51 protein-coding genes (2 of these 51 running past the window's edge) are annotated in these 57391 nt (G+C 60.4%); 34 read left to right on the top strand and 17 right to left on the bottom strand.

Annotated elements, in window-relative coordinates:
* Positions 1–348: the 5' portion of a YbaY family lipoprotein gene (locus CAF80_RS03570; RefSeq protein ID WP_039769644.1), read on the bottom strand. Its footprint begins 51 nt before the window's first position; 348 of the gene's 399 nt are visible here — the first part of the coding sequence; it begins with the start codon at positions 346–348; its stop codon lies off the left edge, out of view.
* 51 nt (positions 349–399) lie between these two features.
* Positions 400–2904, bottom strand: a complete 2505-nt coding sequence (gene plsB, locus CAF80_RS03565) for a glycerol-3-phosphate 1-O-acyltransferase PlsB (RefSeq protein ID WP_039769647.1) — start codon at positions 2902–2904, stop codon at positions 400–402.
* Between the two features lie 237 nt (positions 2905–3141).
* Here plsB and CAF80_RS03560 point away from each other — a divergent pair, with 237 nt between their 5' ends.
* A complete protein-coding gene (locus tag CAF80_RS03560; protein ID WP_007954750.1) occupies positions 3142–3351 on the top strand; it encodes a cold shock domain-containing protein in 210 nt (69 codons plus the stop codon).
* A gap of 81 nt (positions 3352–3432) precedes the next feature.
* Here CAF80_RS03560 and CAF80_RS03555 read toward each other — a convergent pair whose 3' ends face one another.
* The 4 genes from CAF80_RS03555 to CAF80_RS03540 form a co-directional block, all read right to left on the bottom strand.
* On the bottom strand, positions 3433–3810 hold the full coding sequence (locus CAF80_RS03555) for a hypothetical protein (protein WP_039769649.1): 378 nt from the start codon (positions 3808–3810) through the stop codon (positions 3433–3435).
* A gap of 75 nt (positions 3811–3885) precedes the next feature.
* Entirely contained in the window at positions 3886–4695 is an 810-nt protein-coding gene (locus tag CAF80_RS03550; protein WP_074691284.1) for a putative RNA methyltransferase, read from the bottom strand.
* Positions 4695–5846 (bottom strand): succinyl-diaminopimelate desuccinylase, encoded by a 1152-nt coding sequence (gene dapE, locus CAF80_RS03545; protein ID WP_074691286.1) that lies wholly within the window; start codon positions 5844–5846, stop codon positions 4695–4697. The genes CAF80_RS03550 and dapE overlap by 1 nt, the downstream gene beginning before the upstream one ends.
* A 98-nt stretch (positions 5847–5944) precedes the next feature.
* Positions 5945–8536 (bottom strand): glycosyltransferase, encoded by a 2592-nt coding sequence (locus CAF80_RS03540; RefSeq protein ID WP_074691288.1) that lies wholly within the window; start codon positions 8534–8536, stop codon positions 5945–5947.
* A gap of 274 nt (positions 8537–8810) precedes the next feature.
* On the opposite strand from CAF80_RS03540, the gene tcdA reads away from it, so the two are divergent.
* Positions 8811–9629 carry a tRNA cyclic N6-threonylcarbamoyladenosine(37) synthase TcdA gene (gene tcdA / locus CAF80_RS03535; RefSeq protein WP_039769652.1) on the top strand — a complete coding sequence of 273 codons (819 nt, stop codon included), beginning with the start codon at positions 8811–8813 and terminating at the stop codon, positions 9627–9629.
* A 160-nt stretch (positions 9630–9789) separates the two neighbouring features.
* On the opposite strand, the gene CAF80_RS03530 is transcribed toward tcdA, so the two are convergent.
* The 4 genes from CAF80_RS03530 to CAF80_RS03515 form a co-directional block, all read right to left on the bottom strand.
* Entirely contained in the window at positions 9790–10197 is a 408-nt protein-coding gene (locus CAF80_RS03530) for a SufE family protein (protein ID WP_085666850.1), read from the bottom strand.
* Positions 10194–11399 carry an aminotransferase class V-fold PLP-dependent enzyme gene (locus tag CAF80_RS03525; protein WP_085666849.1) on the bottom strand — a complete coding sequence of 402 codons (1206 nt, stop codon included), beginning with the start codon at positions 11397–11399 and terminating at the stop codon, positions 10194–10196. Before CAF80_RS03525 ends, CAF80_RS03530 begins: the two co-directional genes overlap by 4 nt.
* A gap of 125 nt (positions 11400–11524) precedes the next feature.
* Positions 11525–12559 (bottom strand): 2,3,4,5-tetrahydropyridine-2,6-dicarboxylate N-succinyltransferase, encoded by a 1035-nt coding sequence (dapD, locus tag CAF80_RS03520; protein ID WP_007954762.1) that lies wholly within the window; start codon positions 12557–12559, stop codon positions 11525–11527.
* Between the two features lie 31 nt (positions 12560–12590).
* Entirely contained in the window at positions 12591–12953 is a 363-nt protein-coding gene (locus tag CAF80_RS03515; protein ID WP_003222107.1) for an ArsC family reductase, read from the bottom strand.
* Positions 12954–13134: 181 nt separating this feature from the next.
* Here CAF80_RS03515 and CAF80_RS03510 point away from each other — a divergent pair, with 181 nt between their 5' ends.
* Positions 13135–14766, top strand: coding sequence for a Na+/H+ antiporter (locus CAF80_RS03510; protein ID WP_039769658.1), 1632 nt, complete (start codon positions 13135–13137; stop codon positions 14764–14766).
* A gap of 8 nt (positions 14767–14774) precedes the next feature.
* Here the strand turns inward: CAF80_RS03510 and CAF80_RS03505 are convergent, their stop codons facing one another.
* From CAF80_RS03505 to map, 4 genes are all read right to left on the bottom strand, one after another.
* The gene (locus CAF80_RS03505) at positions 14775–15503 is read right to left on the bottom strand and encodes a M12 family metallopeptidase (RefSeq protein WP_074691435.1); all 729 of its coding nucleotides are present in this window, start codon (positions 15501–15503) and stop codon (positions 14775–14777) included.
* A 170-nt stretch (positions 15504–15673) separates the two neighbouring features.
* The gene (dapC, locus tag CAF80_RS03500; protein ID WP_074691296.1) at positions 15674–16873 is read right to left on the bottom strand and encodes a succinyldiaminopimelate transaminase; all 1200 of its coding nucleotides are present in this window, start codon (positions 16871–16873) and stop codon (positions 15674–15676) included.
* Positions 16874–16916: 43 nt separating this feature from the next.
* Positions 16917–19619: a [protein-PII] uridylyltransferase gene (locus CAF80_RS03495; protein WP_007954768.1), complete on the bottom strand. Its 2703-nt coding sequence runs from the start codon at positions 19617–19619 to the stop codon at positions 16917–16919.
* 40 nt (positions 19620–19659) lie between these two features.
* The gene (gene map, locus CAF80_RS03490) at positions 19660–20442 is read right to left on the bottom strand and encodes a type I methionyl aminopeptidase (RefSeq protein WP_039769663.1); all 783 of its coding nucleotides are present in this window, start codon (positions 20440–20442) and stop codon (positions 19660–19662) included.
* Positions 20443–20816: 374 nt separating this feature from the next.
* Here map and rpsB point away from each other — a divergent pair, with 374 nt between their 5' ends.
* The 23 genes from rpsB (at position 20817) to ispD (ending at position 46953) form a co-directional block, all read left to right on the top strand.
* Positions 20817–21554 (top strand): 30S ribosomal protein S2, encoded by a 738-nt coding sequence (gene rpsB / locus CAF80_RS03485; protein WP_008052780.1) that lies wholly within the window; start codon positions 20817–20819, stop codon positions 21552–21554.
* 190 nt (positions 21555–21744) lie between these two features.
* Positions 21745–22608, top strand: a complete 864-nt coding sequence (gene tsf, locus CAF80_RS03480; protein WP_064593783.1) for a translation elongation factor Ts — start codon at positions 21745–21747, stop codon at positions 22606–22608.
* Between the two features lie 210 nt (positions 22609–22818).
* Positions 22819–23562, top strand: coding sequence for a UMP kinase (gene pyrH / locus CAF80_RS03475; protein ID WP_011332683.1), 744 nt, complete (start codon positions 22819–22821; stop codon positions 23560–23562).
* On the top strand, positions 23559–24116 hold the full coding sequence (gene frr, locus CAF80_RS03470; RefSeq protein WP_011332684.1) for a ribosome recycling factor: 558 nt from the start codon (positions 23559–23561) through the stop codon (positions 24114–24116). The genes pyrH and frr overlap by 4 nt, the downstream gene beginning before the upstream one ends.
* A 14-nt stretch (positions 24117–24130) precedes the next feature.
* Positions 24131–24886, top strand: a complete 756-nt coding sequence (uppS, locus tag CAF80_RS03465; protein WP_007954779.1) for a polyprenyl diphosphate synthase — start codon at positions 24131–24133, stop codon at positions 24884–24886.
* Positions 24886–25692 (top strand): phosphatidate cytidylyltransferase, encoded by an 807-nt coding sequence (locus CAF80_RS03460; protein ID WP_039769669.1) that lies wholly within the window; start codon positions 24886–24888, stop codon positions 25690–25692. The genes uppS and CAF80_RS03460 overlap by 1 nt, the downstream gene beginning before the upstream one ends.
* Positions 25689–26879: a 1-deoxy-D-xylulose-5-phosphate reductoisomerase gene (ispC, locus tag CAF80_RS03455; RefSeq protein WP_074691298.1), complete on the top strand. Its 1191-nt coding sequence runs from the start codon at positions 25689–25691 to the stop codon at positions 26877–26879. Before CAF80_RS03460 ends, ispC begins: the two co-directional genes overlap by 4 nt.
* 53 nt (positions 26880–26932) lie before the next feature.
* Positions 26933–28285: a sigma E protease regulator RseP gene (gene rseP / locus CAF80_RS03450; protein ID WP_039769673.1), complete on the top strand. Its 1353-nt coding sequence runs from the start codon at positions 26933–26935 to the stop codon at positions 28283–28285.
* A gap of 74 nt (positions 28286–28359) precedes the next feature.
* Complete coding sequence (gene bamA, locus CAF80_RS03445) at positions 28360–30750, top strand: outer membrane protein assembly factor BamA (RefSeq protein WP_039769675.1); 2391 nt, start codon at positions 28360–28362, stop codon at positions 30748–30750.
* Between the two features lie 45 nt (positions 30751–30795).
* Positions 30796–31299 (top strand): OmpH family outer membrane protein, encoded by a 504-nt coding sequence (locus CAF80_RS03440; protein WP_003222140.1) that lies wholly within the window; start codon positions 30796–30798, stop codon positions 31297–31299.
* Positions 31300–31302: 3 nt separating this feature from the next.
* Entirely contained in the window at positions 31303–32358 is a 1056-nt protein-coding gene (gene lpxD / locus CAF80_RS03435; RefSeq protein WP_039769677.1) for a UDP-3-O-(3-hydroxymyristoyl)glucosamine N-acyltransferase, read from the top strand.
* A 106-nt stretch (positions 32359–32464) separates the two neighbouring features.
* The gene (fabZ, locus tag CAF80_RS03430) at positions 32465–32905 is read left to right on the top strand and encodes a 3-hydroxyacyl-ACP dehydratase FabZ (protein WP_003222142.1); all 441 of its coding nucleotides are present in this window, start codon (positions 32465–32467) and stop codon (positions 32903–32905) included.
* Positions 32902–33678 carry an acyl-ACP--UDP-N-acetylglucosamine O-acyltransferase gene (gene lpxA / locus CAF80_RS03425; protein ID WP_039769679.1) on the top strand — a complete coding sequence of 259 codons (777 nt, stop codon included), beginning with the start codon at positions 32902–32904 and terminating at the stop codon, positions 33676–33678. Before fabZ ends, lpxA begins: the two co-directional genes overlap by 4 nt.
* 2 nt (positions 33679–33680) lie before the next feature.
* Positions 33681–34811 (top strand): lipid-A-disaccharide synthase, encoded by a 1131-nt coding sequence (gene lpxB / locus CAF80_RS03420; RefSeq protein WP_039769681.1) that lies wholly within the window; start codon positions 33681–33683, stop codon positions 34809–34811.
* A gap of 11 nt (positions 34812–34822) precedes the next feature.
* A complete protein-coding gene (gene rnhB, locus CAF80_RS03415; protein WP_039769682.1) occupies positions 34823–35449 on the top strand; it encodes a ribonuclease HII in 627 nt (208 codons plus the stop codon).
* A gap of 76 nt (positions 35450–35525) precedes the next feature.
* Positions 35526–39047: a DNA polymerase III subunit alpha gene (gene dnaE, locus CAF80_RS03410; protein WP_085666848.1), complete on the top strand. Its 3522-nt coding sequence runs from the start codon at positions 35526–35528 to the stop codon at positions 39045–39047.
* 139 nt (positions 39048–39186) lie between these two features.
* Positions 39187–40134 (top strand): acetyl-CoA carboxylase carboxyltransferase subunit alpha, encoded by a 948-nt coding sequence (locus CAF80_RS03405; protein WP_011332694.1) that lies wholly within the window; start codon positions 39187–39189, stop codon positions 40132–40134.
* Between the two features lie 133 nt (positions 40135–40267).
* Positions 40268–41596, top strand: coding sequence for a tRNA lysidine(34) synthetase TilS (gene tilS / locus CAF80_RS03400; protein ID WP_074691305.1), 1329 nt, complete (start codon positions 40268–40270; stop codon positions 41594–41596).
* A 274-nt stretch (positions 41597–41870) separates the two neighbouring features.
* Positions 41871–43502, top strand: a complete 1632-nt coding sequence (locus CAF80_RS03395; RefSeq protein ID WP_011332696.1) for a CTP synthase — start codon at positions 41871–41873, stop codon at positions 43500–43502.
* Positions 43503–43507: 5 nt separating this feature from the next.
* Positions 43508–44353, top strand: coding sequence for a 3-deoxy-8-phosphooctulonate synthase (gene kdsA / locus CAF80_RS03390; RefSeq protein WP_007954807.1), 846 nt, complete (start codon positions 43508–43510; stop codon positions 44351–44353).
* Between the two features lie 156 nt (positions 44354–44509).
* A complete protein-coding gene (gene eno / locus CAF80_RS03385) occupies positions 44510–45799 on the top strand; it encodes a phosphopyruvate hydratase (protein WP_007954808.1) in 1290 nt (429 codons plus the stop codon).
* Positions 45800–45970: 171 nt separating this feature from the next.
* Positions 45971–46249 carry a cell division protein FtsB gene (ftsB, locus tag CAF80_RS03380; RefSeq protein ID WP_003222158.1) on the top strand — a complete coding sequence of 93 codons (279 nt, stop codon included), beginning with the start codon at positions 45971–45973 and terminating at the stop codon, positions 46247–46249.
* The gene (gene ispD / locus CAF80_RS03375) at positions 46246–46953 is read left to right on the top strand and encodes a 2-C-methyl-D-erythritol 4-phosphate cytidylyltransferase (RefSeq protein ID WP_085666847.1); all 708 of its coding nucleotides are present in this window, start codon (positions 46246–46248) and stop codon (positions 46951–46953) included. The genes ftsB and ispD overlap by 4 nt, the downstream gene beginning before the upstream one ends.
* Here ispD and CAF80_RS03370 read toward each other — a convergent pair.
* Positions 46950–47846, bottom strand: coding sequence for a LysR substrate-binding domain-containing protein (locus CAF80_RS03370; RefSeq protein ID WP_007954817.1), 897 nt, complete (start codon positions 47844–47846; stop codon positions 46950–46952). The genes ispD and CAF80_RS03370 overlap by 4 nt on opposite strands.
* Before the next feature lie 116 nt (positions 47847–47962).
* On the opposite strand from CAF80_RS03370, the gene CAF80_RS03365 reads away from it, so the two are divergent.
* The 8 genes from CAF80_RS03365 (at position 47963) to rpoS (ending at position 55434) form a co-directional block, all read left to right on the top strand.
* The gene (locus CAF80_RS03365) at positions 47963–49075 is read left to right on the top strand and encodes an S-(hydroxymethyl)glutathione dehydrogenase/class III alcohol dehydrogenase (protein ID WP_007954819.1); all 1113 of its coding nucleotides are present in this window, start codon (positions 47963–47965) and stop codon (positions 49073–49075) included.
* A gap of 55 nt (positions 49076–49130) precedes the next feature.
* The gene (gene fghA / locus CAF80_RS03360) at positions 49131–49985 is read left to right on the top strand and encodes an S-formylglutathione hydrolase (protein WP_039769689.1); all 855 of its coding nucleotides are present in this window, start codon (positions 49131–49133) and stop codon (positions 49983–49985) included.
* A 299-nt stretch (positions 49986–50284) separates the two neighbouring features.
* Positions 50285–50758 carry a 2-C-methyl-D-erythritol 2,4-cyclodiphosphate synthase gene (ispF, locus tag CAF80_RS03355; protein ID WP_074691309.1) on the top strand — a complete coding sequence of 158 codons (474 nt, stop codon included), beginning with the start codon at positions 50285–50287 and terminating at the stop codon, positions 50756–50758.
* On the top strand, positions 50755–51813 hold the full coding sequence (truD, locus tag CAF80_RS03350) for a tRNA pseudouridine(13) synthase TruD (RefSeq protein ID WP_039769690.1): 1059 nt from the start codon (positions 50755–50757) through the stop codon (positions 51811–51813). The genes ispF and truD overlap by 4 nt, the downstream gene beginning before the upstream one ends.
* Positions 51801–52550 (top strand): 5'/3'-nucleotidase SurE, encoded by a 750-nt coding sequence (gene surE / locus CAF80_RS03345; protein WP_039769691.1) that lies wholly within the window; start codon positions 51801–51803, stop codon positions 52548–52550. The genes truD and surE overlap by 13 nt, the downstream gene beginning before the upstream one ends.
* Positions 52551–52591: 41 nt before the next feature.
* Entirely contained in the window at positions 52592–53227 is a 636-nt protein-coding gene (locus tag CAF80_RS03340; protein WP_170844894.1) for a protein-L-isoaspartate(D-aspartate) O-methyltransferase, read from the top strand.
* 211 nt (positions 53228–53438) lie between these two features.
* Positions 53439–54320, top strand: coding sequence for a peptidoglycan DD-metalloendopeptidase family protein (locus CAF80_RS03335; RefSeq protein WP_039769692.1), 882 nt, complete (start codon positions 53439–53441; stop codon positions 54318–54320).
* A 106-nt stretch (positions 54321–54426) separates the two neighbouring features.
* Positions 54427–55434: an RNA polymerase sigma factor RpoS gene (gene rpoS / locus CAF80_RS03330; RefSeq protein WP_007954831.1), complete on the top strand. Its 1008-nt coding sequence runs from the start codon at positions 54427–54429 to the stop codon at positions 55432–55434.
* 512 nt (positions 55435–55946) lie between these two features.
* Here rpoS and fdxA read toward each other — a convergent pair.
* Together fdxA and mutS are read right to left on the bottom strand one after the other, a co-directional pair.
* Positions 55947–56270 (bottom strand): ferredoxin FdxA, encoded by a 324-nt coding sequence (gene fdxA, locus CAF80_RS03320; protein ID WP_007908827.1) that lies wholly within the window; start codon positions 56268–56270, stop codon positions 55947–55949.
* Between the two features lie 163 nt (positions 56271–56433).
* Positions 56434–57391: the end of a DNA mismatch repair protein MutS gene (mutS, locus tag CAF80_RS03315; RefSeq protein WP_085666845.1), read on the bottom strand. Its footprint extends 1625 nt past the window's final position; the window shows 958 of its 2583 coding nt (coding positions 1626–2583); its start codon lies off the right edge, out of view; its stop codon occupies positions 56434–56436.

The raw sequence follows: 57391 nt of genomic DNA, 5'->3' as shown, positions 1-57391 counted from the left end.
GAGCTGCACGGTATGGTTTTCAGTGGTTATGAACATCAGCTCGCCGTTGACTTCGATGCGCGCGCTGACCGAGTAGCGGTGGCCGGGTTTGACCTGGGCCGGATCGTAGCTCAAGTGGAACGGCAGCGGCACCTGGCCTTTGACCGGGCCTTTCTGTTCGTCGAGTACCACGGCCGGAGCGTCGGCCAGCGAAACGTCCTGCAGGCTTACGCTCAAGGTCGCACTGGGTGGCAGGGCGATGCGTTGCAGGTAGAACACTTCGCCGTCGAGGCTGACCTTGCCGGCCGGTGAGGTCGACTGGCAGGCGCTGAGCAGCGTGGCGGCGGCAAGCAGGGAAAGTTTTTTCATCGGAGATCTCCGTATCGACGGCGCCAGAAGAAGCCTGGCGCCTGTAGGAATTTAGTCGCTTTGCACAGGGGCGGCGGGCTGATCGGCCGCATCTTCACTGCGGTGCAGTGCCACCTGACGGATCGACAAGCGAATCTCCGCCGGCAGCACCCGTTTGGCTGCGCCTTCGGCCAGTTCGCCGAGCAGTTCGTGGTAGCTCAACTTGCCGGCTTCGTCGCGACGCAGTACGTCGAGGTCGAGCAGGGTCTGGATGAAGTGGCGGAACAGGCTCTTGTCGAAGAACTCCGGTGCGTTCAGGCCATGCAGGATCGACAGGCGCTGGGCCATGACCGTGCACAGGTCTTCCAGTTCTTCGGCGCTGATGCTGTTCTGGCCGCTGTTGAGCAGCAGGGAAACGGTCATGTAGAAGCGTTGCAGGGTCTGGGCAATGCTCTTCGACAGCAGGGTCAGCAGCACGAAATGCCGCGAGCTCGGTGCCGGGCGCAGGTACACGTCTTTTTCGAAACGCAGCAGGCCCTGTTCGACGAACGCTTCCAGCCACTGATCGATGACTGCATCCAGTTCGTCCAGGGTCCAGCGGATGAACAGCTCCGATTGCAGGTACGGATACAACGCGCGGGTGTAGCGCAGGATCTGTTCGCGGCTCATGCGCGAGGTGCTCTGGAAGAAGCTCGCCAGTAGCGCCGGCAGGGCGAAGATGTGCAGCACGTTGTTGCGGTAGTACGTCATCAGGACGGCGTTCTGCTCGTCCAGATAAAGGATCTTGCCCAGCGCATCGTTCTGCTCGGACAGCAGATCCATGTCCTTCACGTGTTCGATCAGCGCGCGGCCATCGCCTTCCGGCAACGTGGTGTGCGGCGAGTAAGGGACCTTGCGCAGCAGCGCCAGATACAGATCCAGCACCCGCGCCATGGCCCGATCATCCAGCGCCAGGCGGGTGGTCGAGAGCAGCGCCAGCGCCACCAGGTTGACCGGGTTGATCGCCGCCGCTTCGTTCAGGTGCTGTGCGACTTTCTCGCCGAGGCGGTTGGTGGTTTCGTTGAGCCACGCCGGCTTGTACTGCGGGCCGAGTTCCTGCTGACGCCAGTCCGGCTGTTCGCTGTCGAGGAATTCCGCCAGTTTGATCGGCTCGCCGAAGTTCACCGCCACTTGGCCGAAGCGCTGCTTGAGTGCGCCGATGACTTTGAAGATGTCGAAGATCGATTCTTTCTTCTTGCTCGCGCCACGCAATTCACCGAGGTAGGTGCGGCCTTCGAGCACGCGCTCATAACCGATGTACACCGGCACGAACACGATCGGCATCCGCGACGAACGCAGGAAGCTGCGCATGGTGATCGCCAGCATCCCGGTTTTCGGTTGCAGCATGCGCCCGGTACGCGAGCGACCGCCCTCGACGAAGTATTCGACCGGGAAGCCTTTGGTGAACAGGGTGTGCAGGTATTCGTTGAACACCGAGGTGTACAGCGGATTGCCCTTGAACGTGCGGCGCATGAAGAACGCGCCGCCACGGCGCAGCAGGCTGCCGATCACCGGCATGTTGAGGTTGATGCCGGCGGCGATGTGCGGCGGGGTCAGGCCATTGCGGAACAGCAAGTACGACAGCAGCAGGTAGTCAATGTGGCTGCGGTGGCACGGCACGTAGATCACTTCGTGACCCTGGGCGACCTTCTGCACGCCTTCGATGTGGTTGACCTTGATCCCGTCGTAGATCTTGTTCCAGAACCAGCTCAGCACCACTTCCAGAAAACGGATCGCGGTGTAGGTGTAGTCCGAGGCGATCTCGTTGCCGTAGCGCAGGGCTTGGGCCTTGGCTTTTTCCGGGGAGATGTTCTCGCGCTCGGCTTCGTCGAGGATCGCTTGCTTGACCAGCGGCTGGTTGAGCAGGCCTTTGACCAGGTTGCGGCGGTGGGAAATGTCCGGACCGATCACTGCAGCCTTGAGGTTGCGGAAGTGCACCCGCAGGATCCGCTGGGCCATGCGCACCGTGCGCTCGTGGCCCTTGTTGTGTTCGATCAGTTCGCGCAGGTGGATCGGTGCGGAGAATTGCACGCGGGTCTTGCGCCCCAGAATCATGATGCTCAGAAGGCGACGCAGACGCCCGGTGACGGCCCAGCTGTCGGCGAACAGCAGTTTCCACGGGCTGTTTTCGCTGTCCGGTGACTGGCCCCAGAACACGCTGACCGGAATGATCTGCGCGTCTTCGGTAGCATTCTGGCTGAGGGCGCTGACCAGTCGGGTCAGGGTCGGCGGCGCACCGCGCTTGTCCTGGCGGCCGAGCCAGTCGGGATCCGGCGTCAGGTAGAAAAACGCCGCCGGTTCGATCAGCGAACCCACGGACACCGGCAGCACCGGGCGCGGCAGGCCGGCCTTGGTGCACTCGGTGTCGACCACCGCCAGATCGGTCAGCGATGGATTTTGCAGGACGTAGAACACCGGACGACTGCGGTCGAGGTTGAGGGTGAACGACGACTGATTGATCGTCTCGGAGCGAACCCAGAGATACAACAGTCGGCGCAAGGTGCCAAACACAAGACGGCGGAACGGGGAACGGGTCATACGGCTTCTGCGTGAGTGGATAAACCGAGCGTTTGCTCGGGCGGTCGACAGTTTGCCGTATTGGGCGAAAATCGGCAAAAAAGCGGCGAAGTAATCTCCTGTTGAGAGTTTTGCCGCCTGTCATATACTCGGCGATCTGTCGCCGGGGCCCTTTTATGGACGTCGGACGCAGGCTGACGTTCCTCGAAGGCTTTCCTGCGAAAAGCCTGTTCAATAATAAAAAAGGAGTATGAACAGATGGCAACACGTGAAACCGGCAACGTGAAGTGGTTCAACGACGCCAAGGGCTACGGCTTCATTCAGCGCGAAGACGGGGTGGACGTGTTCGTGCACTACCGCGCGATCCGCGGCGAAGGCCACCGTTCGCTGACCGAGGGTCAGCAGGTTGAATACGCGGTGGTGGAAGGGCAGAAGGGGTTGCAGGCTGAAGACGTTGTAGGCCTGTAAGGGAGGACCTGCGGCCAGTCTCGAGCTACAAGCTTCAAGCGGTCAGGCTTGCAGCTTGAGGCTTGCAGCTCGAAGCTGCTTTTATGCAGTTTTCCAGGTGATCTCTTCTTCACCATCGGCGCTGATCCGGATCCAGCGATCCGCCGTCTCTTCACCTTCTTCCTCGACCCACGTCCCCGGTGCGCAGCGCACTTCGACGTTCAGCGCAGCGAACGCGGCGCGGGCGCAGGCGATGTCGTCGTCCCATGGGGTCGCATCGCTTTCCAGGTACAGGCTGTTCCACTTGCCCACGGCTTTCGGCAGCCAGGTCACCGGGATGTTGCCGGCCTTGCACTTGTAAGTCTGGCCTTTCTGTACCCAGTCGCTGCACGGGCCGAGAGCGGCGCCCAGCCAGGCGGAAATGGCCTTGTGGTCGACGTCGGCGTCTTTCAGGTAAATCTCGATGTCCGGTTGGCGCATGGATATCCTCACTGCGGGTCTGAAAAATCCATTCGCGGATTTAGCCGGCCCCGGGTCGTTGCCCGAGACCAAAAGTTATTGAAGAACGAAATAATCGTAGCGCATCGAGACCGTGGTCACGAACGGCTCGGGCTGTTCGATCACCGCCGCGCGGCGCTCGGCACTGGCGCGCCAGCCGTGGGGCGTCATCGCCAGCAGGTTGGCGCGATCCTCGGGCTTGTCCAGCGTCAGTTTGAATTCCAGGGTTTCACTGTGCGCCAGCGCCATGCCTTCCGGTACCAGGGCCAGGTGCTTGTCGTCGGTGTATTCGCGCACTTCGTCGTACAGGCGTTCGCGCAGTTCCATCAGGTGGCCGCTGGTCGGGCCGACTTTCATCAGACCGCCGCCGACGCTGAGCAGGCGTTTGGCTTCTTCCCAGTCCAGTGGACTGAAGACGCTGGCCAGAAACTGGCAACTGCCGGCGGCCAGTGGCACCCGGGCCATGCTGGCGATCAACCAGGTCAGCGCCGGATTGCGTTTGCAGGCGCGTTTGACCGCTTCCTTCGAGATATCCAGCGCGTAGCCGTCAGCATCGGGCAAAGCCTGGGCGATCTGCGCGGTGTAGTAACCCTCGCCACAACCGATATCGACCCAGCGCGCCGGCGCATAACTCGCCGCCAGCTCCGCCAGACGCTTGGCCACCGGCGCGTAATGCCCGGCGTTCAGAAAGTCGCGGCGGGCCTCGACCATCGCCTGATTGTCGCCGGGATCGCGGCTGTTCTTGTGTTGCACCGGCAGCAGGTTCAGGTAACCCTGGCGCGCGCGGTCGAAGCGGTGGCCGGCGGGGCAGACCACGCCGTTGTCCACCGCGTTCAGCGGTTCACTGCAGATCGGGCACGCGAGCATCAGGCGAGCAACTTGATCAGGGTCTGGTAGTAGATCTCGGTCAGCACGTCGAGATCGGCCGCCAGCACGCGCTCGTTGACCTGGTGGATGGTTGCGTTGACCGGGCCCAGTTCAACAACCTGCGTACCCATGGTCGCGATGAAACGACCGTCGGAGGTGCCGCCGCTGGTGGACGCCTTGGTCTCGCGGCCGGTGATGTCCTTGATGCTCGACGACACCGCGTCGAGCAGCGCACCCGGCTCGGTGAGGAATGGCAGACCGGACAGCGCCCAGTCGATGTGCCAGTCCAGGCCGTGCTTGTCGAGGATGTCGGCGACGCGTTTCTGCAGGCCTTCGACCGTCGATTCGGTGGAGAAGCGGAAGTTGAACACCGCCACCAGATCGCCCGGAATCACGTTGGTCGCGCCGGTGCCGGAGTTGACGTTGGAAATCTGAAAACTGGTCGGCGGGAAGAAGTCGTTGCCGTGATCCCAATGCTCGGCTGCCAGCTCGGCCAGAGCCGGGGCAGCGAGGTGGATCGGGTTCTTCGCCAGATGCGGATAGGCCACGTGGCCCTGCACACCGCGTACGGTCAGTTTGGCGCCGAGGGAGCCGCGACGACCGTTCTTCACCACGTCGCCCACCAGCGTGGTGCTCGACGGTTCACCGACGATGCACCAGTCCAGACGCTCGTTACGGGCGGCCAGACGCTCGACCACGGCCTTGGTGCCGTGATGCGCCGGGCCTTCTTCGTCGCTGGTGATCAGGAATGCAACCTTGCCCTTGTGATCCGGGTAGTCGGCGACAAAACGCTCGGCTGCCACAGTCATCGAGGCCAGGCTGCCTTTCATGTCCGCTGCGCCACGGCCGCAGAGCATGCCGTGCTCGTCGATCACCGCGTTGAACGGGTCGATCTGCCAGGCCGTCACCGGGCCGGTTGGCACCACGTCGGTGTGGCCGGCGAAGCACAGCACCGGGCCGTCGTCTTTGCCGTGAGTCGCCCAGAAGTTATCCACATCTTCGATGCGCATCGGTTCCAGCTGGAAACCGGCATCGCCCAGGCGCTGCATCATCTGCTTCTGGCAATCGGCGTCGACCGGCGTCACGGACGGACGGCGGATCAGGTCGATGGCGAGTTGGAGGGTCGGCGAAAGGTCGGCATGGGCCGTCATGGAAAACTCCGAAAGCTGGGGGGCAAGGCGCGCAAAATGGCGGTTATCTTAAAGCAAAACGGCGACCATTGGCCGCCGTTTAGTGCATCGGTGAGGATTTAGACCACCGGTGCCGGTTCAGGCGCCGCCGAAGGTTTTGGCAGCGACGACAGGAACGCCATGATCAGCGCCGCCACGTACGGCAGCGACTGCACCAGCAGCATGGCCACCCAGAAGCGCATGTCGTTGCTCGGAATGCCCTGCACCAGGAAGATCCCCAGTGCCGCGCCCCACAACAGCAGCATGATGAACAGCTCTTCCCGGGCCTCGGAAATCGCCACCCAGAAACCATGGTTGTCGGCGTTTTTCGGGGTGCGGAAGAACGGAATGCTGCTGGTGAAGAAGCCGTACAGCACCGCTTTGGCGATGGTGTGCGACAACGCCAGACCGGCCAGTGCGGCGCAGAACGCATCCTTGAGGTTCACGCCCACGGCGCGACGGTAGAGGAAGATGATCTTGCCGACCTTGAACACGAACAGCGCCAGCGGCGGGATCGCGAAGATCAGCAGCGGCGGATCGACCCGTTGCGGCACGATGATCATCGCCGCCGACCACAACAGCGCGCCGACGGTGAAGAAAATGTTCATGCCGTCCGCCACCCACGGCAACCAGCCCGCGAGGAAGTGGTAACGCTGGCCGCGCGTCAGTTCGGTGTCCTTGCCGCGCAGCAGGCTGCGGGTGTGGCGCTTGATGATCTGGATCGCACCGTAGGCCCAGCGGAAACGCTGCTTCTTGAAGTCGATGAAGGTGTCCGGCATCAGACCCTTGCCGTAACTGTCGTGGTAGTACGCCGCCGACAGGCCTTTCTCGAATACCCGCAGACCGAGTTCGGCGTCTTCACAGATGCACCAGTCGGCCCAGCCCAGTTCTTCCAGAACCGAACGACGGGTCATGGTCATGGTGCCGTGCTGGATGATCGCGTCGCGGTCGTTGCGGGTGACCATGCCGATGTGGAAGAAGCCTTTGTATTCGGCGTAGCAGAGCTTCTTGAAGGTGCTCTCGTTCTGGTCGCGGTAATCCTGCGGCGACTGCACCACGGCGATTTTCGGGTCGGCGAAGTGCGGCACCATGTGCTTGAGCCAGTTCGGGTGCACGCAGTAGTCGGAGTCGATCACCGCGATCACTTCGGCGTCCTTGGCGGTATGCGGGATCAGGTAGTTCAGCGCGCCGCCCTTGAAGCCGGCCAGGGGCGAGACGTGGAAGAACTTGAAGCGCGGGCCGAGCGTTTCGCAATAGTCGCGCACCGGTTCCCAGACCGCCGGGTCCTTGGTGTTGTTGTCGATGATCAGGACTTCGAAGTCCGGGTAGTCGAGGTTGGCCAGGGCGTTGAGGGTCTGTTTGACCATCTCCGGCGGCTCGTTGTAGCAGGGCACGTGGATCGAGACTTTCGGACGGTAATCCGAATCGCCGACTACCGGCAGGAATTCACGCCGGCGTTTGTGAATCCACACCGCTTCGGCCAGTTCGTGGGCCTCGGTCAGCAACACGATGAACACCCCGAGCGCACCGAGCGCCAGCAGGAAACCCACCGTCAGGCTGAACCACGTGCTGTATTGCTGGCTGTAGTCGTAACCGATCCACACCAGCACCGAACCGCACAGAAACGCGATAAAGGTCAGGAAGGTACGGCCGCGCTGACGCAGGGCCGAGCCGTCGATCATCAGCAGGGTCAGCGACAACAGCGCCAGCACCACCGAGCCGATGGCCAGCACGCGCCATTGCGGGATCGCCACCACCGGGCCTTCGAAGTTGAATTTCTGCTGGCGCGCGGCGTTGAACACGCCCCAGTAGGCGCCGACCGAACCTTCGTCGCTGGCCTTCCACGGCTGGTCAAACGCTTCGATCACGAAGTAGTTGAAGCCCTGGCGGTTGAGTTTGTTGACCAGCGTGCGCAGGTAGATCGCCTGATCCGCCGGCGACGCATCGGCGCCACCGCGCATGCGGCCGTTGCTCGGCCAGCCCACTTCGGACAGCAGCAGCGGCTTTTTCGGGAACATCTTTTTCAGGTCGCGGGCGCGGTCGAAAACAAACTGCCCGGCCTTGTCCACCGGAATGAATTCCCAGTAGGGCAGAACGTGGGCGGCGATCAGGTCGACGTGCTTGGCCAGTTCCGGGTGTTCTTCCCAGACGTGCCACTGTTCGGAGGTGGTCACCGGCACTTTCACCGCTGCGCGCACGCGGTCGAGCAGCACGCTGAGTTGTTCGGCGGTGATTTCCTTGCGGAAGATCGCTTCGTTGCCGACCACTACGCGAACAACGCTGCGCGAAGTGTTGGCCAGTTCGATGGCGCGGGTGATTTCCCGCTCGTTGCGCTCCTGGTCGGGGCTGATCCAGATCCCCAGGGTCACGCGCAGACCGAACTCTTCCGCCAGTTTCGGGATGTCCTGCAGGGAACCGTCGACCGAGTAGATGCGGATGTTGTCCGTCAGCTTGCTCATGATCTCCAGGTCGCGGCGCATTTCATCGTCGGACGGATACTGATCCTTCTGTGGGAACTGTCCTTGCTGGAACGGTGAATAGGAGAAACCGGAGATCTGCTCCGGCCAGTTCGGCGCGGAGACGGGGCGGTTGATCAGCGCCCAGAAACCGGTGAACAGGGCGGCGATTGCCAGAACCACCACCAGGTTGAGTCCAAATTTACGCGATGACATAGCTGTGTCGGGTTCCAAAGGCTGTGGAACGAAGGGTCGGCTGGTTGACGCCAAGAGGGCGCGCATCCTACACCGGCAGTTCGCCAAGTCCTACAAGAGACAGGGAAATGCCGGACGTTGGGCAATCCAACCTGACTTAAGTTCTTTCGTTTCAGCGTGTAAGACAAATCTTTGTTACGTGCAGCTTTAATTAAAGCAGGCGCGTTCGCCGTTCATAGCGCAAAGATGCTCTTGGCCGCCGACGGCCCTATAATGCGCGCCGGTTTTCAGGGTAATGGTCATGAGTACAGAAGATCCGCGGTTTGCAGGCATCGCCCGTTTGTATGGCATCGAGGGCCTCGAGCGCCTGCGTGCAGCCCACGTGGCGATTGTCGGCGTTGGCGGCGTCGGTTCCTGGGCGGCGGAAGCCATGGCCCGTTGCGGGGTGGGCGAGATTTCGCTGTTCGACCTCGACGACGTCTGCGTCAGCAACGCCAACCGCCAGTTGCACGCGCTCGACAGCACCGTCGGCAAACCCAAGGTCGAGGTGATGGCCGAGCGTCTGCGCGGGATCAACCCGGACTGCAAGGTGCACGCCGTGGCGGATTTCGTCACCCGCGACACCATGGCCGAATACATCACGCCGAACATCGACTGCGTGATCGACTGCATCGACGCGGTCAACGCCAAGGCTGCGCTGATTGCCTGGTGCAAGCGCCGCAAGATTCAGATCATCACCACCGGCGGCGCTGGCGGGCAGATCGATCCAACGCTGATTCAGGTCTGCGACCTCAACCGCACCTTCAACGACCCACTGGCCTCGAAAGTGCGTTCAACGTTGCGCCGCGATTATGGTTTTTCGCGCACCGTGACCCGCCATTACAGCGTGCCGTGCGTGTTCTCCACCGAACAACTGCGCTATCCGAAACCGGACGGCAGTATTTGCCTGCAGAAGAGTTTTGTCGGCGACGGCGTGAAGCTGGACTGCGCCGGCGGGTTTGGCGCGGTGATGATGGTGACGGCGACGTTCGGCATGGTCGCGGCGACCAAGGCTGTGGACAAGATTGTGGCGGGCGTGCGGCGCCCGGCGGATCGGGTCAAGCCTCAGGCCTGACCAGTGACCGATCGTTCACACGCTCTACGTCGCCGATCGTTCCCACGTCGAGGCGTCGAACCGTCTGCGTGGGAATGCCTCATTGGACGCTCTGCGTCCGCTTCGGCATGGGACGCAGAGCGTCCCGAACTGATCGTTCCCACGCGGAGCGTGGGAACGATCAGTTCGGGGCGAGTTCACGCATCCGCTGCAACACGGCATTCAAGCCATTGCTGCGCGACGGCGACAACTGCCGCGACAGTCCCAACTGATTGAACCAGTCCGGCAGATCCACCTGCTGCAGCTCACCCGCGGTCAAGCCGTTGACCCGCAACAGCAGCAACGCCACCAACCCGCGAATCATCCGTGCATCGCTGCTCGCCGTGAACTGCCAGTGGCCGTCGCGCAATTCGCCAACCAGCCACACCTGACTTTCACAGCCGTGTACCCGATTGGCGTCGCACTTGTCCGCATCGCTCAACGGCGGCAGACGATCCCCGAACTGCATCAACAATCGCGCCCGCTGTTCCCAACCAGCCGCGTTCTGAAATGTTTGCAGCGCTTCGGCGGCCTCGATCGGCAGGCTCATCGCAACAGCTCCAGCGCCTGATCCAGCGCTTCAAAGAACCGCTCCAGATCTTCGGAATCGTTGTACAGCGCCAGCGACACGCGAATCGCCCCGGCCAGTTCGAAACGCTTGAGCAGCGGCATCGCGCAGTGATGCCCGGCACGCACGGCGATGCCCTGTTCGGTCAACAAGTGCGCCAGATCGGCGTTGTGCACGCCTTCGACGACAAAACTGGCCAGCGCCAGTTGCGGCTTGCCCAGCAGACGGATGCCATTGCGGGCGGCGAGGCCTCGCAAAAGGTAATCGTGCAGCGCGGCTTCGTGGGCGGACACGGCGTCCTGATCCAGACCCGCGAGGTAGTCGAGGGTCGCACCGAGGCCGATCACACTGGCAATCGGCGGTGTTCCCGCCTCGAAGCCCAATGGGGCAGGGCGGAAGCGCGCGTCGTGATAGTTGGCTTCCAGCACCATCTCGCCACCGAACTGCCACGGGCGCAGTTGTTCGAGCGCTGCGTTGCTTCCGAACAGCACGCCAAGGCCATCGGGGCCGTACAGCTTGTGGCTGGAAAACACGTAAAAGTCGCAACCCAGCGCCTGCACGTCATGCCGGCCATGGACCACGCCTTGAGCGCCATCAACCACGGTCAGGGCGTTGTGCGCCTTGGCCATTGCCAGCAATGCCGGCAACGGTTGCCAGGCGCCGAGCACGTTGGATAACTGACTGACCGCCAGCAAGCGAGTGCGCGGGCCGATCAGGTGAACGGCGGCGGCGAGGTCGATCACGCCGTCATCGTCCAGCGGCAGGATTACCAGCTTCAGGTCGCGACGTTGCGCCAGTTGCTGCCAAGGCAGCAGGTTGGCGTGATGCTCCAGGGCGCTGATGACAATTTCATCGCCCGGATGGAAAAGATGTTCCAGGCCATAAGCCAGGAGATTCAGCGCACTGGTGGCGCCGTGGGTGAAGATGATCTGCCCGCTGTCACCGGCATTCAGCCACTGGGCAACCTTCAGGCGGCTGTCCTCGAACGCCTGCGTGGCGTGGGCACCGGGCAAGTGCTGGGCACGGTGAACGTTGGCCGCGCCATTGGCGTAGTAATGCGCCAGCGCGTCGAGCAGGGCCTGGGGTTTTTGCGTGGTGGCGGCGTTGTCCAGGTAAGTCTGGTCTTGCCGTTGCAGGGCGGCGATGGCCGGGAAATCGGCACGCCAGGGGGAGGGAATCATCACGGTTTCAAGCCCTGGTGAAGATGGGCGGGTTAACGCCGAACCCTGTGGGAGCGGGCTTGCCCGCGATGGCGATCGTTCGAACGCCATGGCAAACGGGCCGGCTCCCTCAGGTGAGCTTCTGGCGCTTAGTTGTGAGCGTGCAGCGCTTCGTTCAGTTCGATCGCCGATTTGTGGGTCTTGCATTCCACAGCGCCGGTTTCCGAATTGCGACGGAACAGCAGGTCGGTCTGACCGGCCAGTTCACGAGCCTTGACCACTTTGACCAGGTTGTTGTGTTCATCCAGCAGCGCCACCTTGGTGCCGGCGGTCACGTACAGGCCTGACTCGACGGTGTTGCGGTCGCCCAGGGGGATACCGATACCGGCGTTGGCGCCGATCAGGCAGCCTTCGCCGACCTTGATCACGATGTTGCCGCCGCCCGACAGGGTGCCCATGGTCGAGCAGCCGCCGCCCAGGTCCGAACCCTTGCCGACGAAGACGCCAGCGGAGACGCGGCCTTCGATCATGCCCGGGCCTTCGGTGCCGGCGTTAAAGTTGATGAAACCTTCGTGCATCACGGTGGTGCCTTCGCCCACGTAGGCGCCCAGACGCAGACGTGCGGCGTCAGCGATACGCACGCCGGCCGGTACCACGTAGTCGGTCATTTTCGGGAACTTGTCCACCGAGAACACTTCCAGCAGCTCGCCGCGCAGACGGGCTTCGAGTTGCAGCTCGGCCAGCTCGCTCAGGTCGATCGCGCCCTGGCTGGTCCAGGCCACGTTCGGCAGCAGCGGGAAGATCCCGGCCAGGCTCACGCCGTGCGGCTTGACCAGGCGATGGGACAGCAGGTGCAGCTTGAGGTAAGCCTCAGGAGTCGAAGTCAGTTGCGCGTCTTCGGCCAGCAGGGTCGCGACCAGCGGCTTGTGGCTTTCGGCCAGGCGGGTCAGCAGCTTGCCTTGCACCGCGTCGATGCCTTTCACGGCTTCAGCCAGTTGCGCAGCTTGTGCGGTGGTGAAGGTGATGGCCTGGTTGCCTTCGGTGTAGCCGAGGATAGGTGCAACAGCGGCGACCAGCTCAGCCGAAGGGTTCAACAGCGGCTGGGCGTAGAACACTTCCAGCCATGCGCCTTGACGGTTCTGGGTGCCGACACCGAAGGCAATACTGAACAGGGAGTTGGACATGTGAATACCTCTACAAAAAGTGACGGGCTGCTTACTTGAGCGCGGCCGCGTAGATGTCTGGCTTGAAGCCAATCAGGGTTCGGTCACCGAGATCGAGCACCGGGCGCTTGATCATCGAGGGTTGAGCGAGCATCAGTTCGATGGCTTTCGACTGGTCGAGATCGGCTTTGCGTTCGTCGTCGAGTTTGCGAAAGGTCGTGCCTGCGCGGTTCAACACCGTTTGCCAGCCATGCTCGTCGCACCATTGGGTCAGGTGCTCGCGGTCAATGCCGGCGGTCTTGTAATCGTGGAAGTCATAGCTGACAGCGTGTTCATCGAGCCAGGTGCGCGCCTTTTTCATGGTGTCGCAGGCTTTGATGCCGAAAAGGTGCAACGTTTTGCTTGAAACGGTCAAGGAATTGCCCCCTTTACAGGTGCTGGAAAAAAATGGTGTCGGATTATGCCATGACCAGACGGTTTCGCGGCGCCGAGGTTGCTTTTGCTGAGGGGGCTGCGACATAGGTGCAACGGTCACGCACAGCCTAAGCGGCTAATATGGCAGTTCAACGCTGTCGATTGTCCGGGATTTCCGCTCTATGCAAACCGCTTATACCGTCCTGATTCTGCTGATGCTGGTCAGTGTCTCGCGCCTGATTGGACGGGTGATTCCGCTGCCGCTGCCACTGGTGCAGATCGCCGCCGGCGCCTTGTTGGCCTGGCCGACTCTCGGCCTGCACGTGGCTCTTGATCCGGAGCTGTTCCTGTTTCTGTTCCTGCCACCGCTGCTGTTTTCCGATGGCTGGCGCATGCCCAAGCGGGAATTGTGGCGTCTGCGCGGGCCGGTGCTGACACTGGCGGTCGGGTTGGTGCTGTTTACCGTGGTCGGGGCGGGCTACTTCATTCATTGGCTGCTGCCGACGATTCCCTTGCCGGTGGCCTTTGCGCTGGCGGCGGTGCTGTCGCCAACGGATGCCGTGGCGGTCTCGGCCATTTCGCAGAACCGCTTGCCCACGCCGCTGATGCACATGCTGCAGGGCGAGGCGTTGATGAACGATGCATCGGGCCTGGTGACGTTCAAGTTCGCCCTGGTCGCGGCGGTGACCGGTGCGTTTTCCCTGGCCAATGCCAGTCTGACCTTCGTGCTGGTGGCGGTCGGCGGGCTGGCGGTCGGTGTGGCGCTGAGCTGGTTGGTCGGCCGGTTGCGCGCCTGGATGATCGCCCGGGGCTGGGACGATCCGGCGACCCACGTGGTGTTCATGTTGCTGCTGCCATTCGCCGCTTACGTGCTGGCCGAACGGCTCGGCGCGTCGGGCATTCTTTCGGCAGTGGCAGCGGGGATGATGCAGAGCTGGCTCGATCTGCTGCCGCGCCAGACCAGCACCCGGTTGCTCAACCGCAGTGTGTGGTCGTTGCTGGAATTCGCCTTCAACGGCCTGATCTTCCTGCTGCTCGGTCTGCAACTGCCGGACATCATTAAAGCGGTGGTCAGCCACGAGACCTCGTTGTGGCCGACCCTGTTCTATCGCTGTCTCGATGTGGTGGCGATCTTCCTGGCGTTAGTGCTGTTGCGCTTTATCTGGGTGCAAAGCATCTGGCGTCTGTCGGTGCTGCTGCGCCGTCTGCGCGGCAAGGGGGATCTGACGCAAGTGCCGACTGCCCGTTCCTGCTGGCTGCTGACCGTTGGTGGCGTACGCGGTGCGGTGACCCTGGCGGGTGTGATGTCGGTGCCGATGCTGATGGGCAGCGAGGCGTTCCCCGAGCGTGATTTGCTGATCTTCATCGCCGCCGGGGTGATCCTGTTGTCGCTGGTGGCGGCCTGTATTGCGCTGCCGTTGCTGTTGCGCGGCATCGAAAAAAGTCCGGACGACAAGCGTCGTCAGGAAGTGCGCGACGCCTGGCGCAAGACGGCGGAAGCGGCGATTCACGCGCTGGAGATCGAAGAGGTCAGCCCGCAGGACGCCGCGCAAGCCGCACTGGCGGCCGAGCTCAAGGCGCGCATCATGTCCGAGTACCGCCACCAACTGGAGGTGTTCAACGATTCGGCCGAAGCCCAGGCGCTGGCGTTCCAGATGGATCTGCTGGAACGCCGCTTGCGCCTCAAGGCGCTGCGCGCGCAGCGCCTCGAGTTGTACAGCCTCAGTCGTCAGCACCAGATCGGTGATGACGTGCTGCGCGAGGTGTTGGGCGAACTCGACTTGAGTGAGGCCAACCTGGGCCAGGTCAAATAGGCAAAACGTTACTTGGGATAAAGCAACCTCATCAGGCGTTTGTCTTTCTTGCTGATCTTGCGGTTGATCGGCACCTCCCAGTTGCCCACCGTCAAGGTGTTGGCCACGGGGTGGTGCATGATCGACCTGCGGTCGTAGGAGGTGTAGATCGCATCCAGCGTGTCGAAGGAGGCGAACAGGTTTCGGTCGACCTGCGCCTCGGTCAGCGGGTTCATCTCGCGATTTTTGTAGAACTCATACACCTTGGGTTTATCCCACGGAATTTTTGCCTGTGGGTGTTGGTGTTCATGCAGCGCGCCCAGCGCATGCCCGAACTCATGAATCACGATCACTTCAAAGTCCTGGTGGTCCGGCTTCACGCCCAGATTCATGGTCGGATAGTCCGGATGAATCAACAGCGCATCGGTGCCCAGCATTGAGCTGTTGTCATTGTTGTTAGTGGCAATGCGGATATCGCCTTGCCGGTCATCGACGAATTCGAACGTGAGGTTGATGTACGGCAACCACTGGCTGGCGGCGTCGATGATCTTGGTCCTGTGCTCGGCATCGGGCGCGTCCATGAAGGCGATTTTCAGTGTGCGGCCGTTGGCCCACAGCTTTGAATAGTTGACGACGGAGCGCTTGCGGCGAGTGCCGGTCGCGTTGCCGGCGTTGGCCGGGTTTTCATTGATGGCGGCTGTGTAGGCCGCCTGATCGTCGGGCCATTGATGAAGTTGGCAATCGAGCAGTTCTGTCATTTTTTTCACTTCTTCCATGAAGTCAAAGGTCGGTTTTTGGTGGTGCGCAGCGAGCGGCGCCGCCCAAGACTAACGTCTGGCCAATAGGAGAGTGAGGTAGAAACAGGAGGGCAACTGTTACGTGATATTTGATTGCCCGTGCCGGATTGCCCGGCACGGGCGTTCAGACATTACTTGTGGCGCAGGACGAAATCGCGGATGCGCTCGGCAGCCTCGACGCACTCGGCCAGCGGCGCAACCAGCGCCATGCGCACGCGCCCGGCGCCCGGATTGACGCCATCGACGTCACGGGACAGGTACGAACCCGGCACCACGGTCACGTGCTCTTCGGCAAACAGATCCCGGCAGAACGCGGCATCGTCACCTTGCACATTCGGCCACAGGTAGAAGCTGCCATCCGGGCGCTGCACGTCCATCACCGGGCTGAGAATCGCCAGCACGGCGTCGAACTTTTCGCGATACAGCGCACGGTTGGCGCGTACATGCACTTCGTCATTCCACGCAGCGACGCTGGCCAGTTGGGTCTGAACCGGCATCGCGCAGCCGTGGTAGGTGCGGTACAGCAGGAAGCCCTTGAGGATGTCGGCATCGCCGGCGACAAAACCGGAGCGCAGGCCCGGCAGGTTCGAGCGCTTGGACAGGCTGTGGAACACCACGCAGCGCTTGAAGTCCTGGCGACCCAGTTCGGCGCAGGCGCTGAGCAGGCCTGGCGGCGGGGTTTGTTCGTCGAAGTACAGTTCGCTGTAGCACTCGTCGGCGGCGATCACGAAGTCGTATTCGTCGGCCAGGGCGATCAGTTTTTTCAGCACATTGACCGGAATCAGCGCACCGGTCGGGTTGCCCGGCGAGCACAGGAACAGGATCTGGCAGCGTTTCCAGATGTCAGGCGATACCGCGTCGAAGTCCGGGTTGAAGCCGTTCTCGTCCAGGCATGGCAGGTAGTGCGGCTTGGCGCCGGCGAGGAACGCCGCGCCTTCGTAGATCTGATAGAACGGGTTCGGGCTGACCACCAGTGCGTCGTCGCCACGGTTGACCACGGTCTGGGTGAAGGCGAACAGCGCTTCACGGGTGCCGTTGACCGGCAGTACGTTGCGCGCCGGGTCGATCCAGCCGCTCGGTACGTTGAAACGACGTTCGCACCAAGCCGCGATGGCTTCGCGCAGGGCCGGAATGCCGAGGGTGGTCGGGTACACCGCCATCTGATCCAGATTGTTGGCCAGCGCCTCGGCGACAAAGCTTGGCGAGCGATGCTTCGGTTCGCCGATGGACAGCGCGATCGGGCGCTTGTCCGGGTTTGGCGTAACGCTGCCGAGCAGGGCGCGGAGCTTTTCGAACGGGTAGGGCTGAAGCTGGGACAGAGCGTTGTTCATCGGTGCGGGATCTCGTGCAAAGCGGTTGAATCCGGGCGCGCAATCAAATGCTGATGCGCGACAGTTTGATATCGGGTTCCTGATTGACGCTCAACTGTTCGACGATGGCATCCTGCAAACGGCTGCACAGCAGCGGGTCGGACAGCGGTTGATTGTGGGCGTCGGTGATGAAGAACACGTCTTCCACCCGCTCGCCCAGGGTGGCGATCTTGGCGTTCTGCAGCGACAGGTCGAACTCGAGGAAAATCCCGCCGACCCGTGCCAGCAGGCCCGGCCGATCCGGCGCAGTGAGTTCCAGTACGGTTACCGGACGCTGGGCGTCGTTGTGGATCGTCACCTGCGGGGCGAACGCAAAATGCTTGAGCTGGCGCGGCACCCGACGCTGGATGATCGTCGGGTAATCGGCCGGGTTGCGCAGGGCTTCGGTCAGGCCGTCGCGAATCTGCTTGACCCGGACCGGATTGTCGCCGATCGAATCGCCATCGGTGTCGAGCACGATGTAGGTGTCGAGGGTGAACTGGCTGCTGGACGTGATGACCCGGGCGTCGTGAATGTTCAGGTTGAGCTGGTCCATCGCGGCCACGGTCACGGCGAAGAAGTCGTGTTGGTCCGGCGCATAGATGAAGATCTGCGTGCCACCCTCGAATTCGCGCTGGGTGGTTTCCTTGATCAGCACCAGCGGACCGCCGTCAGCCGGTTGCTGAAGGATCGCGTCGGTGTGCCAGGCCACGTCGCCGGCGGTGTGGCGCAGGAAGTAGTCATCGCCCAGTTGCGCCCACAATTGCTCGACGTCATCCGGATCGGTGCCGCCGCGCACCAGAATGTCCAGTGCTGCGCTCTGGGTCTGGCGGATCTGTTCTTCGCGATCCACCGGGTTCTCCAGGCCGCGGCGCAGGGCGCGCTTGGTCTCGGTGTAGAGCTGGCGCAACAGGCTGGCACGCCACGAGTTCCACAGCGTCGGGTTGGTCGCGTTGATGTCGGCCACGGTCAGCACGTACAGGTAGTCGAGACGGGTTTCGTCACCGACCGCCAGCGCGAAGTCATGGATTACCTGCGGGTCGGACAAGTCTTTGCGCTGGGCGGTGGTCGACATCACCAGGTGGTTCTGCACCAGCCAGACGATCAGGCGGCTGTCCCAGACCGGCAGTTGGTGACGCTGGCAGAACGCCTCGGCATCCACCGCGCCAATCTCCGAGTGATCGCCATGCCGGCCCTTGCCGATGTCATGGTACAGGCCGGCCATATAAATGAGTTCAGGCTTGGGCAGTTTGGCCATGAGCTTGGCGGCCAGCGGGAATTTTTCCGACACCTGGGTGTACTGCAATTTGCGCAGGTGCTTGATCAGGTTCAGCGTGTGCGCATCGACCGTATAGATGTGAAACAGGTCGTGCTGCATCTGCCCGACAATGAAGCCGAATTCCGGCAGATAGCGTCCGAGAATGCCGTAGCGGTTCATCCGCCGCAGGTTGCGGTGAATGCCGATCTTGCACTTGAACAGCTCGATGAACAGGCTGGTGTTGCGGATGTCGTTGCGGAAGTTGTCGTCGATCAGGTGACGGTTTTCCCGCAGCAGACGAATGGTGTCGGCGCGTACGCCTTTGATTTCCGGCTGCTGGGCCATCAGCACGAAGATCTCGAGCATGGCGAACGGCGTACGGCGGAACACGTTGTCGTTGCGTGCCTCGATGTAGCCGTCGTGCAGCTGGAAGCGCGAGTTGATCGGCTGTGGTGGCGCTTCGTCTTCCGGGGCGAGGATGACTTCCTCGAAGTGCTGGATGATCAGGTCGCTGAGCTGGGCAATGCTCATCACCACCCGGAAATACTGCTGCATGAAGTTTTCGACGGCCTGTTTGGCGTCGTCGCCTTCAAAACCCAGCAGCCCGGCAATGGTGCGCTGATGATCGAACAGCAGGCGGTCTTCGGAGCGACCGGCGAGCATGTGCAGGGCGTAACGCACTTTCCAGAGGAATTCCTGAGAGGACGCCAGCAGGGCGTTTTCACTCTCGACCAGAAAGCCTTCGCCGGCCAGGGCGCGCAGGTTCAGGGTGCCGTACTGACGGCGGGCCACCCACAGAATGGTCTGGATATCCCGTAGTCCGCCGGGCGAGCCTTTGACGTTGGGCTCCAGATTGTATTCGGTGTCGTTGTACTTGTGGTGGCGAGCCTTCTGCTCGGCGCGCTTGGCCAGGAAGAAATCCTTGCTCGGCCACATGTGTGCAGTGCTGGTGACGTCGAGCATGCGCTGGCGCAGGCGCTCGGGGCCGCAGATGGTGCGGCTTTCCATCAGGTTGGTGACCACCGTCAGGTCGGCGCGCGCCTCTTCGGCGCACTCGTCGACCGAGCGAACGCTCTGACCGACTTCCAGGCCAATGTCCCACAGCAGCGTCAGAAAGCGCTCGATGGAATCGCGGAAAATTTCGTGGTCGGCGCTGTCCAGCAGGATCAGCAGGTCGATGTCGGAATAGGGGTGCAATTCACCGCGACCGTAGCCGCCGACCGCGACCAGCGCGATGTCGGCGTCTTCGCTCCAGTCGAACTGGTCCCAGGCCTTTTGCAGGATGTTATCGACGAACCACGCCCGATCTTCGATCAGCCTGCGTATATCGCGACCGGCCCGAAAACGTGCATCGAGCACCTCGCGGGCCTGGCGGATCGCCTTCTTGAACGCCGCGATAGGACTCGCTTTCAGGGCCAGTTCAGCCTGGAACTGACCGCGGTCGAAGAGTTCGGGATCCACCTGCGGCATCGATTGGCTTTCCTTCTATAGGCTGGGAACGGTGTCTGGGTCAGGCCGAGATGCGCGGGATCGTGTCGTCGCTGCGCAGGGTGAAGATCTCGTAGCCGGTGTCGGTGACAAGCAAGGTGTGTTCCCACTGCGCCGACAGCTTGCGATCCTTGGTGATCGCGGTCCAGCCGTCGCCCAGTACTTTGGTGTCGGCCTTGCCCTGGTTGATCATCGGCTCGATGGTGAAGGTCATGCCTGCCTTCAGTTCCATGCCGGTGCCGGCGCGGCCATAGTGCAGAATCTGCGGTTCTTCGTGGAACACCTTGCCGATGCCGTGGCCGCAGAACTCGCGTACGACCGAGAAACCGTTCTTTTCCGCGTGCTTCTGGATGATTTCGCCAATGTCACCGAGGCGGCAGCCGGGTTTGACGATTTCGATCGCCTTGTACATGCATTCCTGGGTGACCTGCGACAGGCGCTCTGCCCAGACCGGCACGGTGCCGACGTGGAACATGCGGCTGGTGTCGCCGTGGTAGCCGTCCTTGATCACCGTGACGTCGATGTTCAGGGTGTCGCCATTTTTCAGCGGCTTGTCGTTCGGGATGCCGTGGCAGACCACGTGGTTGATCGAGGTGCAAATCGACTTCGGGTAGCCCTTGTAGTTGAGCGGGGCAGGGATGGCCTGCTGCACGTTGACGATGTAGTCGTGGCAGATCTGGTTCAGCTCATCGGTGGTCACGCCAGGCTTGACGTGCTCGGCAATCATTTCCAGCACATCGGCGGCCAGTTTGCCGGCGACACGCATGCCAGCGATGTCCTCGGGGGTTTTGAGGGTGACGGTCATACAGGCTCTCTCTGCGCTCGACGGCGCTTGCTGATACGAACAGGGGCGCGGCTGTTGATTTGGCGGCCCCGAAAAACGCGATTCTAACAGACCAAAGGCGCAAATCCGCGCCTGCGTGTATCGCTTCTGTCTATACAATGCGGCGCATTGTCCCGATTCCAAGGGGCTGGCGCGCATGTCCCTGACGCGATTGCAGATTCCGGGTTCCGTTTGCGTCGCCCCTGTGGTATAAAATGCGCCGCTTTCAGGGGATAGCTCCGGGAGCATTAACCCACACACGTGTCGACACGATGGCCTGGGTGCCTTTGATCCTCGGATCAATGGTTGGTCATTGGGATACGTGGAGGCCCAACCCGACTTATCAAGGAACTATCATGTCCCAAGTCAACATGCGCGATATGCTGAAGGCCGGTGTGCACTTCGGTCACCAAACCCGTTACTGGAATCCGAAAATGGGTAAATACATTTTCGGCGCGCGTAACAAGATTCACATCATCAACCTTGAAAAAACCCTGCCAATGTTCAACGAAGCTCTGACTTTCGTAGAGCGTCTGGCCCAGGGCAAAAACAAGATTCTGTTCGTCGGCACCAAGCGTTCCGCTGGCAAGATCGTTGCTGAAGAAGCAGCACGTTGCGGTTCGCCGTACGTCGATCACCGCTGGTTGGGCGGCATGCTGACCAACTTCAAGACCATCCGTGCTTCCATCAAGCGTCTGCGTGACCTTGAAGTTCAAGCCGAAGACGGTACTTTCGCCAAGCTGACCAAGAAAGAAGCGCTGATGCGCACTCGTGATCTTGAGAAGCTGGATCGCTCCCTGGGCGGCATCAAGGACATGGGCGGTCTGCCAGACGCACTGTTCGTGATCGACGTTGACCACGAGCGCATCGCGATCACCGAAGCCAACAAGCTGGGCATCCCGGTCATCGGCGTTGTCGATACCAACAGCAGCCCGGAAGGCGTTGACTACATCATCCCAGGCAACGATGACGCAATCCGCGCTATCCAGCTGTACATGGGTTCGATGGCTGACGCAGTGATCCGCGGTCGCAACAACGTTGCTGGCGGCACTGTAGAATTCGCAGCTGAAGAAACTCAGGCTGCAGCTGAGTAATCGACGCCCTGGCGTTGACTCAGTAAGCAAAAAGGGGGCTTGGCCCCCTTTTTGCCACCTCGAAAACCATCTGTCGGCAGCGCAGCTACAGCATCTGTAACGTGCAGCAGCTACAAACAGGTTCGGGAAGAATTGAACGCCCGTTCGATCGGGTGGAATGGTTGAAAACCTATCCAAGAGGAATTTGAAAATGGCAGCAATTACTGCAGCGTTGGTCAAAGAACTGCGCGAGCGTACCGGCGAAGGCATGATGGATTGCAAGAAAGCCCTGGAAAAGGCTGGCGGCGACATCGAAAAAGCCATTGATGACATGCGCGCTTCGGGCGCCATCAAGGCTGCCAAGAAAGCTGGCAACGTTGCCGCTGAAGGCGCTATCGCCATCAAGGACGACGGCAAGGCTGCCGTTCTGATCGAAGTCAACTCGCAGACCGACTTCCTGGCTCTGCAGGACGACTTCAAAAACTTCGTTGCTGCCAGCGTTGACAAAGCATTCGCTGACAAGCTGACCGATGCAGCTCCGCTGATCGCTTCTCAAGAAGCCGCTCGCGAAGCACTGGTTGCCAAAGTAGGCGAGAACGTCAACATCCGTCGCCTGGTGCGCGTAGAGGGCGACGTAGTCGGTACCTACCTGCACGGCAACAAGATCGGTGTTGCTGTTGTCCTGAAAGGCGGCGACGTCGAGCTGGCCAAAGACATCGCGATGCACGTTGCTGCAAGCAACCCTGAGTTCCTGCTGCCTTCGCAAGTCTCCGACGAAGCGATCGAGCGTGAAAAGGCTGTGTTCCTGCAGCTGAACGAAGAAAAAATCAAAGGCAAGCCAGAAAACATTGTTGAGAACATGGTCAAGGGCCGTATCAGCAAGTTCCTGGCAGAAGCGAGCCTGGTTGAGCAGGCGTTCGTCAAGAACCCTGAAATCAAGGTTGGTGAGCTGGCCAAGAAAGGCGGCGCTGAAATCGTTTCCTTCACCTACTTCAAAGTAGGCGAGGGCATCGAGAAGCCGGTCGACAACTTCGCTGAAGAAGTTGCTGCCCAGCTGGCTGCCGCCAAGCAATAAGACGGTTTTCAACTGTCGCCCGAAAGAGGCTGCCCGCTCACGCGCGCAGCCTCTTTTCAGATAGGGTTACCAATTTTTAATTGGTTTCCCCTTGGAACTGACTTACAAAGCCATGTTCCGATGGCGCTGAAGCAGCGCCAAGCTAGAGTGAACGCCAGCTGTAAACAGCTCGCAAAGAATTTTTAAAATACGCCGCAGGAGAGATTCGCAATGGCTCAGCAGGGCAGTGGTTATCAGGCTCGCTATAAACGCATTCTACTCAAGCTTAGCGGCGAGGCCCTGATGGGCTCGGAAGAGTTCGGGATCGATCCGAAAGTGCTGGATCGCATGGCGCTGGAAGTCGGCCAGTTGGTCGGCATCGGCGTTCAGGTCGGTCTGGTGATCGGCGGTGGCAACCTGTTCCGCGGTGAAGCGCTGAGCAAGGCCGGCATGGATCGGGTCACGGGCGACCACATGGGCATGCTGGCCACTGTGATGAACGCCTTGGCCATGCGCGACGCGCTGGAACGTGCCAATATCTCCGCCATCGTGATGTCGGCCATCTCCATGGTCGGTGTGACCGATCACTATGACCGTCGCAAGGCCATGCGCCACCTGAACTCCAAGGACGTGGTGATTTTCGCGGCCGGTACCGGCAATCCGTTCTTTACCACGGATTCGGCAGCCTGCCTGCGCGCCATTGAAATCGACGCCGATGTCGTGCTCAAGGCGACCAAGGTCGATGGCGTCTACACCGCTGACCCGTTCAAAGACCCGCATGCCGAGAAGTTCGATCATCTGACATACGATGAAGTACTGGATCGCAAGCTGGGTGTAATGGATCTGACGGCTATCTGCCTGTGCCGCGATCACAAGATGCCGCTGCGCGTATTTAACATGAACAAGCCGGGCGCCCTGCTGAACATCGTGCATGGTGGCGCCGAAGGCACTCTGATCGAGGAAGTCCAACAATGATCAACGAAATCAAGAAAGACGCTAAAGAGCGCATGACGAAGTCCGTTGAGTCCCTGGCTCACAACTTCGGCCGTATCCGCACCGGTCAGGCGCACCCGAGCATCCTGGAAGGCGTGATGGTGCCTTACTACGGCGCTGATACCCCGATCAAGCAAGTGGCCAATATCACCGTCAAGGATGCCCGTACCCTGCAAGTCGTTGCGTTCGAGCGCAACATGCTGGGCGCCGTGGACAAGGCCATCGGCAGTGCAGGTCTGAACCTGAACCCGACCAACCTGGGTGAGTTGCTGCTGATCAGCATGCCGGCTCTGACTGAAGAAACCCGTCGCGGTTTCACCAAGCAGGCGCGTGATGTGGCTGAAGACGCTCGTGTTGCCGTGCGCAACATCCGTCGCGATGCCAACAGCTCCCTGAAGGATCTGGTCAAGGAAAAGGAAATCAGTGAAGACGAAGAGCGTCGCGCAGCCGGCGAGATCGACGATCTGACCAAGAAGTTCGTGGCTGAAATCGACGCCAAGCTGGCCGAGAAAGAAAAAGACCTGATGGCCGTATAAGGGTCGAGCTTTAAATGGACAAGACCAAGCAGACTGCGCCGTCCGCGGTGCCGCGCCATGTCGCGATCATCATGGATGGCAACAATCGCTGGGCGAAAAAACGCTTCATGCCAGGTGTTGCCGGGCATAAAGCGGGCGTGGACGCTGTGCGGGCGGTGATCGAGGTGTGTGCCGAGGCCAAGGTCGAGGTGCTCACCCTGTTCGCTTTTTCCAGTGAAAACTGGCAGCGCCCGGCCGATGAGGTCAGTGCCTTGATGGATCTGTTCTTCAAGGCGTTGCGTCGTGAGGCAAAGCGCCTTAACGACAACAACATCAGTCTGCGCATCATCGGTGATCGCACGCGGTTTCATCCCGAGCTTCAGGCAGCGATGCGTGAAGCTGAGGCGATGACCGCCGGTGCCAACCGTTTCATCCTGCAGATCGCTGCCAACTACGGCGGTCAGTGGGACATTGCGCAAGCGGCGCAGCGTCTGGCGCGTGAGGTTCAGGCCGGGCATTTGCGCCCGGAAGATATCACCCCGGATCTGCTGCAGACCTGTCTGGTCACTGGTGATCTGCCGTTGCCCGACTTGTGCATCCGCACCGGCGGCGAGCATCGCATCAGCAACTTCCTCTTGTGGCAGCTGGCGTACGCCGAGTTGTACTTCTCCGACCTGTTCTGGCCGGACTTCAAACACGAAGCCATGCGCAATGCGCTGGCCGATTTCGCTTTGCGCCAGCGTCGCTTCGGTAAAACGAGCGAGCAGGTCGAAGCTGGAGCCCGGGTTTAATGCTTAAACAACGCATCATCACTGCACTGATTCTGTTGCCGATCGCCCTGGGCGGTTTTTTCCTGCTCGAAGGGTCCGGTTTTGCCCTGTTCATCGGGCTGGTCGTGAGTCTGGGTGCCTGGGAGTGGGCACGCCTGGCCGGCTTCACCGCGCAGGCATTCCGTGTTGGCTACGCGGCGGTGGTCGCGCTGATGCTGTTCGTCATGTACATCCTGCCGGGGCTGGCGCCATGGGTGCTGGGCGCGTCGGTGATCTGGTGGGTGCTGGCGACCTGGCTGGTGCTGACGTATCCGCGCTCCAGTGAGCATTGGTCCAGCGCCGCCGCCAAGCTGGTAATCGGTTTGCTGATTCTGTTGCCTGCCTGGCAAGGGCTGGTGCTGATCAAGCAATACCCGCTCGGTAACTGGTTGATCATGGCGGTGATGGTGCTGGTCTGGGGGGCTGATATCGGGGCGTACTTCTCCGGTCGTGCGTTCGGCAAGCGCAAGCTGGCGCCGCAAGTCAGTCCCGGAAAAAGCTGGGAGGGCGTGTATGGCGGTCTGGCGCTGAGCCTGGTCATCACCACCCTGGTCGCGCTGTTCCGTGACTGGACGGTGGCGCAGCTGTTCAAGGGCCTGATCGGTGCTGCGGTGATCGTCTTCATCTCGGTGGTGGGCGACCTCACCGAAAGCATGTTCAAGCGCCAGTCCGGCATCAAGGACAGCAGTAATCTGCTGCCCGGCCACGGTGGCGTGCTGGATCGCATCGACAGCCTGACAGCGGCGATCCCGGTGTTCGCGGTGCTGCTGTGGATGGCGGCATCGTGAGTCGCCCGCAGCAGATTACCGTCCTGGGTGCGACCGGTTCGATCGGCCTGAGCACCCTGGATGTCATCGCCCGGCATCCGGAGCGTTATCAGACTTTCGCCCTGAGCGGTTTTACCCGTCTGAGCGAGCTGTTTGCCCTGTGCGTTCGTCATCACCCGAAATTTGCGGTAGTGCCGGAAGCCGGCGCTGCTCGCAACCTGCAGGACGATTTGCGTGCGGCGGGCCTGTCGACGCAGGTGCTGGTCGGTGAGCAAGGTTTGTGTCAGGTCGCTGCTGCGCCCGAGGTGGATGCTGTCATGGCTGCCATCGTCGGCGCCGCGGGCCTGCGCCCGACTCTCGCGGCTGTCGAGGCGGGCAAGAAGATTCTTCTGGCCAACAAGGAAGCGCTGGTCATGTCCGGCGCCTTGTTCATGCAGGCGGTGCGCAAGAGCGGTTCGGTCCTGTTGCCGATCGACAGCGAACACAACGCGATTTTTCAGTGCATGCCGCAGGACTTTGCTCGCGGGCTGAGTAACGTTGGGGTCCGTCGGATTTTGCTGACAGCCTCTGGTGGCCCTTTCCGGCAGACGCCGATGGCCGAACTGGCGCATGTTTCACCGGATCAGGCCTGTGCACACCCGAACTGGTCCATGGGGCGCAAGATTTCGGTGGATTCGGCCAGCATGATGAACAAGGGGCTCGAATTGATCGAGGCCTGCTGGTTGTTCGATGCCATGCCATCGCAAGTCGAAGTGGTGATTCATCCACAGAGTGTGATCCATTCGCTGGTCGATTACGTGGATGGTTCGGTGCTGGCGCAGTTGGGCAATCCCGATATGCGCACGCCGATTGCCAACGCCCTGGCCTGGCCAGAGCGCATTGACTCGGGCGTGGCGCCGCTGGATCTGTTCGCTGTGGCGCGCCTGGATTTCGAAGCTCCCGACGAAGAGCGTTTCCCGTGCCTGCGCCTGGCGCGGCAGGCCGCCGAGGCGGGAAACAGTGCCCCGGCCATGCTCAACGCGGCGAATGAAGTGGCGGTTGCCGCGTTTCTCGACGGACGGGTTCGCTACCTGGAAATCGCGAGTATCATCGAGGAAGTCTTGAATCTCGAGCCTGTGGTGACGCTGGATGATCTCGATGCGGTGTTCGCCGCTGATGCAACCGCCCGGACATTGGCCGGGCAATGGTTGAGTCGTCACGGCCGATAGGTCTTGCAACACATGGCTTCACGCGGCACTGGACAGGATTGCGGAGAAAGTAGATGAGCGCGCTCTATATGATTGCCGGCACCCTGATCGCTCTGGGTGTGCTGGTCACCTTTCACGAATTCGGCCACTTCTGGGTCGCGCGTCGCTGTGGCGTCAAGGTTCTGCGTTTCTCCGTGGGCTTCGGCATGCCGCTGCTGCGCTGGCATGACAAGCAGGGTACCGAGTTCGTAGTCGCCGCGATTCCGCTGGGTGGCTACGTCAAGATGCTCGACGAGCGCGAAGGCGAAGTGCCGGCCGATCAGCTTCATCAGTCATTCAATCGCAAGTCTGTTCGTCAGCGGATCGCCATCGTCGCGGCCGGCCCTGTGGCTAACTTTCTGCTGGCGCTGGTGTTCTTCTGGGTGCTGGCGATGCTCGGCAGCGAGCAGATTCGTCCGGTTATCGGTTCGGTGGAGTCCGGCAGCATCGCTGCGACAGCGGGGCTGAGCGCTGGTCAGGAAATTGTCGCGATCGACGGCGAGCCGACCTCGGGCTGGGCTGCAGTCAACCTCCAGCTGGTGCGACGTCTCGGCGAAAGCGGTTCCTTGCAGGTACTGGTGCGCGAGCAGGGCTCTACGGCTGATACGCCTCGTGAACTGGCACTCGATAAATGGCTCAAGGGGGCCGACGAGCCCGATCCGATTCGCTCCCTCGGCATTCGCCCTTGGCGCCCGGCATTGCCGCCGGTGCTGGCCGAACTTGATCCGAAAGGCCCGGCCCAGACAGCCGGGCTGAAAACCGGCGATCGCCTGCTGACACTGGATGGCAAGGCGCTGGATGACTGGCAGCAGGTGGTCGATACCGTTCGTACGCGTCCTGATACCAAAATCGTGCTGCGCGTCGAGCGCGACGGTGTTCAAATCGACGTCCCTGTGACGCTGGCCGCGCGTGGCGATAAGAAGTCGCCAAGCGGTTACCTGGGGGCAGGTGTCAAGGCTGTCGACTGGCCGCCGGAAATGATCCGCGAGGTCAGCTACGGGCCTTTGGCGGCGATTGGCGAGGGTGCCCGTCGTACCTGGACCATGAGCGTACTGACGCTGGATTCACTGAAGAAAATGCTCTTCGGCGAGCTCTCGGTAAAAAACTTGAGTGGACCGATAACCATTGCTAAAGTGGCGGGCGCTTCTGCCCAGTCGGGCGTCGCTGATTTCCTGAATTTCCTTGCTTATCTGAGTATTAGCCTGGGGGTTCTGAATTTGCTGCCCATTCCTGTACTGGATGGGGGGCATTTGTTGTTTTATCTGATCGAGTGGGCGCGTGGTCGTCCCTTGTCGGATCGGGTGCAAGGTTGGGGGATACAGATCGGTATCAGCTTGGTGGTCGGGGTGATGTTGCTTGCTCTGGTCAACGATCTGGGTCGTCTGTAACGCTTCGCTGAATTGCGAATCTGCCGCATTTTGCGGCAGTTTGTTTATTGCCAGTTGGAATAAGAAAGGACTTCATGAAACGTCTGCTGCTAACTGCGGTTCTCACCGTATTGATGATCGCCGAAGTTCACGCCGAGTCCTTCACTATCTCTGATATTCGCGTCAATGGCCTCCAGCGGGTCTCCGCGGGTAGCGTCTTTGGTGCCTTGCCGTTGAACGTCGGCGAGCAGGCGGATGACCGTCGCCTGGTGGAATCCACTCGTGCGCTGTTCAAAACCGGTTTCTTTCAAGATATCCAGCTGGGCCGCGAAGGCAACGTTCTGGTGATCACTGTCGTCGAGCGTCCCTCGGTCGCCAGCATCGAGATCGAAGGCAACAAGGCGATCTCCACCGAGGACCTGATGAAAGGCCTCAAGCAATCCGGTCTGGCCGAAGGCGAGATCTTCCAGCGTGCGACCCTCGAAGGCGTGCGTAACGAGCTGCAACGTCAATACGTTGCACAAGGTCGTTACTCGGCCACCGTCGATACCGAAGTGGTCTCGCAGCCGCGCAACCGCGTCGGCCTGAAAGTGAAGATCAACGAAGGCACCGTCGCCGCCATTCAGCACATCAACGTGGTGGGCAACACGGTTTTCCCCGAGGAAGACCTGACCGACCTGTTCGAACTGAAAACCACCAACTGGCTGTCGTTCTTCAAGAACGACGACAAGTATGCCCGTGAAAAACTGTCCGGTGACCTGGAGCGTCTGCGTTCCTACTACCTGGACCGTGGCTATATCAACATGGATATCGCTTCGACCCAGGTGTCCATCACCCCGGACAAGAAGCACGTCTACATCACCGTCAACGTCAATGAAGGCGAGAAGTACACCGTTCGTGACGTCAAGCTCAGCGGTGACCTGAAAGTCCCTGAGGACCAGGTCAAGTCGCTGTTGCTGGTGCAGAAGGGGCAGGTGTTCTCGCGCAAGCTGATGACCACCACTTCCGAACTGATCACCCGTCGTCTGGGTAACGAGGGTTACACCTTCGCCAACGTCAACGGCGTGCCACAACCGCACGACGAAGATCACACCGTCGATATCCTGTTCGCTGTCGATCCGGGCAAGCGTGCCTACGTCAACCGCATCAACTTCCGTGGCAACACCAAGTCCGAGGACGAAGTGCTGCGTCGTGAAATGCGTCAGATGGAAGGTGGCTGGGCTTCGACCTACCTGATCGACCAGTCCAAGACCCGTCTGGAGCGTCTGGGCTTCTTTAAAGAAGTCAACGTCGAGACCCCGGCTGTGCCAGGTGTCGATGACCAGGTTGACGTGAACTACAGCGTTGAAGAGCAGGCTTCCGGTTCGATCACCGCCAGCGTCGGTTTCGCCCAGAGTGCTGGTCTGATCCTCGGTGGTTCGATCACCCAGAACAACTTCCTCGGTACCGGTAACCGCGTCAGCGTCGGCCTGACCCGCAGCGAATACCAGAGCCGCTACAACTTCGGCTACGTTGACCCCTACTGGACCGCCGATGGCGTGAGCCTGGGTTACAACGCGTTCTACCGCACCACCGACTACAAAGACCTCGACGTCGACGTAGCGAGCTATGCGGTAGACAGCCTGGGTGCCGGCGTGAACGTGGGCTACCCGATCAGCGAGACTTCGCGTCTGACCTTCGGCCTGTCCGCTCAGCAGGACAAGATCAAGACCGGCCAGTACACCGTTGACGAGATTTTCGACTTCGTTAAGCGTGAAGGCGACAACTACCTGAACTTCAAGGCTTCGGCCGGCTGGTCCGAGTCGACCCTGAACAAGGGGGTGCTGCCAACCCGTGGTCGTTCCCAGAGCCTGACCCTGGAAACTACCATTCCGGGCAGCGACCTGTCGTTCTTCAAGCTCGACTACCGTGGTCAGTTGTTCCAGCCACTGAGCGAAAACTACACCATGCGCCTGCACACCGAGCTGGGCTATGGCGACGGTTACGGTTCGACCGATGGCTTGCCGTTCTATGAAAACTACTATGCTGGTGGTTTCAACTCGGTTCGCGGCTTTAAAGACAGCACGCTGGGTCCACGCAGTACCCCTAGTCGTGGCGCCGGTGTGACCGGTAACGCCGGTACGTTGCGTGACCCGGATCAGGATCCGCTGCCGTTCGGTGGCAACGTGTTGATCCAGGGTGGTGTCGAGGTGTTGTTCCCGCTGCCATTCGTCAAGGATCAGCGTTCGCTGCGTACTTCGGTATTCTGGGACGTGGGTAACGTATTTGACTCCAAGTGCGAGAAGACTACCAACGCGACTGTCGGCTCGACTTCTGCCACTCAGTGCAACGACATCAGTCTGAGCAACATGGCCAGTTCCGTCGGTGTCGGCGTGACCTGGGTCACCGCACTGGGCCCGCTGAGCTTTGCACTGGCGATGCCGATCAAGAAACCGGATGAAGCTGAAACTCAAGTGTTCCAATTCTCCCTGGGCCAGACGTTCTAAGCGTCTGACCCAAGACAACGACAATGGATTTTGTAGGAGTGCATCGTGCGTAAGTTGACTCAATTGGTTCTCCTGGCCTCCGTACTGGTGGCAGGCCCGGCATTTGCCGACATGAAAATCGCCGTCCTGAACTATCAGATGGCTCTGCTGGAATCCGACGCGGCGAAGAAGTACGCCGTGGATGCCGAGAAGAAGTTTGGCCCGCAACTGACCAAACTCAAGACCCTGGAAAGCAGCGCCAAGGGCATTCAGGATCGTCTGATGGCCGGTGGCGACAAGATGCAGCAGGGCGAGCGCGAGCGTCTGGAGCTTGAGTTCAAGCAAAAGGCTCGTGACTTCCAGTTCCAGTCCAAGGAGCTGAACGAAGCCAAGGCTGTTGCCGACCGTGAAATGCTCAAGCAACTGAAGCCGAAACTGGATAGCGCAGTGGAAGAAGTCATCAAGAAAGGTGGTTTTGACCTGGTGTTCGAGCGTGGCGCAGTGATCGATGTCAAACCTCAGTACGACATCACGCGCCAGGTTATCGAGCGCATGAATCAGCTGAAGTAACCCATGACCGTGACTATCAAGCTCGGCCAGTTGGCCGAGTTCCTCGGCGCCACCTTGAGTGGCGACCCCGAGAAGCAAATTACTGGGCTAGCCACCTTGCAGGAGGCTGGCCCAGCTCAGTTGAGCTTTCTGGCAAACCCCCAATACCGTAAATACCTGGCTGGCTCGCAGGCCGCAGCTCTTTTGCTCAAGGCTGCCGACGCGGAAGGTTATGCCGGTAATGCGCTGGTGGTGCCGGATCCGTACCTGGCTTACGCACGCATTTCCCATCTGTTCGATCCGAAACCCAAGGCTGTTGCCGGCGTTCATCCGACTGCCGTGATCGCCGAGGACGCCGTGGTCGATCCGAGCGCCAGTGTTGGTCCCTTCGTGGTGATCGAAGCGGGTGCGCGAATCGGTGCTGGCGTGACACTCGGCGCGCATTGCGTCGTCGGTGCGCGCAGTGAAATCGGCGAGGGCGGCTGGCTGGCCCCGCGAGTCACGCTGTATCACGATGTGCGGATCGGCAAGCGGGTGGTGATCCAGTCCGGCGCCGTACTTGGTGGTGAAGGCTTCGGTTTTGCCAACGAGAAGGGTGTCTGGCAGAAGATCGCCCAGATCGGCGGCGTGACCATCGGTGACGATGTGGAGATCGGCGTGAATACCGCCATCGACCGCGGTGCGTTGGCCGATACCGTGATCGGCAATGGCGTGAAGCTCGACAACCAGATTCAGATCGCCCACAACGTGCAGGTCGGTGACCACACCGCCATGGCCGCGTGCGTGGGGATTTCCGGCAGCACCAAAATCGGCAAGCACTGCATGCTCGCCGGGGGTGTTGGCCTGGTAGGGCATATCGATATTTGCGACAACGTATTCCTGACCGGGATGACCATGGTGACCCACTCGATTACCGAGCCGGGTGCCTATTCTTCCGGCACAGCTATGCAACCCGCGGCCGAATGGCGCAAAAGCGCGGCCCGTATTCGTCAGCTCGATGACATCGCGCGACGTTTGAAACAGCTGGAAAAGCGGTCCGGGGAAGTGACCCCCGACGGTAATGCTTCATCTGAAGGCTGATACCATTTCCATATCAAGTGTGCACAGCCTCTGGACTGCCTCCTTGATTTGCTAGAGGAGTGCGCGTCAGTCGCGCTCCCAATCTTTACATAGGCTTCCCCCCGAAATGATGGACATCAACGAGATTCGCGAATACCTGCCTCACCGTTACCCGTTCCTGCTGGTGGACCGGGTAGTGGAGCTGGATACGGAAGGCAAGCGCATTCGCGCCTACAAGAATGTCAGCATCAACGAACCGTTCTTCAATGGTCACTTCCCTGCGCACCCGATCATGCCGGGCGTGCTGATCATCGAAGCCATGGCTCAGGCTGCCGGGATCCTCGGTTTCAAGATGCTTGACGTGAAACCGGCCGACGGCACCCTTTATTACTTCGTCGGCTCCGACAAACTGCGTTTCCGCCAGCCAGTGCTGCCGGGTGATCAGTTGATCCTCGAAGCCAAGTTCATCAGCTGCAAGCGTCAGATCTGGAAGTTCGAATGCCAGGCTTCGGTCGACGGCAAGCCGGTCTGCTCTGCTGAAATCATCTGTGCGGAACGCAAGCTATGAGTTTGATTGACCCTCGCGCAATCATCGATCCGTCGGCCGTCCTGGCTGAAGGCGTCGAGGTCGGCCCGTGGTCGATCATCGGTGCAGGTGTGGAAATCGGCGAGGGTACGGTCATCGGGCCACACGTGATCCTCAAAGGTCCGACCCGTATTGGCAAGCACAACCGCATCTACCAGTTTTCCTCGGTAGGCGAAGACACGCCGGACCTGAAATACAAGGGCGAAGAAACCCGTCTGGTGATCGGTGACCACAACGTCATCCGTGAAGGTGTGACAATCCACCGTGGTACCGTTCAGGATCGTTCCGAAACGACCCTGGGTGATCACAACCTGATCATGGCCTATGCCCACATTGGACATGACAGCGTCATCGGCAACCACTGCATTCTGGTCAACAACACCGCGCTGGCCGGCCATGTGCACGTTGATGACTGGGCGATCCTGTCCGGTTTCACCCTGGTTCATCAGTACTGCCACATTGGTGCCCACAGCTTTTCCGGCATGGGTACGGCGATCGGCAAGGACGTCCCGGCGTTCGTCACCGTATTCGGCAACCCGGCCGAAGCGCGCAGCATGAACTTCGAGGGCATGCGTCGTCGCGGTTTCAGCGAAGACGCCATTCACGCGCTGCGACGTGCGTACAAAACGGTGTATCGCCAGGGCCTGACCGTCGAGCAGGCGCTGGCCGAACTGGCCGAGCCGTCCGCCCAGTTCCCGGAGGTCGCGATGTTTCGTGACTCCATCCAGTCGTCGACCCGCGGCATCACCCGCTGACCATGGCCAATCTGCGTATTGCGCTGGTGGCGGGGGAGGCTTCCGGTGACATTCTGGGCGCAGGCCTCATGCGGGCCCTCAAGGCACAGCACCCTGCGGTGGAGTTCATCGGTGTCGGTGGCCCGCTGATGCAGGCCGAAGGCCTGACTTCCTATTTTCCGATGGAGCGTCTGTCGGTCATGGGCCTGGTGGAGGTCCTGGGACGCTTGCGTGAACTGCTCAAGCGCCGCAAAGACCTGATCGCCACGCTTATCGCTGAAAAACCGGATGTGTTCATCGGCATCGACGCACCGGATTTCAACCTCAATATCGAACTCAAGCTGCGTCAGGCCGGAATCAAGACCGTGCACTACGTCAGCCCGTCGGTGTGGGCGTGGCGGCAGAAGCGGGTGCTGAAGATCCGCGAAGGCTGCGACCTGATGCTCACGCTGCTGCCGTTCGAAGCCAGATTCTACGAAGAGAAGGGCGTACCGGTGCGGTTCGTCGGCCATACACTGGCCGACACCATTCCACTGGAGGCCGATCGCTCTGCTGCGCGGGCCGAACTCGGTCTGCCGGACGGTCCGCTGGTGGCATTGATGCCTGGCAGCCGGGGCGGCGAAGTCAGCCGTCTGGGTGCGTTGTTCCTTGATACCGCCGAACGCTTGCGGGCCATGCGCCCGGGTGTGCGTTTCGTCATCCCGTGCGCCAGCCCCGAGCGTCGTGCCCAGCTTGAAGAATTGCTGGCTGGCCGCGATCTGCCAGTGACCCTGCTCGATGGCAAATCCCATCTGGCCCTGGCGGCGTGCAATGCGGTCCTGATCGCGTCGGGTACAGCGACCCTCGAAGCGCTGCTGTACAAGCGCCCGATGGTCGTGGCGTACCGTCTTGCGCCGCTGACGTTCTGGATTCTCAAACGTATGGTCAAGAGTCCGTACGTCTCACTGCCGAACCTACTGGCCCAGCGACTGCTGGTGCCGGAATTGTTGCAGGATGATGCGACGGTCGAGGCGCTTGCCCAGACCCTGTCGCCATTGATCGACGGTGGCGAAGAGCAGACCCGTGGCTTCGACGAGATCCATCGCACCCTGCGCCTGGACGCTTCCAATCAGGCGGCTGACGCCGTTCTGAACCTGATCGGGCAAACACGATGAGCAAGACAAGCATGCAGATGGGCCTGGATTTCACCCTGGTCGCCGAAGTCGAAGAGCTGGTGGCCGGCGTCGATGAAGTCGGTCGCGGTCCGTTGTGCGGAGCGGTCGTCACCGCAGCGGTGATCCTCGATCCGAACCGGCCGATTCTCGGTCTGAACGACTCGAAAAAACTCACCGAAGCCAAGCGCGAAAAGCTCTACGATGAAATCTGCGAGAAGGCGCTCAGCTGGTGCATCGCCCGCGCCGAGGTCGAAGAAATCGACGAGCTGAACATCCTTCACGCCACCATGCTGGCGATGCAACGCGCGGTCGCTGGCCTGCACATCCAGCCGAAACTGGCGATGATCGACGGCAACCGCTGCCCGAAACTGCCGATGCGTTCCGAAGCGGTGGTGCAGGGCGACGGCAAGGTGCCGGCGATTGCAGCGGCATCGATTCTGGCCAAGGTCAGCCGCGACCGCGAGATGGCGGCGTTCGAATTGATCTACCCGGGTTACGGCATCGGCGGCCATAAAGGCTATCCGACCCCCGTTCATCTGGAAGCGCTGTCACGCCTCGGGCCGACGCCGATTCACCGGCGTTCGTTTGCCCCGGTGCGTCAGGCTTACGAAGCGCTGCAAGGCCTGACGCAGGTTTAGCGGCAAGGCTGATGTTTTGTTCGGGGCCCGGTACAATCCGGGCCTTGTTGTCTCTATGTAACTGGACAGGATCACTATGCCGGCTTCATTCGTTCATCTACGCCTGCACACTGAATACTCCCTGGTCGATGGGCTTGTGCGGATCAAGCCGCTGGTCAAGGCCCTGACCGGCATGGGCATGCCGGCCGTTGCGGTGACCGACCAGAACAACATGTGTTCGCTGGTCAAATTCTATAAAAACACCATGGGTGCCGGGATCAAGCCGATCTGCGGCGCCGACCTGTGGCTGTCGAACAAGGACCCGGATGGTCCGCTGAGCCGCATCAGCCTGCTGGTCATGAATGCCCAGGGCTATCGCAACCTGACCGAATTGATTTCCCGTGGCTTCATCGACGGTCAGCGCAACGGCATGGTCATCATCGAGCGCGAGTGGGTCGCCGAGGCCAACGAAGGCCTGATCATGCTGTCCGCCGCGAAGGAAGGCGAGATCGGCATGGCCATGATCGGCGGCAACCCCGCCGAAGCTGAAACCCTGGCGCGCGAATGGATGGCGGTGTTCCCGGATCGTTTCTATCTGGAAATTCAGCGTACCAATCGTCCGAACGACGAAGAACAGTTGCACGGTGCCGTGGCCCTGGCCGACAAGCTCGGCGCGCCGCTGGTAGCCACCAACGACGTGCGCTTCATCAAGCAGGAAGACTTCGCCGCTCACGAAACCCGCGTCTGCATCGGTGAGGGCCGGGCCCTCGACGATCCGCGGCGTTCGAAGAACTACAGCGACCAGCAGTATCTGAAAAGCGCCGAGGAAATGGCCGAGCTGTTCAGCGACCTGCCGGATGCGATCGAGAACACCGTCGAGATCGCCAAGCGTTGCAACATTGATGTGAAGCTGGGCAAGCACTTCCTGCCGGATTACCCGATTCCCGATGGCATGACCATCGACGAGTATTTCCGCAAGGTCTCTTTCGATGGCCTGGAAGAGCGCCTCAGCGTGCTGCTGCCCAAGGACACCACCGAGGACTACGAGGCCAAGCGTCAGGTCTACGTTGACCGGCTGAATTTCGAACTGGATATCATCATCCAGATGGGGTTCCCCGGTTACTTCCTGATCGTGATGGACTTTATCCAGTGGGCCAAGAACAACGGCGTGCCGGTGGGCCCGGGCCGGGGGTCGGGTGCCGGATCGCTGGTGGCCTATGTGCAGAAGATCACCGACCTCGACCCGCTGGAATATGACCTGCTGTTCGAACGTTTCCTCAACCCGGAACGGGTATCGATGCCCGACTTCGACGTCGACTTCTGCATGGATGGTCGCGACCGGGTGATCGATTACGTGGCCGAAAAGTACGGCCGCAATGCCGTAAGCCAGATCATCACCTTCGGTTCCATGGCTGCGAAGGCTGTGGTTCGTGACGTGGCGCGGGCCCAGGGCAAGTCGTTCGGCCTGGCCGATCGCCTGTCGAAGATGATTCCGTTCGAAGTCGGCATGACCCTGGAAAAAGCCTACGAGCAGGAAGAAATCCTGCGTGACTTCATCAAGGTCGATGAAGAAGCGGCGGAAATCTGGGAGATGGCGCGCAAGCTCGAAGGCGTGGTGCGGAACGTCGGTAAACACGCCGGTGGTGTGGTAATCGCGCCGACCAAGCTGACCGACTTCTCGCCGATCTATTGCGACGAGGCCGGCGACGGTCTGGTGACCCAGTTCGACAAGGACGACGTCGAGGCGGCCGGTCTGGTGAAGTTCGACTTCCTCGGCCTGCGGACCCTGACGATCATCGACTGGGCGCTGAAGACCATCAACCGTGACCGCGCCAAGGTCAACGAACCGCCGCTGGACATCGCGTTCATCCCGCTGGATGACAAGCCGACTTATCAGCTGCTGCAAAAAGCTGAAACCACCGCGGTGTTCCAGCTCGAATCCCGCGGCATGAAAGAGCTGATCAAAAAGCTCAAGCCCGACTGCCTCGAAGACCTGATCGCACTGGTGGCCCTGTTCCGTCCGGGCCCGCTGCAGTCGGGCATGGTGGATGACTTCATCAACCGTAAACACGGTCGCGCTGAACTTGCGTATCCGCACCCGGATTACCAGTACGAAGGTTTGCAACCGGTACTGGCGCCGACGTACGGCATCATCCTGTATCAGGAACAGGTGATGCAGATCGCCCAAGTCATGGCCGGTTACACCCTCGGTGGTGCGGACATGCTGCGTCGGGCGATGGGCAAGAAGAAACCCGAGGAAATGGCCAAGCAGCGCGGCGGTTTCATTGAGGGTTGTGCGTCGAACAATATCGACGCGGATCTGGCCGGTAACATTTTCGACCTGGTGGAAAAATTCGCCGGCTACGGCTTCAACAAATCCCACTCCGCCGCCTACGGCCTGGTGTCGTACCAGACCGCCTGGCTGAAAGCCCACTACCCGGCGCCGTTCATGGCCGCGGTACTGTCGGCGGACATGCACAACACCGACAAGGTCGTGACCTTGATCGAGGAAGTGCGCACGATGAAGCTGCGCCTCGACGCGCCGGACGTGAACACTTCGGAGTTCAAGTTCACGGTGAACGACGAAGGCCGCATCGTATACGGCCTGGGCGCGATCAAAGGTGTCGGTGAAGGTCCGGTGGAAGCGATCACCGAGGCCCGTCAGGCCGGTCCGTTCAAGGATCTGTTCGACTTCTGCGCCCGGGTCGACCTCAAACGCATCAACAAACGCACGCTGGACGGTCTGATCCGCAGCGGTGCGCTGGATCGCCTCGGTCCGTACTTCCATGACGAGCAGAAGGCCTATCAGGCCAACATCGACCGCAACCGCGCCGTGCTGCTGGCGGCGATGGAAGAGGCGATCAAGTCGGCCGAGCAGACCGCGCGCACCCGTGACAGCGGCCACGCCGACCTGTTCGGCGGGCTGTTCGTTGAGGAGGACGCGGACGTTTACGCGATTCACCGCAAGGCGAAAGAGCTGACGCTCAAAGAGCGGCTCAAAGGTGAAAAAGACACCTTGGGCCTGTACCTGACCGGCCACCCGATCGACGAATACGAAGGCGAAATCCGCCGTTTCGCCCGCCAGCGCATCATCGACCTGAAACCGGCACGGGACACCCAGACCGTGGCGGGGATGATCATCGCCCTGCGGGTGATGAAGAACAAAAAGGGCGACAAGATGGGCTTCATCACCCTCGACGACCGATCCGGGCGGATCGAGGCGTCGCTGTTCGCCGATGCGTTCCACTCCGCGCAGTCGCTGCTGCAGACCGACGCAATGGTGGTGGTCGAAGGCGAGGTCAGCAACGATGACTTCTCCGGCGGCCTGCGCCTGCGGGTCAAGCGGGTGATGAGCATGGAAGATGCGCGCACCAACCTCGCCGAGAGCCTGCGCCTGAAGTTGCAGACACAGGATCTGAAAGGCGATCAGCTACGCTGGTTGGGTGATTTGCTCAAGCGTCATCGCGGTGCGTGCCCGATCACCATGGAATACACCAGTCCCGATGCGAAGACCTTGCTGCAGTTTGGCGAGACCTGGCGGATTGACCCGGCGGATGCCTTGATTCAAGCCCTGCGTGACCAGTTCGGGCGAGACAACGTCTTCCTCCAATACCGTTGACCGGGAGGTGCCATCAAAGCGCCTGCCCACAACCTGAATTTTTAATCTCGACCTCAGCGCGCCTCTCCCTTAAGGTAGGGCGCGAATAGACAACCGGCCGGCCCAAGCTCATTTGGGACACGACCCAAGACGGACGCCTATGAACCCGAATTTTCTAGATTTCGAACAGCCGATCGCCGACCTGCAAGCCAAGATCGAAGAGTTGCGCTTGGTCGGTAATGACAATTCGCTGAATATCGGCGATGAGATCTCCCGCCTGCAGGACAAGAGCAAGACGCTCACCGAAGACATCTTCGGCAAGCTGACCAGCTGGCAGATCGCACGTCTGGCGCGTCACCCGAAACGTCCTTACACCCTGGACTACATCGAGCACATCTTCACCGAGTTCGACGAACTGCACGGTGATCGTCACTTCTCCGACGACGCGGCCATTGTGGGCGGCGTGGCACGTCTGGAAGACCAGCCAGTGATGGTGATCGGTCACCAGAAGGGCCGTGAAGTGCGTGAAAAGGTACGCCGCAACTTCGGCATGCCGCGTCCGGAAGGCTACCGCAAGGCCTGCCGCCTGATGGAAATGGCCGAGCGTTTCAAGATGCCGATCCTGACCTTTATCGACACCCCGGGCGCGTACCCTGGTATCGATGCTGAAGAGCGCAACCAGAGCGAAGCGATTGCCTGGAACCTGCGCGTCATGGCCCGCCTGAAAACCCCGATCATCGCCACCGTGATTGGTGAAGGTGGTTCCGGCGGTGCACTGGCGATCGGCGTGTGCGACCAGTTGAACATGCTGCAGTACTCGACCTACGCGGTGATCTCGCCGGAAGGCTGCGCTTCGATTCTATGGAAAACCGCAGAGAAGGCGCCGGATGCTGCTGAAGCGATGGGCATCACCGCCGAGCGTCTGAAAGGCCTGGGCATCGTCGACAAGGTGATCAGCGAGCCTCTGGGCGGCGCCCACCGTGATCCGGCCGCTGCCGCTGCCTCGATCCGCGCCGAGCTGAGCTCGCAACTCGCGATGCTGAAGAAGTTCGACAACGAAGCGCTGCTCAAGCGTCGTTATGATCGTCTGATGAGCTACGGTCTCTAAGTCGACCGCGCAATACCCGATGTGGGAGCGAGCCTGCTCGCGATGAGGGGTAGCATTCAACCATTGAGTTGGCTGTTGCACCGCTATCGCGAGCAGGCTCGCTCCCACATTTGATTTGTGCCAAGGGAAAGAAATGGATCAGTCGACGATTGATTTGCCTTCCAGGCTTCTGCGCAATCTCAAGCCCTGGCTCGGTGCTTCCCATTGGCGCATCGCCTTCTCCGGCGGCCTTGACTCCACCGTTCTGCTGCACCTCCTGGCCAATCTCGCCAAAACCGAATCCCTTCCGGCGCTAAGCGCCATTCATGTTCATCACGGCCTTCAGGCTGCGGCCGACGCATGGCCTGCGCATTGTCAGGCTGTTTGCGATGAACTGGCGGTGTCGTTGCAAGTGGTGCGTGTGCAGGTGCAGCCGGGGGCGAGTGTAGAGCGCGCGGCACGGGATGCGCGCTATGCGGCGTTCAGTGCGGCGACTCAGGCCAATGATGTGTTGCTGACCGGGCAGCATCGCGACGATCAGGCTGAAACGCTGTTGTTCCGTCTGCTGCGTGGCGCCGGCGTGCGTGGGTTGTCCGGAATGCCGGCCACGCGAGCGCTGGGGCAGGGCAGTCTGGTTCGGCCGTTGCTCGACGTCACACGTGCCGAGCTGGAAGCCTATGCGCAGGATCATGGTCTGCGTTGGATCGAGGACCCGTCGAATCAGGATCTGCAGTTCTCGCGCAACTATCTGCGCCATCAGGTCCTGCCGCTACTGACCGGCCGCTGGCCCCAGGCACACGCCAGCATGGCCCGCAGTGCGGCGCATCTGCGTGAGGCGCAGTGCTTGCTTGATGAACTGGCGCAAATCGACCTGGCTCAAGCGAGCTTGCCCGCTGAGTTCGAGTGGGCGGGATTGCCATCGTTGGAGTTTGCGGCCGTTGCGGGGTTGTCCGATGCCCGTCAGCGAAATGCACTCAGCCACTGGCTTGAACCTTTGACCCGACTGCCGGATACCGACCATTGGTCGGGTTGGGTCGATGTGCGTGACGCCGGCAACGATGCCTCGCCGATCTGGCGTCTGGCGGATGGCGAGCTGCACCGAAGTGCCGGCCGCTTGTGGTGGCTCAGCGGACAATGGTTGCGAACGCCGGTGGTCAGCGGCGACTGGCACGAGCCGTCGCTGGCGCTACGCTTGCCCGATAACGGACGTGTCATGTTCAGCGGTCAGACTCCCGCCGGGCCGCTGCACATCCGCTACCGGCAGGGCGGCGAGGTGATGGAACTGGCGGGTCGCGGCCATCGCGATCTCAAGCGCCTGCTCAATGAGCGCGCGGTGCCGGGCTTTGTGCGTGGCAGATTGCCGCTGCTGTTTCGCGGTGAAGAATTGCTCGCCGTGGCGAACCTGCCGGGGCTCGACGGCCATGCGCTGGAAGGCTGGCGATTGCATTGGCAGCCTTTGGACGAAGATCAAGGTTTGAGATGAAGGGGGCATTCCGGTAGACTACGCTCCCTTCTTGATACAACTTCTGTGGATTCGCCTGAATTGCAGGAGTTGCCGATTACCAAGCAGTCTTTGCTGGGCGATTCCAAAAAATGTGTAGCGAGCAACGTACCGGTGTTTTCACTTCCGGTCTGTCCCAACGCGGCGGTTTTTTTGAAAGGTGCACTGTGATTAATGCAGGTGATCGGGGGCTTCGGCCTTCCTTCGCTTTCCCCGGCGGCTCGGACCGCTTTAACGCAGACTTCTAGGGTTTTTCATGACGCGCTACATATTCGTCACGGGCGGTGTTGTTTCTTCTTTGGGGAAAGGCATTGCATCGGCTTCATTGGCGGCCATCCTGGAGGCGCGGGGGCTTAAGGTCACCATGCTGAAGCTGGATCCGTACATCAACGTCGACCCGGGCACCATGAGCCCGTTCCAGCACGGTGAAGTGTTCGTCACCCACGACGGCGCCGAGACCGACCTGGACCTGGGCCACTACGAGCGGTTCATCCGCACGACCATGACCCAGAACAACAACTTCACCACCGGCCGTGTCTACGAGCACGTGCTGCGCAAAGAGCGCCGTGGTGACTACCTGGGTGCAACCATCCAGGTGATTCCGCACATCACCGACGAAATCAAGCGTCGCATCATCAAGGGCGCTGGCGATGCCGACGTGGCGCTGGTGGAAATCGGCGGTACCGTTGGTGACATCGAATCGCAACCGTTCCTCGAAGCCATCCGCCAGCTGCGTGTGGAAGTCGGCTCCAAGCGCGCGATGCTGATGCACCTGACCCTGGTTCCGTACATCGCCACCGCTGGCGAGACCAAGACCAAGCCGACCCAGCACTCCGTGAAGGAACTGCGTTCGATCGGCCTGCAGCCAGACGTGCTGATCTGCCGCTCCGACCATCCGGTGGATGTGTCGTCGCGTCGCAAGATCGCGCTGTTCACCAACGTTGAAGAACGTGCGGTGATCTCCCTGGAAGACGTCGACACCATCTACAAGATCCCGGCCGTACTGCACGCCCAGGGTCTGGACGATTTCGTCGTCGAGCGTTTCGGCCTGCAATGCAATGGCGCCGACCTCTCCGAGTGGGAAAAGGTCGTCGATGCCAAACTGAATCCAGAGCACGAAGTCACCATCGCGATGGTCGGCAAGTACATGGAACTGCTGGACGCCTACAAGTCGCTGATCGAAGCGATGAGTCACGCCGGCATCACCAACCGCACCAAGGTCAACCTGCGCTACATCGATTCCGAAGACATCGAGAATCAGGGCACCGCGCTACTGGAAGGCGTCGACGCGATCCTCGTACCGGGCGGCTTCGGTCTGCGTGGCGTGGAAGGCAAGATCACCGCCGTTCAATACGCTCGCGAAAACAAGGTTCCGTACCTGGGTATCTGCCTGGGCATGCAAGTGGCGGTCATCGAGTTCGCCCGTAACGTGCTGGGCTGGAAAGACGCCAACTCCACCGAGTTCGATCGTGCCAGCGGCCATCCGGTTGTCGGTCTGATCACCGAGTGGGAAGACGCTACCGGTGCCGTTGAAGTGCGTACCGAAGCGTCCGATCTGGGTGGCACCATGCGTCTCGGCGCTCAGGAATGCCTGCTCGAAGCCGGCTCCAAGGTGCACGACTGCTACGGCAAGGATGTGATTGTCGAGCGTCACCGTCACCGTTACGAAGTGAACAACAACCTGCTCCCGCAAATCATCGAAGCCGGCCTGAAAATTTCCGGTCGCTCTTCCGATGCTGCGCTGGTTGAAGTGGTCGAAGCGCCGGATCATCCATGGTTCGTCGCTTGCCAGTTCCACCCAGAGTTCACCTCGACGCCACGCGATGGCCATCCGCTGTTCAGCGGCTTCGTCAAAGCGGCATTGGCTCAACACCAGAAGAAGGCGTAACCCCGATGGCACAGAAGATCATCCGCGTCGGCGACATCGAGATTGCCAACGACAAACCCATGGTGCTGTTCGGCGGCATGAACGTGCTGGAAAGTCGTGACATGGCCATGCAGGTTTGCGAAGAGTACGTGAAGGTCACCGAAAAACTCGGTATCCCTTACGTTTTCAAGGCCAGCTTCGACAAGGCCAACCGTTCTTCTGTGACCTCCTATCGCGGTCCTGGCCTGGAAGAAGGCATGCGCATCTTCCAGGACATCAAACAAGCCTTCGGCGTACCGATCATCACCGACGTCCACGAGCCTGACCAGGCCGCGGTCGTCGCCGAGGTCTGCGACATCATCCAGCTGCCGGCCTTCCTGTCGCGCCAGACCGATCTGGTCGTCGCGATGGCCAAGACCAATGCCGTCATCAACATCAAGAAAGCCCAGTTCCTCGCGCCTCAGGAAATGAAACACATCCTGAACAAGTGCGTGGAAGCGGGTAACGATCAGTTGATCCTCTGCGAGCGCGGTTCGAGCTTCGGCTACAACAACCTCGTGGTCGACATGCTCGGCTTCGGCATCATGAAGCAGTTCGAGTACCCGGTATTCTTCGACGTGACCCATTCGCTGCAAATGCCTGGCGGTCGTTCCGACTCTGCCGGCGGTCGCCGCGCCCAGGTCACCGACCTGGCCAAGGCTGGCATGAGCCAGTCGCTGGCGGGCCTGTTCCTCGAAGCGCACCCGGATCCGGACAACGCCAAATGCGACGGCCCTTGCGCCTTGCGTCTGGACAAACTGGAGCCATTCCTGGCCCAGCTCAAAGCCCTGGACGAACTGGTGAAGAGTTTTCCGACGGTAGAAACCGCGTAAACCTCAATTCTCCGGTAAAGTACCGCACGATTTGTCGCTCATGCCCTCGGGTATGAGCGTTGTCGTCTGCAAGCTGCCCGCTGCACACCACTTGCCGACGGTAAAAAGATTTCCTCTAGCTGCGTCGTTTTCGTCAACTTTGGAGTGTTTACAACAATGGCAAAAATCGTCGACATCAAAGGTCGTGAAGTTCTCGACTCCCGTGGCAATCCCACCGTGGAAGCGGACGTGCTTCTCGACAACGGCATCATCGGCAGCGCCTGCGCGCCGTCCGGTGCATCCACTGGCTCGCGTGAAGCGCTCGAGCTGCGTGATGGCGACAAGAGCCGTTACCTGGGCAAGGGCGTGCTCAAGGCGGTAGCCAACATCAATGGTCCGATTCGCGATCTGCTGCTGGGCACCGACCCAAGCGACCAGAAAGCGCTGGATCACGCGATGATCAAGCTCGACGGTACCGAAAACAAAGCGACCCTGGGCGCCAACGCCATCCTCGCCGTATCCCTGGCTGCGGCCAAGGCGGCTGCACAGGATCAGGACCTGCCGCTGTACGCACACATCGCCAACCTGAACGGCACCCCGGGTGTGTACTCGATGCCGGTTCCGATGATGAACATCATCAACGGTGGCGAACACGCCGACAACAACGTCGACATCCAGGAATTCATGGTTCAGCCGGTTGGCGCCAAGTCCTTCTCGGAAGGTCTGCGCATGGGCACCGAGATTTTCCATCACCTCAAAGCCGTGCTGAAGGCCCGTGGCCTGAGCACTGCCGTCGGTGACGAAGGCGGTTTCGCGCCGAACCTGGCTTCCAACGAAGACGCACTGAAAGTGATCTCCGAAGCAGTCGCCAACGCCGGTTACAAGCTGGGCACCGACGTGACCCTGGCTCTGGACTGCGCGGCCAGCGAATTCTTCGAAGACGGCAAGTACAACCTGTCCGGCGAAGGCCAGGTGTTCACCGCTGAAGGTTTCGCCGACTACCTCAAAGGTCTGACCGAGCGTTACCCGATCATCTCGATCGAAGACGGTCTGGACGAGTCCGACTGGGCTGGCTGGAAGATCCTCACCGACAAGATCGGCGAGAAGACCCAACTGGTCGGTGACGACCTGTTCGTGACCAACACCAAGATCCTGAAAGAAGGCATCGATAAAAAGATCGCCAACTCGATCCTGATCAAGTTCAACCAGATCGGCACCCTGACCGAAACCCTGGAAGCCATCCAGATGGCCAAGGCAGCCGGTTACACCGCCGTGATCTCGCACCGTTCGGGCGAAACCGAAGATTCGACCATTGCCGACCTGGCCGTGGGTACTTCGGCTGGCCAGATCAAGACCGGTTCGCTGTGCCGTTCCGACCGTGTTTCCAAGTACAACCAACTGCTGCGTATCGAAGAGCAGTTGAATGGCAAGGCCAAGTACAACGGTCGCTCCGAGTTCCGCGGCTAAGTTGTAAATGGTAAAAAGACACCGGATTGTGTCGGAAAAGTCGTGACAGCGATGGATTTGCCACTAATCTGATGCCTTATATGCACAAGCCTGGATATTCCAGGCTTCGTGCTATCAGATGCTTCAAAGTTTTGGCGTGGCTGTCTTTTTTCACTGGATACCTGATATTCGATGCGCAGTCCTTACTGGTTGTTTCTCGTTTTGCTCTTGCTGCTGGCCGGTCTGCAGTACCGCCTGTGGGTGGGCAATGGCAGTCTGGCGCAAGTCGCCGAACTGAATCAGCAGATTGCTGATCAACACGCCGAGAACGAAGCCTTGTTGGAGCGCAACCGGGTGATGGACGCTGAAGTCAGCGAGTTGAAGAAGGGCATGGAGACCGTTGAAGAGCGGGCTCGTCACGAACTGGGCATGGTCAAGGACGGCGAAACCCTTTACCAGTTGGCCCAATGATCGATTCCCTGCCGGCCTTCTGGGCCGTGATTCCTGCCGCGGGCGTCGGTGCCCGAATGGCCGCGGACCGTCCCAAGCAATACCTGCAACTGGGCGGGCGCACAATTCTCGAACACAGCCTCGGCTGTTTCCTCGATCACCCGAGCCTCAAGGGCCTGGTGGTCAGTCTTGCCGTTGATGATCCTTATTGGCCGAACCTGGCCAGCGCCAGCGATCCGCGAATACAACGGGTTGACGGTGGTGCCGAACGTTCCGGCTCGGTGCTTAACGCCTTGCTGCATCTGCATGCCCAAGGTGCCGATGATGACGATTGGGTGCTGGTGCACGATGCGGCACGACCGAACCTGAGCCGTGATGATCTCGACAAATTGCTTACTGAACTGGCGAACGATCCGGTCGGTGGCCTGTTGGCCGTACCGGCGAAGGACACCCTGAAGCGGGTCGACAAACACGGTCGTGTGGTGGAAACCGTGGATCGCAGCGTGATCTGGCAGGCCTACACGCCGCAGATGTTCCGCCTCGGTGCCTTGCACCGCGCACTGGCGGACAGTCTGGTGGCTGATGCTGTGATCACCGATGAAGCCTCGGCGATGGAGTGGGCCGGCATGGCGCCGCGCCTGATCGAAGGTCGTGCGGACAACCTGAAAGTCACCCGCCCCGAAGACCTCGAATGGTTGCGCCAGCGCTGGGCCAATCGTCGTTAAATCCGGTACTCCGGCCGTTCGGCCAAACCTTCCTTGAGAAAATCCACCAGTTTGCGCACCTTCGGCGACAAGTGCCGCTGCTGCGGATACAGCGCCCACACCGCCGTATTCGGCGGTTGATGCGCCTCCAGCAAAGAAATCAACGCACCGCTGTGCAGGTGCTCCAGCACGTAATAGTCCGGCAACTGACACAGCCCGACGCCTTGCAGTGCGGCATCCAGCACCGCTTGCCCACTGTTGCAGCGCCAGTTTCCTTGTACTCGCTGGGAAAATTCCCGCCCGTTTTGTTCAAGCTGCCAGATGTCCGAGCTGCCGATCAGGCAATTGTGCCGACCCAGTTCCGACAAGCTGTGTGGGCGCCCGTATCGTTCCAGGTAGGACGGCGACGCACACAGATACATGCGCCGCGGTGCCAGGCGAGTCGCTACGAGCCGTGAATCCTGAAGCCGACCAAGACGGATCGCCAGGTCCAGGCCTTCATGCACCAGATCGAGTTGGCGGTTGGTCAGTTCAATGTCGATGCGCAGTTGCGGGTAGTGCCCCATGAACCGCGTCACCAGCGGCACGATGAAGCGCTCGCCATAGGCCACGGCGCAGGTCATGCGCAGCATGCCTTTGGGTTCGCTGGTCAGGTCGCCGACCGCACGCAACGCTTCTTCGCGACCGTCCTGCAGGCGCTGGCAATGTTGCAGAAAGGTCTGGCCGGCCTCGGTCAGCGTGACGCGTCGGGTACTGCGATACAGCAGTCGCGTCTGCAAACGCTCTTCCAGTCGTACGATTTGTCGACTGATGTGCGAGGAAGAAACGCCGAGGCGTTCGGCAGCCGCGGTGAACTGGCTGCATTCGGCAACAGCGACGAACTCGTCGATACCTTCCCAGCGGTTTTCGGACATGGGGATTATCCCTATATGGCAATAATGTTTTGCTTTTGTCCGGATTATTCATCAAACAGCGCTGGGCTACACTCACCGTCTGGTTTTTTATTCAATGGATTCACTGGAGAGTCAGCATGATCAAGTCGCGCGCCGCCGTTGCCTTCGAGGCCAAGAAGCCGCTGGAAATCGTAGAAGTCGATGTCGCCATGCCCAAGGCCGGTGAAGTGTTGCTGCGCGTGGTGGCTTCCGGGGTGTGCCACACTGACGCCTACACACTGTCCGGTGCAGACCCGGAAGGTATTTTCCCGTCGATCCTCGGCCACGAAGGTGGTGCAATCGTTGAAGCAATCGGCGAAGGCGTGACCTCCGTGGCCGTCGGCGACCACGTCATTCCGCTGTACACCCCGGAATGCGGTCAGTGCAAATTCTGTAAGTCGGGCAAGACCAACCTGTGTCAGGCGATCCGCGCCACCCAGGGCAAGGGCCTGATGCCGGACGGCACTTCGCGTTTTTCCTACAAGGGCCAAACGATTTTCCACTACATGGGGACCTCGACATTCTCCGAGTACACCGTGCTGCCGGAAATCTCCGTGGCCAAGATCTCCAAGGACGCGCCGCTGGAAAAGGTCTGCCTGCTCGGTTGCGGCGTGACTACCGGTATCGGCGCGGTGATCAACACCGCCAAGGTCAAACCGGGTGACACCGTGGCCATTTTCGGCCTCGGCGGCATTGGCCTGTCGGCGGTGATTGGTGCGGTAAAGGCCAAGGCCTCGCGCATCATCGCCATTGACATCAACCCGGCCAAGTTCGAAATCGCCAAGCAACTGGGTGCCACCGACTGCGTGAACCCGAAAGATTTCGATCGTCCGATCCAGGAAGTGATCGTCGACATGACCGATGGCGGCGTCGACTTCTCCTTCGAATGCATCGGCAACGTGCAGCTGATGCGCGCAGCCCTCGAGTGCTGCCACAAGGGCTGGGGTGAGTCGGTGATCATCGGTGTTGCCGGCGCCGGCCAGGAGATCGCCACCCGTCCGTTCCAACTGGTGACCGGTCGCGTCTGGCGCGGTTCGGCGTTCGGTGGCGTGCGTGGTCGTACCGAGCTGCCAAGCTATGTCGACATGGCGCAAAGCGGCGAAATCCCGCTGGATACCTTTATCACCCACACCATGGGCCTGGAAGACATCAACAAGGCCTTCGATCTGATGCATGAAGGCAAGAGCATCCGTACCGTCATTCATTTCTGATCAATCCCGATGCCATGGCCGCCACCGCGCGGCCGTGGTTGCGTAGGAGTCCTACATGAGTCTGGAAAACATCTCCTGTCAGAAAAGTTTCGGCGGTTGGCACAAGCGCTATCGCCATCGCTCCGAAGTGCTGGGCTGCGACATGGTGTTCGCCGTGTACCTGCCGCCGCAGGCAGAGCAGGGCGGCAAGCTGCCGGTGCTGTACTGGCTGTCGGGCCTGACCTGCACGGACGAGAACTTCATGCAGAAGGCCGGTGCCATGCGCATGGCGGCTGAACTGGGGCTGATCATCGTTGCACCTGACACCAGTCCGCGCGGCCCGGATGTACCGGGTGATCCCGACGGGGCCTGGGATTTCGGTCTCGGTGCCGGGTTTTATCTGAATGCCACGCAGGAACCCTGGTCGCGGCACTATCGGATGCATGACTACGTTGTGCAGGAATTGCCTTCACTGGTTGAAGCGCATTTCCCGGCGTCGGACAAACGCAGTATCAGCGGCCACTCGATGGGCGGTCACGGTGCGCTGGTCTGTGCGTTGCGCAATCCGGGGCGTTATCAGTCGGTGTCGGCGTTTTCGCCGATCAACAATCCAATGGATTGTCCGTGGGGCCAGAAAGCGTTCTCCCGCTATCTGGGCGAAGACCGTTCGAAGTGGCGCGAGTGGGATGCCTGTGCACTGATCGCCGAAGCGGACGAGAAACTGCCACTGCTGGTCGATCAGGGTGATCGCGACGACTTCCTCGCCACCCAACTAAAACCCGAAGCCCTGCAACAAGCGGCAAAACAAGCGGGTCATCCGTTGACGTTGCGTCTGCAACCGGGCTACGACCACAGCTATTTCTTCATCGCGAGCTTCATTGACGACCACTTGCAGCATCACGCACGCGCTCTGGGGGGTGTTCTCAGTTAGTTTCCACTCCGCGCCGGGTCTGCTGTTTTGCAGGGCAAGGCGCGAGAAGCGTGGTTTGGTTGTTCCAAATAAGCTTCGAGCAACGCAGCCCTGCAAAACAGCAGGCCCGGCCCTTCGGGTTGTGCCTTAAAGCGTGCCATGCTGCGTTGCATGCCTTGGGAAGGGAACAACCATTCCCAGCGGCCTGCGCCTTGCCTGGCACGCTTTAAGGCGACAACGCGGAGGGGAAACTAATTGAGAACACCCCCCGGGTTAATGCAGGTAGAATCACGCCCTGACAAAATTCGGGGCGTTTTTTTATGCGTATTGGCCACGGCTATGATGTGCACCGTTTCGCTGAAGGCGATTTCATTACTCTGGGCGGCGTGCGAATCGCACACGGCTTCGGGCTGCTCGCTCACTCCGACGGTGACGTCCTGCTGCACGCCTTGAGCGATGCCTTGCTCGGCGCGGCTGCGCTGGGTGATATCGGCAAGCATTTCCCGGACACCGACCCGCAATTCAAGGGCGCTGACAGCCGTGTGCTGCTGCGTCATGTGGTCAGTCTGATCCACGCCAAGGGCTGGAAGGTCGGCAATGTCGACAACACCATCGTTGCCCAGTCCCCGAAAATGGCCCCCCATATCGAATCGATGCGCGCGCTGATTGCCGCGGATCTGCAAGTAGAGCTGGATCAAGTGAACGTGAAAGCCACCACCACCGAGAAGCTCGGCTTCGTCGGTCGCGAAGAAGGCATCGCCGTGCATTCCGTTGCCTTGTTGCTGCGCGCATGAACGAACTGCAACTGCTCGGCCCGCGGGCCTATGGTGACGCCCTCGGCACCGCGGTACTGAAAGCTATCGCCGAAGATTTTCAGGTCGATGAAGTGCTCGACATTCCGTTCAGCGGAGACGGAGAGCATTTGTGGATCTGGGTGGAAAAACGCGGCCTGAACACCGAAGAGGCAGCGCGCCGTATAGCCAAGGCTGCCGGCGTGCCGCTGCGCACAGTTAGTTATGCCGGTCTGAAAGACCGTCAGGCGCTGACCCGCCAGTGGTTCAGCGTGCAATTGCCGGGCAAGGCCGATCCGGATCTGTCGGCGGCGGAAAACGACACGCTGAAAATCCTCAAGACCACCCGCCACAAGCGCAAGCTGCAACGTGGCGCGCATTCGGCCAACGGTTTCACGTTGCGCCTGACCCAGTTCAAAGGCGACAAGGCTGCCATCGATGAGCGCCTGCAACTGATCGCCAAACAAGGTATTCCGAATTACTTCGGCGCCCAGCGTTTTGGCCATGACGGTGGCAACGTGGTCGATGCCCGTTCGTGGGCTGCGCGCAAGGCGCTGCCGGAGCAGCGCAATGTGCGTTCGCGACTGCTGTCGACCGCGCGCAGTTTTCTGTTCAATCAGGTGCTCGCAGCACGGGTCGCCGATGGCACCTGGCAGCGTGCCCAGGTCGGCGATCTGCTGGCGTTCACCGATAGCCGCAGCTTTTTCCCGGCCGGGGAAGCCGAATGCAGTGATCCGCGTCTGGCGATTCTCGACCTGCACCCGACCGGTCCGCAGTGGGGCGAAGGTGACTCGCCGGCGGCCGGGGTTGTCCATGATCTGGAGCAGGGGATTGCCGCACGCGAGGCGGATCTGCGCGATTGGTTGATTAATGCCGGTATGAGCCACGAACGTCGCATCCTGCGGCTGCCCATTGGCGGGTTGACGTGGCATTATCCCGAGCCTGACATTCTGCAACTGGAATTCGTCCTCCCGGCCGGATGCTTCGCCACCGTATTGGTGCGCGAACTCGTTGATCTGGTGCCGGTGGGGCAGACGGACAGCCCATGCGTATTCTGATTTCTAACGACGATGGGGTGACTGCGCCCGGTCTTGCCGCGCTTTATGCTGCGCTGGCGGATTACACCGAGTGCGTGGTTATCGCCCCGGAACAGGACAAGAGTGGTGCCAGCAGTTCGCTGACACTCGACCGTCCATTGCACCCGCAATACCTGGCCAACGGCTTTATCAGCCTCAATGGCACGCCGACCGACTGCGTTCATCTGGGCCTCAACGGTTTGCTTGAACGCGAGCCGGACATGGTGGTGTCGGGGATCAACCTGGGCGCCAACCTGGGTGATGACGTGCTGTATTCCGGGACGGTGGCAGCCGCCCTCGAGGGCCGCTTTCTTGAGCGCCCGTCGTTTGCCTTCTCGCTGGCTTCGCGGCAGGTCGACAACTTGCCTACGGCCGCCTACTTTGCGCGCAAACTGGTCGAAGCCCATTCCGGGCTCGACCTGCCACCGCGCACGGTGCTGAACGTGAACATTCCCAATCTGCCGATCGATCACATTCGCGGCATTCAATTGACCCGTCTCGGCCATCGCGCCCGTGCGGCGGCACCGATGAAGGTCGTGGATCCGCGCGGCAAGGCCGGTTACTGGATCGCTGCTGCAGGTGATGCGGAAGACGGCGGGCCGGGCACCGATTTCCACGCGGTGATGCAGGGTTACGTATCCATCACTCCGTTGCAGCTCGATCGCACCTTCAATGATGCCTTCAGAAGTCTCGACGGCTGGCTGGAGGGGCTCAATTAATGGCTCGTGAACAAGACGACAGGCTGCGCAGCGGCATCGGGATGACGTCCCAGCGAACCCGTGAGCGCCTGATCCAGCGTCTGTATGAAGAGGGCGTTTCCAACGCCAGCGTGCTGGAAGTGATCCGTCGCACCCCGCGGCACCTGTTCGTCGATGAAGCGCTGGCGCACCGGGCCTATGAGGACACCGCGCTGCCGATCGGCAACAACCAGACCATTTCCCAGCCTTATATGGTGGCGCGCATGAGCGAGCTGCTGCTGGAGGCCGGGCCGCTGGATAAAGTGCTGGAGATCGGCACTGGTTCCGGTTACCAGACAGCGGTGCTATCGCAACTGGTCGAGCGGGTGTTCTCGGTGGAGCGCATCAAGGTGCTGCAGGATCGGGCCAAGGAACGCCTGGTCGAGCTCAACCTGCGCAATGTGGTGTTTCGCTGGGGCGATGGCTGGGAAGGCTGGCCGGCGCTGGCGCCGTACAACGGCATTATCGTTACCGCCGTGGCCACCGATGTGCCTCAGGCTTTGCTTGATCAACTGGCACCGGGCGGGCGGATGGTGATCCCGGTCGGTTCGGGCGAAGTGCAGCAATTGATGCTGATCGTGCGTGAAGAAAACGGCTTCTCCCGACACGTTCTGGGGGCGGTGCGTTTCGTGCCATTGCTTAATGGCCCGCTGGCCTGAGCATTTGTTCGAAGCCGCTGAATTCCTTTCGCGCGTGCCTGTCTTACAGCGGCAGCGAGTGTTTAAACAGGACGGATCGTCTACAAGCAAACGTGTGCGCCGAGCGATAGCGCTTCTATAAAGGTAAAGCCGGTTGCGCCCGTTATACTTGCGAAGTTTCATGCCGGAATCGGTATTCCACATTTTTCAGCCACCACAAAGGGAGCGGCGGGTGAGTCTCACAGTCATTGCGCAGCGTATGGGTAACACGAGCTTTCAGCGCCTGGTGACTGGCCTTGTCTTGAGCACCTTGCTGGTCGGTTGCTCCAGCACAAAATCGAGCAACGTTCGGGTCGTCGATCGCAACAATACGGTGGCCCAGCGTCCGGTCGTGACGACCGGGCAGTATGTAGTCCGTCCGGGCGATACCCTGTTTTCCATCGCTTTTCGCTACGGCTGGGACTACAAAGCCCTCGCCGCCCGGAACAATATTCCTACGCCATACACGATACATCCGGGTCAGACGATTCGCTTCGACGGACGTACCGGTTCAACGTCGACTGCGGTCGTCAGCAACTCCGGTTCCTCAGCGTCTTCGTCCAGCAAAACCACGGTTATCCGGCGCCAGGCAAATGGCACGACCACCACCACAACCACGGGTTCCGGTGCGGCTTCGACGACGGTTGTACCGTCCGTCGCCAACAAGCCAACACCCGCTCCACTGCCTCCAGCGGGCCCGGCCCCGACCGGCTGGGGATGGCCATCTAATGGCATTCTCATTGGAAAATTCTCTTCAAACGGTAGTTTGAATAAAGGAATTGATATCGCCGGAGATTTGGGACAGCCTGTTTTAGCTGCGTCTGATGGGACGGTGGTATACGCCGGGAGTGGCTTAAGGGGCTACGGCGAATTGGTCATCATCAAACACAGCGAAACCTACGTCAGTGCTTACGGACACAACCGTCGGCTGTTGGTACGGGAGGGGCAGCAGGTCAAGGTCGGACAGACAATTGCCGAAATGGGGTCAACGGGTACAGACCGGGTGAAACTGCATTTTGAGATTCGCCGACAAGGTAAACCTGTAGATCCGCTGCAGTTCCTGCCAAGACGTTGATTTGCAGACCAGCCTGTTCCGTCACGTAGAGGGGACAGGCTCCAGCGTTGCCAAGGATAAAGGCGTCGCTTGAGCTTGGGGTCGAACTCACCAAAGGACTATAACAATGGCTCTCAGTAAAGAAGTGCCGGAGTTTGACATCGACGATGAGGTTCTCCTGATGGAGACCGGCATCGATTCGGATTCGATGTCGAATGATGAAGGGGCTGCTCCACCTTCCGTTCGTGCCAAATCCAAACACTCCGCTTCACTTAAACAACATAAGTACATCGATTACACTCGGGCACTCGATGCCACGCAGCTGTACCTCAACGAAATCGGCTTTTCCCCTCTGCTCTCCCCGGAAGAAGAAGTTCATTTTGCGCGCTTGTCGCAAAGTGGCGATCCTGCCGGGCGCAAGCGCATGATCGAAAGTAACCTGCGGCTGGTGGTCAAAATCGCCCGGCGTTACGTCAATCGGGGGCTGTCGCTGCTGGATCTGATCGAAGAGGGCAACCTCGGACTGATCCGCGCGGTGGAAAAGTTCGATCCCGAGCGCGGCTTCCGCTTCTCGACCTACGCGACCTGGTGGATCCGTCAGACCATCGAACGCGCGATCATGAACCAGACCCGGACCATCCGGTTGCCGATTCATGTGGTCAAGGAACTCAACGTGTACCTGCGGGCTGCACGGGAGCTGACGCAAAAGCTCGACCACGAACCTTCACCCGAAGAAATCGCCAACCTGCTGGAAAAACCGGTGGGCGAGGTCAAGCGCATGCTGGGCCTGAACGAGCGGGTTTCTTCGGTCGACGTCTCGCTGGGTCCGGATTCGGATAAAACCCTGCTGGACACTCTGACGGATGACCGTCCGACCGATCCGTGCGAACTGCTGCAGGATGACGACCTGTCGCAGAGCATCGATCAGTGGCTCTCGGAGCTGACTGACAAGCAACGCGAAGTGGTAGTACGTCGCTTCGGCCTGCGCGGTCACGAGAGCAGCACGCTGGAAGATGTAGGTCTGGAGATCGGCCTGACCCGGGAACGGGTGAGACAGATCCAGGTGGAGGGCCTCAAGCGCCTTCGGGAAATCCTCGAGAAAAACGGTCTGTCGAGCGAGTCGCTGTTCCAGTAAGCGTTCTGCATGCCAACCAATAAAAAGCCCCGACCCGTTCGGGGCTTTTTGTTGCCCGGCTCTGGAGTACGGCCTGGGATCTGACGACCGGTCGTCATTTCCTGGTTTTGTAGTCTCGCGGTGTAAGCCCTGGCTTACTCTTTCGTAAGTGTTCGTTATTTTTACACTGCGGAAGACATCCATTGGTCTGTTGAGTCATTTATAAGATTTTGATTTATATGGATATTTTTAATTATTAAATGCTTATGACACGAGGTTTTACTGGATCCGACCGGTTGCCCGTATCGGGGAACTCTTTAGTATCTGGGTTGTGTCGACGGATAGACACGCCCTTCAAGGAAGAGGGGAATGGACATCGCAGGACGCGATTCATCAGGACGATGAAAAGGAACACAGGGAATAGGGAAAAAATGTGGGCGGGTCAAACCGCCCCTTTTTTTGCCTGAAGAAAAGCCAAACCCGCAAAAACAAAAAGGCCCGCGAGGGGCCTTTTCATTCGAACGCGGGACAGATCAGCGTTCGAGGTCTTTGATCTTGCCTTTGACGCCATCCCACTCTTCGGCATCCGGCAGCGATTCTTTCTTCTCGGTGATGTTCGGCCAGATTTCGGCCAGCTCGACGTTCAGCTGAATGAATTCCTGCATTTCTTCCGGAACTTCGTCCTCGGAGAAAATGGCCACGGCCGGGCATTCCGGTTCGCACAGGGCGCAGTCGATGCACTCGTCCGGGTGAATCACCAGGAAGTTCGGGCCTTCGTAAAAGCAGTCCACCGGACAGACTTCTACGCAGTCGGTGTACTTGCACTTGATGCAGTTGTCGGTGACGACGAAGGTCATTTCTAATTTTCTCCTCAGGCGGCGGCAGCGTTGCCCCTTCACGGTTGGGGTCGCCAGGTTCGGGAGCGATGTCTGCCAGCCAGGCTATTAGCCAGCAGCATCCCAAACCGCGCGAGATTCTAACAGCTTGAAGCCGTTTGCGTTATATCCGGTTCGTCGGTGCTTAGATCCGGTTCTTTAGTGCATAGAGCATTTCGAGTGCACGACGCGGTGTGACGTCATCCAGATCCAGTTTGGCCAATTCATCCAGCACCGGATGCGGGAGGCTGGCAAACATGTCGCTCTGCTGCGGTGTCGCCGGTTTGCCCTTGGCGGCCGGTTTTGGCGCCTCATGCGGCAGCGCGGTATCTTCCAGGCGGCTCAGGTGCTCACGAGCACGCACAATCACTTCGCTTGGCACACCGGCCAGCTGCGCAACCGCAAGGCCATAACTCTGGCTTGCCGGCCCCGGCAACACGTGGTGCAGGAACACGATGCGTTCGTTGTGCTCGGTGGCGTTGAGGTGCACGTTGGCCACCAGCGGTTCGGCTTCCGGCAGTACGGTCAGTTCGAAATAGTGCGTCGCAAACAGAGTATAGGCCCGCAATTGCGCCAGACGCTCCGCCGCCGCCCACGCCAGGGACAGACCGTCAAAGGTGCTGGTGCCGCGACCGACTTCGTCCATCAGCACCAGGCTGCGCTCGGTGGCATTGTGCAGGATGTTCGCGGTTTCGCTCATTTCCACCATGAAGGTCGAACGCCCGCCGGCGAGGTCGTCGCTGGAACCGATCCGGGTGAAAATCCGGTCCACCAGCGACAGTTCGCAACTGGCCGCCGGCACGAAGCTGCCGATGTGCGCCAGCAGCACAATCAGTGCAGTCTGGCGCATATAGGTGGATTTACCGCCCATGTTCGGGCCGGTGATCACCAGCATGCGAGTGTTGTCGTCCAGGCTCAGATCGTTGGCCACGAACGGCGTGGTCAGCACTTGCTCGACCACCGGATGACGGCCCTGGGAGATGCGCATGCACGGCTCGCTGACGAACGTCGGGCAATTCAGGTCGAGATTCAGCGCACGTTCGGCGAGGTTGCTCAGTACGTCCAGTTCGGCCAGCGCGCCAGCGGTGTCCTGCAACGGCGGC

The sequence above is a fragment of the Pseudomonas sp. B34(2017) genome, assembly GCF_002112915.1.
Lineage (GTDB): Bacteria > Pseudomonadota > Gammaproteobacteria > Pseudomonadales > Pseudomonadaceae > Aquipseudomonas > Aquipseudomonas pharyngis.
Note: the sequence above shows the minus strand (reverse complement) of the source record. Positions and strands in the feature narration are given on the sequence as shown.

Excerpts from the sequence above, each read along its gene's own strand:
- bamA (WP_039769675.1), top strand. The coding sequence starts at position 28,360 with ATGAAACGTCTGCTGCTAACTGCGGTTCTCACCGTATTGATGATCGCC.
- CAF80_RS03560 (WP_007954750.1), top strand. The coding sequence starts at position 3,142 with ATGGCAACACGTGAAACCGGCAACGTGAAGTGGTTCAACGACGCCAAG.
- lpxA (WP_039769679.1), top strand. The coding sequence starts at position 32,902 with ATGAGTTTGATTGACCCTCGCGCAATCATCGATCCGTCGGCCGTCCTG.
- CAF80_RS03540 (WP_074691288.1), bottom strand. The coding sequence starts at position 8,536 with ATGTCATCGCGTAAATTTGGACTCAACCTGGTGGTGGTTCTGGCAATC.
- tilS (WP_074691305.1), top strand. The coding sequence starts at position 40,268 with ATGGATCAGTCGACGATTGATTTGCCTTCCAGGCTTCTGCGCAATCTC.
- rseP (WP_039769673.1), top strand. The coding sequence starts at position 26,933 with ATGAGCGCGCTCTATATGATTGCCGGCACCCTGATCGCTCTGGGTGTG.
- CAF80_RS03530 (WP_085666850.1), bottom strand. The coding sequence starts at position 10,197 with ATGAGCCTGCCGATCGAGGCCGCCGAAGCGCTGCAAACATTTCAGAAC.
- lpxB (WP_039769681.1), top strand. The coding sequence starts at position 33,681 with ATGGCCAATCTGCGTATTGCGCTGGTGGCGGGGGAGGCTTCCGGTGAC.
- fabZ (WP_003222142.1), top strand. The coding sequence starts at position 32,465 with ATGATGGACATCAACGAGATTCGCGAATACCTGCCTCACCGTTACCCG.
- CAF80_RS03405 (WP_011332694.1), top strand. The coding sequence starts at position 39,187 with ATGAACCCGAATTTTCTAGATTTCGAACAGCCGATCGCCGACCTGCAA.
- dapC (WP_074691296.1), bottom strand. The coding sequence starts at position 16,873 with ATGAACAACGCTCTGTCCCAGCTTCAGCCCTACCCGTTCGAAAAGCTC.
- map (WP_039769663.1), bottom strand. The coding sequence starts at position 20,442 with ATGACCGTCACCCTCAAAACCCCCGAGGACATCGCTGGCATGCGTGTC.
- dapD (WP_007954762.1), bottom strand. The coding sequence starts at position 12,559 with ATGTCCAACTCCCTGTTCAGTATTGCCTTCGGTGTCGGCACCCAGAAC.
- pyrH (WP_011332683.1), top strand. The coding sequence starts at position 22,819 with ATGGCTCAGCAGGGCAGTGGTTATCAGGCTCGCTATAAACGCATTCTA.
- fghA (WP_039769689.1), top strand. The coding sequence starts at position 49,131 with ATGAGTCTGGAAAACATCTCCTGTCAGAAAAGTTTCGGCGGTTGGCAC.
- uppS (WP_007954779.1), top strand. The coding sequence starts at position 24,131 with ATGGACAAGACCAAGCAGACTGCGCCGTCCGCGGTGCCGCGCCATGTC.
- eno (WP_007954808.1), top strand. The coding sequence starts at position 44,510 with ATGGCAAAAATCGTCGACATCAAAGGTCGTGAAGTTCTCGACTCCCGT.
- CAF80_RS03365 (WP_007954819.1), top strand. The coding sequence starts at position 47,963 with ATGATCAAGTCGCGCGCCGCCGTTGCCTTCGAGGCCAAGAAGCCGCTG.
- tsf (WP_064593783.1), top strand. The coding sequence starts at position 21,745 with ATGGCAGCAATTACTGCAGCGTTGGTCAAAGAACTGCGCGAGCGTACC.
- CAF80_RS03510 (WP_039769658.1), top strand. The coding sequence starts at position 13,135 with ATGCAAACCGCTTATACCGTCCTGATTCTGCTGATGCTGGTCAGTGTC.
- CAF80_RS03370 (WP_007954817.1), bottom strand. The coding sequence starts at position 47,846 with ATGTCCGAAAACCGCTGGGAAGGTATCGACGAGTTCGTCGCTGTTGCC.
- ispD (WP_085666847.1), top strand. The coding sequence starts at position 46,246 with ATGATCGATTCCCTGCCGGCCTTCTGGGCCGTGATTCCTGCCGCGGGC.
- CAF80_RS03395 (WP_011332696.1), top strand. The coding sequence starts at position 41,871 with ATGACGCGCTACATATTCGTCACGGGCGGTGTTGTTTCTTCTTTGGGG.
- CAF80_RS03505 (WP_074691435.1), bottom strand. The coding sequence starts at position 15,503 with ATGACAGAACTGCTCGATTGCCAACTTCATCAATGGCCCGACGATCAG.
- CAF80_RS03495 (WP_007954768.1), bottom strand. The coding sequence starts at position 19,619 with ATGCCGCAGGTGGATCCCGAACTCTTCGACCGCGGTCAGTTCCAGGCT.
- kdsA (WP_007954807.1), top strand. The coding sequence starts at position 43,508 with ATGGCACAGAAGATCATCCGCGTCGGCGACATCGAGATTGCCAACGAC.
- tcdA (WP_039769652.1), top strand. The coding sequence starts at position 8,811 with ATGGTCATGAGTACAGAAGATCCGCGGTTTGCAGGCATCGCCCGTTTG.
- frr (WP_011332684.1), top strand. The coding sequence starts at position 23,559 with ATGATCAACGAAATCAAGAAAGACGCTAAAGAGCGCATGACGAAGTCC.
- rnhB (WP_039769682.1), top strand. The coding sequence starts at position 34,823 with ATGCAGATGGGCCTGGATTTCACCCTGGTCGCCGAAGTCGAAGAGCTG.
- dnaE (WP_085666848.1), top strand. The coding sequence starts at position 35,526 with ATGCCGGCTTCATTCGTTCATCTACGCCTGCACACTGAATACTCCCTG.
- CAF80_RS03340 (WP_170844894.1), top strand. The coding sequence starts at position 52,592 with ATGACGTCCCAGCGAACCCGTGAGCGCCTGATCCAGCGTCTGTATGAA.
- ftsB (WP_003222158.1), top strand. The coding sequence starts at position 45,971 with ATGCGCAGTCCTTACTGGTTGTTTCTCGTTTTGCTCTTGCTGCTGGCC.
- ispF (WP_074691309.1), top strand. The coding sequence starts at position 50,285 with ATGCGTATTGGCCACGGCTATGATGTGCACCGTTTCGCTGAAGGCGAT.
- dapE (WP_074691286.1), bottom strand. The coding sequence starts at position 5,846 with ATGACGGCCCATGCCGACCTTTCGCCGACCCTCCAACTCGCCATCGAC.
- truD (WP_039769690.1), top strand. The coding sequence starts at position 50,755 with ATGAACGAACTGCAACTGCTCGGCCCGCGGGCCTATGGTGACGCCCTC.
- CAF80_RS03555 (WP_039769649.1), bottom strand. The coding sequence starts at position 3,810 with ATGCGCCAACCGGACATCGAGATTTACCTGAAAGACGCCGACGTCGAC.
- CAF80_RS03460 (WP_039769669.1), top strand. The coding sequence starts at position 24,886 with ATGCTTAAACAACGCATCATCACTGCACTGATTCTGTTGCCGATCGCC.
- rpsB (WP_008052780.1), top strand. The coding sequence starts at position 20,817 with ATGTCCCAAGTCAACATGCGCGATATGCTGAAGGCCGGTGTGCACTTC.
- plsB (WP_039769647.1), bottom strand. The coding sequence starts at position 2,904 with ATGACCCGTTCCCCGTTCCGCCGTCTTGTGTTTGGCACCTTGCGCCGA.
- rpoS (WP_007954831.1), top strand. The coding sequence starts at position 54,427 with ATGGCTCTCAGTAAAGAAGTGCCGGAGTTTGACATCGACGATGAGGTT.
- fdxA (WP_007908827.1), bottom strand. The coding sequence starts at position 56,270 with ATGACCTTCGTCGTCACCGACAACTGCATCAAGTGCAAGTACACCGAC.
- surE (WP_039769691.1), top strand. The coding sequence starts at position 51,801 with ATGCGTATTCTGATTTCTAACGACGATGGGGTGACTGCGCCCGGTCTT.
- CAF80_RS03550 (WP_074691284.1), bottom strand. The coding sequence starts at position 4,695 with ATGCTCGCGTGCCCGATCTGCAGTGAACCGCTGAACGCGGTGGACAAC.
- lpxD (WP_039769677.1), top strand. The coding sequence starts at position 31,303 with ATGACCGTGACTATCAAGCTCGGCCAGTTGGCCGAGTTCCTCGGCGCC.